The sequence below is a fragment of the Virgisporangium aliadipatigenens genome, from assembly GCF_016863615.1.
GTDB lineage: Bacteria > Actinomycetota > Actinomycetes > Mycobacteriales > Micromonosporaceae > Virgisporangium > Virgisporangium aliadipatigenens.
Window position 1 is genome coordinate 173,015 of sequence record NZ_BOPF01000020.1, and the last position, 49,303, is coordinate 222,317.

Below are 49,303 nucleotides of genomic sequence, written 5' to 3' on the forward strand. Positions count from 1 at the left end.
ACCGTGCCGGCCACGAGCCGGATCGACGCCCGCCGGTCTCCGGTGCGCAGGGTCGGCTTCAGGGCCGGCAGGCCGACCAGCGCGCCCAGTACCGCCAGCGGCAGGCCGAACAGCATCGTCCCCACCATGCTGAGCCCGAACACCCAGGTCAGCGGGTTGAGCAGCGAGGAGGGGCCGACCGGCGGGACGTAGGCCTTCGGGTCGCCGTAGCGCTCCAGCCCGGGATCGGCGAGGCCGGCCCAGTCGCCGGTGCGCGCGGCGGCGCTCAGCAGCACCCCGAACCCGCCGATCAGCACCATGAGGATCACGAAGGCCTGCGCCCACGACAAGATCCGCACGCGGCGAGTGCGCACCAGGGTATCCATCGACGCAACCTACAACAGTTCGTCGAAGATGAGTTCGGTCTCGGTGGAACGGACCTCCGGCATCCCCTGCAGCCGGTCGAGGACCAGCTCCCGCAGCGACGCGGCGTCCCGCGTGCGCACCAGCAGCACCAGGTCGTGCGCGCCCGACACCAGCGCCGCGTGCTCCACCTCCGGGATGGCGAGGATGCGGGTGCGCACCTCCTTCCAGGAGTGCTGGGTGATGTTCACGTAGACGTAGGCGGCGAGGCCGTGGCCGAGCCGGTGCGGGTCCACGGTGGCGGTGTAGCCGGTGATGACGCCGTCGCGTTCGAGGCGCTGGACGCGGGCGTAGACGTTGGCGCGCGAGATGTGCAGGGTCGCGGCGAGGGTGCGCATCGACAGGCGGCCGTCCGCCCGCAGGGCCTCCACGATGCGCCGATCCGTCTCGTCCAGCGGAGCCATTCGTCGCCTCCCATGCTCTGGACGTTCGACCGCGAAAAAGGGCGACCGGCGACCACCTGTCTCCGAATCTAACCGTGACCTGGACCGCTGGCCAGGAAAGACCGAGGATCGCAGGCATCCCGGCGCGGAAGGACCTCCCGTGACCACACTCGATGCGCTGCTGCCCACCGCGGAGCCGCTCGGCCTGATCGACGCCGAGGGCAACGCCCTCGGCGGTGACCTGCCGCCCGACGAGATCCTGCTCGAGCTGTACCGGCGGATGGTCGTCGGCCGGCGCTTCGACGCGCAGGCGACCGCCCTCACCAAGCAGGGCCGCCTCGCCGTCTACCCGTCCTCGCGCGGCCAGGAGGCGTGCCAGATCGGCGCCGTCCTGGCGATGCGCGAGCAGGACTGGCTCTTCCCGACCTACCGCGACTCGGTGGCGATCGTGTCGCGCGCCGTGCCGCCGGCCGAGGTGCTGTCGCTGCTGCGCGGCGAGTGGCACTGCGGCTACGACCCGCACGCGCACCGGGTGGCCCCGCAGTGCACCCCGCTCGCCACGAACACCCTGCACGCCGTCGGCCTCGCGCACGCCGCCCGGCTCAAGGGCGAGGACACGGTCGCGGTGGTGCTGCTCGGCGACGGCGCCACCAGCGAGGGCGACACCCACGAGGCGCTGAACTTCGCGGCCGTCTGGAAGGCGCCCGTCGTGTTCCTGGTGCAGAACAACGGTTACGCGATCAGCGTTCCGCTGTCGAAGCAGACCGCCGCGCCGTCGCTGGCGTACAAGGGCGTCGGGTACGGGATGCGTTCGATGCTGGTCGACGGGAACGACGCCGCGATGGTGTACACGGCTGTCAAACAGGCGATCGCGAGCGACGGGCCGACGCTCATCGAGGCGCTCACGTACCGGATCGAGGCGCACACCAACGCCGACGACGCCACCCGCTACCGGCCGTCGGACGAGGTGCAGCGGTGGCTCGGCCGCGACCCGATCGCCCGCCTGGAAACCTACCTGCGGGCCCGGCGACTCCTGGACGACGCGGCCGCCGAAAGGCTCACCGCCGAGGCGGAGGAACGAGCGGCGGCCGTCCGCGAGGAGATGAACAGGGACGTCGAGGTCGACCCCGCCGAACTCTTCGCCCACGTCTACGCGACGCCGACGCCCGCCCTCGTGGCGCAGCGGAAGGAGTTGGAGTCATGACGGAGCCGGTCTCGATGGCGGGTGCGCTCAACGCCGCCCTCGCCGACGCGCTCTCCGACGACCCCCGCGTGCTGGTCTTCGGCGAGGACGTCGGCGCGCTCGGCGGCGTCTTCCGGATCACCGACGGGCTGGCCGCGAAGTTCGGGGACGAGCGGGTGTTCGACACGCCGCTGGCCGAGTCCGGGATCGTCGGCACCGCCATCGGCATGGCCATGAACGGGCTCGTCCCCGTCGTGGAGATGCAGTTCGACGCGTTCGCATATCCGGCGTTCGAGCAGATCACGAGCCATCTGGCGAAGCTGCGCAACCGCACCCGGGGCCGGGTCGGGCTGCCGGTCGTCGTGCGCGTGCCCTACGGCGGCGGGATCGGCGGGGTCGAGCACCACAGCGACTCCTCCGAGGCGTACTACACGCACACGCCGGGGCTGCGGGTCGTCACGCCGGGCACGCCCGCCGACGCGTACCGGCTGCTGCGCCAGGCGATCGCCTGCCCCGACCCGGTCATCTTCCTCGAACCGAAGCGGCGCTACTGGGCCAAGGAGACCGCCGTGCTGTCGGCCGACGGGCCGGCCATCGACCGGGCCGTGGTGCGGCGCACCGGCAACGACGTGACGCTGATCGCCTACGGGGGCACGGTCGCCACCGCGCTGGAGGCCGCCGAGGCCGCCGTCGAGGAGGACTGGGACGTCGAGGTGGTGGACCTGCGGAGCCTGTCGCCGTTCGACGACGAGACCGTCACCGCATCCGTGCGGCGCACCGGCCGCGTGGTCGTGGTGCACGAGGCGTCGCGCTTCACCGGCTACGGCGCCGAGGTCGTCGCGCGGCTGCAGGAGCAGTGCTTCCACTACCTGCAGGCGCCGATCCTGCGGGTCGCCGGCCTCGACATCCCTTATCCCCCACCGAAACTGGAGCAGCACCACCTGCCCACCGTCGACCGCATCCTCGACGCGGTCGCCCGCCTGCAGTGGGACGACAATGCCTGACTTTCTGCTGCCCGACCTCGGCGAGGGGCTCGAGGACGCGGAGGTCCTCACGTGGCTGGTGCGGGTGGGTGACAAAGTGCGCGTGGACCAGCCGGTGGTCGAGGTCGAGACCGCCAAGGCCGCCGTCGAGGTCCCGGTTCCTTTCGAGGGAACCGTCACCAGGTTGCACGCTCAGCCCGGCACGGTACTGCGCGTGGGATCCCCACTGATCAGCGTGTCGGAACCGGCCGTGGCGGCCTCTCCCGAACCCGGGGTGGGTCTTCGCGAGCCCGGGGTGGAGACCAGCGGCAACGTCCTTGTGGGCTACGGCACGACTGAGGAGGTCCACAGTGGACGGCGCCGCCGGGGTGGCCGTCGCAGGGTGCCCGCCTCCTCGTCCCCGGCCGCCGCTGCGGCTGCGCACGCCGCTGTCCTGCCGGGGCCGCACGCGGCCGCCGCGCGCGGGCCGATCAGGGTGATCTCGCCGCTGGTGCGCAAGCTGGCCCGCGACGCCGGGCTGGATCTGCGCACCGTCGCCGGCACCGGCCCGGACGGGCTGATCCGCCGCGCCGACGTGGAGGGCGCGCTCGCGGGTGTCTCACCGGCGCCCGCGCTCGGCACCTCCGCTTCCCCGGCGCCCGCGCTCGGCGTCTCGGTTTCCCAGGCGCCCGCGCTCGGTGGGTCAGGGTCGCCCGCGCTCGGCGGCTCGTCGGCGCCCGCGCTCGGCGCTGTGCCCTCGCCCGCGCTCGGCGCTCCGGGAGCGGGCACGCCCGGTGGGGAGCGGCGGATCCCGTTGCGTGGCGTGCGGCGCGCGGCGGCCGAGAAGCTGGCCCGCTCGCGGCGGGAGATCCCCGAGGCGACCGTGTGGGTCGACGTCGACGCGACCGACTTCCTGGCCGCCCGCGCCGTGCTGGGCGTGAGCGTCGTGGCGCTGCTGGCCCGGTTCGCGCTGGTGGGGCTGCGCCGGTACCCCGAACTCAACGCCCGCATCGACGGCGACGAGATCGTCATCCCGGAGCACGTGCACCTCGGCTTCGCCGCCCAGACCGAACGCGGCCTCGTGGTGCCGGTCGTCCGCGACGCGCACCGGATGTCCACCCGCGAACTGTCGACCGCGCTGGCCGCCCGCACGGACGCGGCCAGGGCGGGCACCCTCTCCCCCGCCGACCTGAGCGGCGGCACGTTCACCGTCAACAACTACGGCGTCTTCGGCGTCGACGGTTCGGCCGCCATCATCAACCACCCCGAGGTCGCCATCCTCGGCATGGGCCGCCTCATCGACCGCCCGTGGGTCGTCGACGGAACGCTCACCGTGCGCAAGGTCGGGCAGCTCACCCTGGCGTTCGACCACCGGGTGTGTGACGGCGGGGTGGCCGGTGGCTTCCTGAGACACGTCGCCGACCGCGTGGAGTCCCCGGTGTCGGCGCTCGGCGATCTGTGAACCCCCGGGGCGCCCTAACAAGATCCTGAATATTGGCCCGTAGCGTTCCGTCGATGTTCTCCAAGAGAATCCTCGCGGTCGCGGCGGCGGGCTGCGCGGCGCTGGCCGGCTTCGCGGTGACGCCGTTCGCCGAGGCGGCCACCGGGCGTGCGGTGACGGCGCTGACCTACGACCTGGGCGACACGGCGTTCCCGATCCCGGACAGCGACGGCGCGGCCGAACTGCGCGGCGTCGTGCGGTTCCCGAGCCGGCTGCCCGCGGGCAAGCTGCCGCTGGTGCTGCTCCTGCACGGGCAGAACCGTTCCTGCGCGCTGACGGAGGGCGACGCCACCTGGCCGTGCCCGGCGGGCGTGCCGGAGTTCCCCAGTTACCGGGGCTACGACTACCTGGGCGAGGCGCTGGCGCGCGACGGGTTCGTGGTGGTGTCGATCGCGGCCGGCGGCATCAACCACTTCATGGGCGTCTCGCCGCAACGCGCCGCGCTGATCAACAAGCACCTGGCCCTCTGGGAACGCTTCACCAGCACCGGCGGCGGCGACCTCGCCGGCCGGTTCACCGACCTGGCCACCGGCCGCGCCGCGAAGCCGCCGCTGCGCGGGCACGTCGACCTGACGCGGGTCGGCACGCTGGGCCACTCGGTCGCCGGTGAGGGCGTGATGCGGCACGCGTCCGACAAGTACCGCGGCGACTGGCCGCCCGGGGTGCGGGTGCGCGGCGTGGTGCCGATCGCGTCCCGGTACTTCAACTACGACAACATCGACGACGACGGGGTCAGCCCGGATCGGGACGTCTCCGGGGTGCTGGTGACGGGCATGCCGTTCGCGGTCGTCTCGGCCACCTGCTGGGGCTCGGGCGACGAGGCCTACTTCCGCAACGCGCGGGGGCGTACGCAGCAGCCGGCGTTCCTGGTGCGGCTGGTCGCCGGCAACCACAACCACTTCAACACGGTGTGGTCCGACGCGACGGACTTCCCGAACGGCGACGACTCCACCTGCCCGGCCGACCCGCGCCGGCCCTCCGCGCAGGCGCAGCGTGACTTCGCGGTGACGTACCTGCGGGCGTTCTACCGGATGGCCCTGAAGGGCGACCACTCCGGCGAGCCGGTGCTGACCGGTGCACGTTCCGTCCCCGGAGTGAACACGGAGCACGAACACCTACCCTGATCTTGATGAGTGAGCTGACCGGTGCGCAGGCGTTGGTGCGCACGCTGATCGACAGCGACGTGACGGTGTGCTTCGCCAACCCGGGCACCTCCGAGATGCACTTCGTCGCGGCGCTCGACGACCTGCCGGCGATGCGCGGCGTGCTGTGCCTGTTCGAGGGGGTGGCGACCGGGGCCGCCGACGGCTACGCGCGGATGGCCGGGCGTCCGGCCGCCACGCTCCTGCACCTCGGGCCCGGCCTGGCCAACGGCCTCGCCAACCTGCACAACGCCCGCCGCGCGCACACCCCGCTGGTCAACGTCATCGGCGATCACGCGCTGGCGCACAAGCCGCTGGACTCGCTGCTGGAGTCCGACATCGACGCGCTCGCCGGCACGGTCTCGGCGTGGGTGCGCCGGCCGGCGACCGTCGGGGACGTGGGCCGCGACGCCGCCGAGGCGGTCGCGGCGGCGCGGGCCGGCGGGATCGCCACGCTGATCGTGCCGGCCGACGTGTCGTGGTCGGTCGGCGCCCCCGTGGGCCCGCCGGTCCCGGTCGCTGCCCCGCCGGTCCCGTCCCTGGACTTCTTTCCGGGGGAACGCTGTGCGCTGCTGCTCGACGGCGATGCGCTCACCGAGCGGGGGTTGCGCGCCGCGGGCCGGATCGCCGCCGCGACGGGCGCGCGGGTGTTCTCCCGCGGGTGGCCGGCCCGGCAGCGGCGCGGCGCGGGCGTTCCCGCCACGGAGCCGCTGGCGTACCGGGGCGAGCAGGTCACCGCGCAGCTCGACGGGGTGCGCGACCTGGTGCTGGTGGGCGCGCGGACGCCGGTGACGTCGTTCGCGTATCCGGGGAAGCCGGGGGAACCGACCCCGGCCGGCACGCGGGTGCACACGCTCGCCCCGGAAGGCTCGCTCGCGGCGGCCGTCGCGTTGGAGGCGTGGGCGGATCTCGTGGCCCCCGCCACCGAGCCGGTGCTGGCGCCGTTCGCGCCGCCGCCGCTCCCCCACGGCCCGTTGGACGCACGCAACTGGGCGGCCGTGATCGGTGCGCTGCTGCCCGCGGAGGCGATCCTCGTCGACGAGTCGGTGACCGGTGCCGCCGCGCTGCAGGCCGCCACCGCACAGGCCGCCCCGCACGACTTCCTGGCGCTCACCGGCCTCGCGATCGGTCAGGGCCTGCCCTCCGCCGCCGGGGCCGCGATCGCCTGCCCCGACCGCCCGGTGGTCTGTGTGCAGGCCGACGGGAGCGCCATGTACACGATCTCCGCCCTGTGGACGATGGCCCGCGAACGCCTGGACGTCACCACCGTCGTCCTCAACAACCGTTCCTACGCGATCCTGCGCGCCGAACTGGAACGCACCGGCGCGGCGACGGGCGCGGCTGCCGCCCTCATGGACCTCTCCGATCCGGACCTCGACTTCGTCGCGCTCGCCGCCGGGATGGGCGTGCCCGCCACCAGGGCCCGCACCGCCGAGGAACTGGCCCGGCACTTCGCCGACGCGTTGCGCGAACCGGGGCCGCACCTCATCGAGGCCGTCATCGCCTGACAATCGGCTTGCCGGTACCGGGATGATCGGACGGTGGTGAACAGAACGGCCGCCGTCGCGGCCATGCGGGTGGCGCCGCTGTACGCGATCGTGGCCGGGCGGGTCGGGCTCGACGCCGTACCGTCCACATAGGACGGGCCGGGATGGACGGGCCGCGACTGGTCGTCCTGGTCGGCCTGCCGGCGTCGGGCAAGAGCACGTTCTACGCCCGGCACCTCGCGCCGACCCACCTGCACATCAGCAAGGACAACTGGCCGAACGCCCGCCGCCGCGACGCCCGCCAGCGACGGCTGGTCCGCGACGCGCTGGCCGCCGGATCCGCCGTGGCGCTCGACAACACCAACGCCTCGGTCGCCGAACGGGCACCGCTGATCGCGATCGCGCGGGCCGCCGGGGCCGAGGTGTTCGGCTACTGGTTCCCGCCGGACCTGCCGGGGACGTTGCGCCGCAACGCCGTTCGCGAGGGGCGCGCCCGGGTGCCCGACGTCGGCGTGTACGCCACCCTCGGGCGGCTGGTGCGGCCGGCGGTCGACGAGGGATTCGACGGGCTGTACGAGGTGACCCTCGACGGTGCGGGCGGGTTCCGGGTCACTGCCATGTCCACATAGGACGGTGGACCCGGCGCCCTGGGGTGCGCCGGGTCCACGCCCCGAATCAGAGGGTCAGTTTCCAGCCGTCGATGGTGCCCTCGTTGCCCCAGAAGTAGTCGCGCACGCGCAGTTTCCAGACACCGTTCGCGGGTTTACCGGAGAAGTTCACGATGAAGGTCAGGTAGACGTTCGGGATTCCCTGGCCGTTGAACCCCTGCAGCTCGATCTCCTCGCCGTCGGGCGCCACGAGGGAGACGGAGACGTCCCGCGCCCACGTGTGCGAGACGCGCACCTCCACGTACACCTCCCCGGACGCCGCCCGGTCGCAGCCGCGCACCGTGATCGGGGAGTCCGCGGTGCCCTCGTCCGGGATCTTCACCCGGGTCGTGGAGAGTCCGCCGCAGACCGGCACCGGCAGGTTCTGGCCGGCGACGTTCAGGGTCCACGAGTCCAGGTAACCGCCGCCCATCGGGCCGTAGTCGGAGACGCGCAGCTTCCAGGTGCCGTTCGCCTGCTCCGACGACAGGTCGTAGGAGAACGTGTAATCGAGGTCGCGCGCCTCCCAGCCGGTGCGCGCGAGCAGCGCGTAGGCCGTCCCGTCGGGGGCGATCAGGTCGAGATTCAGGTCGGCCAGGTAGTCGTGCGGCAGGTGCACCTCGATCGTGCTGTTGCGGGCGGCGGTGCCCGCGCAGCCGCTGATGGTCACCGGCACCTCGAGGATGTTGCCCAGCGGCAGTGCGGTGTCGGTGGCGTTCCCCCCGATACAACCGGGTGCGCCGACCACCGTGAGGCGGTAGAGGGCCTGGCGGGTCGCGCCGACGCCGGTGCCCAGCACCGCGACCGTGAACGTGCCGGCGGGCGTCGTGTCGGCGGTGGCGATGGTCAGCGTGGAACCGCCGTCGGATCCGATCGTCGCCGGCGCGAACGACGCCGTCGCACCGGGCGGGAGGCCGACGGCGGAGAGCCGCACCTGCTGCGGCGCGCCCCTCGTGACCGTGCCGCCGACCGCGACGGTGAGGCTGCCACCGGCCCGGACGCTCCCGGCTGCGGGCGCGGCCGCCAGCGTGAAGTCGTCTTCCGGCGTCACCGGGTCGACGTAGAGGAGCCGGTTGGACGAACCGGTACCGGGGTCCTTCACGGCCTCGCGCGTGCTGTCGGCGAGCAGTTCGCCGGTGACCTCCGCCGGCGTGTACGTGGGATGGTCGGCGAGGATCAGCGCCGCCGCGCCGGCCACGTGCGGCGACGCCATGGAGGTGCCGGAGGCCGTGCGCACGGCCGTGTCGCTGGTGTGGCCGGCCGACACGATGTCGGTGCCCGGCGCGAAGACGTCGACGCACGAGCCGATGTTGCTGAACGGCGCCCGGGTGTCGTCCGGCCGGGTCGCGGCGACGGTGATCGCGTTCGGGGTGTTGGCGGGCGAACGGGTGCAGGCGTCGGCGCCGTTCTCGTTGCCGGCGGCGACCGCGTAGGTGACGCCGTCGGCGATCGAGTTGGTGACCGCGCGCACCAGCGGGTCCCACGCGCCGCCGCCGAGGCTCATGTTCGCCACGGCCGGCTGGCCCGGGGTGTGGTCGGCGGTCACCCAGTCGACGCCGCCGATGACGGTGCCGATGGTGCCCTGGCCCTGGCAGCCGAGCACCCGCACGGCGACGATCTGGACGTTCTTGGCGACGCCGTAGGTGTTGCCGCCGAGCGTGCCGGCCACGTGCGTGCCGTGCCCCTCGCAGTCGGAGGCGTCGGGGTCGTTGTCCATGATGTCGAACCCGGAGACCGCCCGGCCCCCGAAGTCGCTGTGCGTCAGGCGCACACCGGTGTCGATGACGTACGCGCGCACCGCCGTCCGCACGCTCGGATAGGTGAACGAGCCGTCCAGCGGCAGTGTGCGCTGGTCCACGCGGTCGAGGCCCCACGACGGCACGGGCGCCTGAACGTCCACTGTGGACACCGTGTGGTTCTGCGTGACGGACACGACGGCCGGGTCGGCGGCGAGCCGCTTCGCGGCGGACTCCGACAGTTCCGCCTCGAACCCGTGCAGCGCGTGGCGGTACGTGCGGGTGACGGTGCCGCCGTAGGCAGCCGCGACGGCGGCGGTGGCCTTCTCGTGCAGCACCACGATGTACGAACCGCCGATCGCGGTCGGGCCGCCGGCGGCGAGCACGGTGCCCTCCGGCGGTGCGGCGGGTGCGGGAGCCGGGACGGCCAACGCCAGCAGCGCGCCCAGCAGTAGGGCCTTTCTTGCGGATGCCATGCGGACTTCCTCCCCAGGACTCGATGAACGGGACATCGATGGCCGTATCTACGTTCGAACGTCGCCCGGGGGATTGCGGCCGGGGAGAATTCGGCGCGGTGACGAAAAAGTCTCGGGGTCAGTCGCGCAGTGTGCCGCCCGTGCCGTCGGCGAAGCGCGGGTCGCCGACGTACGGCGACGCCCGTGGGGCGGCGCTCCGTCTCCGCGGCGACGGTCGTGCGGCGGCTCCTTTGTCTCAGCGGCGACAGCAGTGCGGCGGCTCAGCGCCTGTCTCGGCGGCGACGTCAGTGGAGCGGCTCAGCGCCAATCTCGGCGGCGACGTCAGTGAGGGCCGCCAGGAACGCGGTGAGCGCCGGAGCGGGCGGGCCGTCCCGCGTGACGACCATCAGGCGGCGCATCAGCCGCGTGCCGGCGATGTCCCGCACGGCCACCGTGGGGTCGTTCGCCGGCATCGCCAGCGGTGGCAGCAGGGCGACGGCCGCGCCGATGCGGATGAGTTCGAGTTGGACGTCGGCGTCGTTGGAGCGGTGGCGCACGTCCGGCTCGTAGCCGCCGAGCGAACGGCACGTCCCGATCACCGCCGCCTGGTGGCCGGTGCCCTCGTCGGAGGTGGCCCAGGGTTCGTCCCGCAGGGCGGCGATCGCGACCGGCCCGCCGGCGCGCGCCAGGGGATGCCCGGCCGCCAGCACCACCTTGAGCGGTTCCTCGTGCAGGGGCGCGAACGTCAGGCCGGCCGGGCGCGGACGCGGGTGGCCGTCGTACTCGTCGCTGACCACCACGTCGACGGCGCCGAGCCGCAGGCCGGGCAGGGCCTGTTCGAGCTCCAGTTCGTCGATCTCCACGCGGACCCGGGGATGGGCGGCCGTCACGCGGGCCAGCGCGGGCACCAGGATGCGGCGGGCCGCGGACTGGAGGCCTCCCGCGCGCACCGTGCCACGAACGTCGTCGCCGAGCGCCGCCAGGTCGGCGGTGGCCGTCTCGGCGGCCGCGAGCAGCAGGCGGGCGTGCCGGACGAGCAGGCGCCCGGCGTCGGTGAGCCGCACGCCGCGGCCGGCCTTCTCGAACAGGCGCGCGCCGACCTCCTTCTCCAGCAACGCCAGCTGCTGCGAGACCGCCGACGGGCTGTAGCCGAGGGCCGTGGCGACCGCGCCGAGCGTGCCGCGTTCCGCGAACTCCCGCAGGAACCGCAGCCGCCGCAGATCAAGCACGACCATGCAGAAATCCTAACGATTGTGCTCCACGAATCGTCGCTGGACCTGATGAGTCAGGCCGCCGATGCTCGAAGCATGGGTGCGTTCCTGTGTCTGCTCTCCGCCGCGTGCTTCGGCGTCATGGCCGTCTTCGGCAAGCTGGCGTTCGACGCCGGCGTCCCGCTCGACGCGCTGCTGCTGGTGCGGTTCACGCTGGCGGCCGCGATCCTCGTCCCGCTGGCGTCGGCGCGGCGGGATCCGATGCCGCGCGGGCGCCTGCTGGTGACGGCGTTCGGGCTCGGGGCCGTGGGCTACGCCGCGCAGGCGGGGCTCTTCTTCTCGGCGCTGCGCCGGATGGACGCCGCGCTGCTGTCGCTCGTGCTGTACACGTTCCCGATCTTCGTCACCGTCGGGGCGGTGCTGCTCGGCCGGGACCGGTTCACCGCCGGGCGGGTCGTCGCCCTGGTGGCCGCCTCCGGCGGCACGCTCCTCGTCCTGCTCGGCGCCGGCGCGGCGGCCGTCGACCCGTTCGGGGTGGTGCTCGGGTTCGGTGCGGCGCTGACGTACACGGCGTACATCCTGGTCGCCGACGGCACCGTGCGCCGGATCGCGCCGGTGCCGCTGGCCGCCCTCGTGATGAGCGGTGCCGCCGTGACCCTGTGGCTGCGGGCGCTGGGCACCGGCGGGGTGGGCCTCTCGTTCGGGGCGGCGGGGTGGCTGTGGCTGGGGTGCATCGCCGTCGTGTCGACCGTCGCGGCGATGCTGACCTTCTTCGCGGGCCTGCGGCGGGTCGGGCCGTCGAGCGCGGCCATCCTGTCGACGTTCGAACCCGTCGTCACCGTCGCGGCGGCGGCGGTCGTGCTCGGCGAGTCCCTGCGCCCGACGCAGTTCGCGGGCGGGGTGCTGGTGCTGGTGGCGGCGACCGTGGTGGCGTCCCGCCGGCCGGTGCGGGCCGACGGGACGACCGCTCGGGCGGATCAGGCCGGGATCGGCGCGTCGGTGCAGGTCGTGCCGGCCGGCGGCACGGTCAGCTCCAGCAGGTAGGCGTACATGTGCCCCTCGGCGCAGAGGCTCTTGCGTCGCGCGGTGTGGCCCTCGCCCTGCCAGGTGAGCAGGTGGCCGTTGACCAGGGTGTCGGCCAGCGTCACCGAGTCCTGGTACGGCGTGTCGGGGTCACCGGTGTTGCCGACGACGAGAACCGGGGCCGAGCCTCTCCCGTGGTAGGGCCCGGTGTACCGGCTCCGGCGTTCGGCCGGCCACCGCATGCAGGCCGGCGCGTGCGTCTGGTCGTAGGCGGGCGGGCCGTACGCCATGCCCGGGCCGGTCAGCGGCGCGTCGGCCGCGGCCCTGGCGAGCCTGGCCCGCAGGAGCGGCACGCTGTCCGGGTACACGCGGTCCGCGCACTCGACCGCGACGTTGGCCGCGTTGAACCGGGTGTCCGAGTCGGGGATCACGTACATCAGCGACCCGGTGCGCCCCTCGGCGGCACGCAGGTCCGCGCCGAGCGCCATCCACCGGCGGGTGCCGGAGTTGAGCCGGAACGTCAGCTCCGACAGCATCGTGGGCCCGTTGACGATCACCTTGCCGTCGGCGTCCCGGATCGGGTCCGCGTCGAGCGACGACATGATCGCCTTGATCCGCGCGGCCAGACTGTCCTTTGTGGACCCCGGCACCGCCGCCGCGAACTCGCACTGCGCCGGCGTCGCCGCGCACCAGTCGAGGAAGCGGAACATCGCCGACTCGGTCGAACGGTATTGCCCGTAGTCGTAGGCGTACGGGTCGAGCGCGTACCGCTGCGGGTCGTAGCCCGCGTCCAGGACCACGGCACGGGTGCGCTTCGGGAACAGGTTGAGGTACACCGTGCCCACGTAGGTGGCGTACGACTCGGCGAACAGGGTGATCTTCGGATCGCCGACGGCGGCGCGCAGCAGGTCCAGGTCGCGGGCCTGGTACTCGGCACCCACGTACGGCAGCAGCTCCCCGGAGTTGGCCTGGCAGGCCGCGTCGAACTCGGTCGCCAGCCGCAACGCGGTGTCGAACGACGAGGCGTTCGGCGTCGAGGACGTCTGCGCCCACTGCTCCCGGTAGGTCGGAGTGTCCACACAGGACAGTGTCGGGGTGCTGCGCTGCACGCCGCGCGCGTCGTACCCGACGATGTCGAACTTCTCGCGGATCTCCGCCGGCGAACTGGTCGCGTACGAGGAGACCCAGCCGTAGCCGGAGCCACCCGGCCCGCCCGCGTGCAGGAACAGCGTGCCGATCCGCTTGGCCGGGTCGGTCGAGGGTGCGCGCCGCAGTCGCAGCGTGACGGTGCCGAGCGCCGGGCGGCGGTAGTCGAGCGGGACCGGCGCCGCCGCGCACTGGTACGCGGCGTCGTCGGTGCAGGCGGCCCACGCCAGGGTCGGCACCGCCACGCCGGGCAGTCCGCCGGGCGGCGGGTCGGCCGGGCTCGCGGCGGCCGGGGTGACCGCGGCGATCGGGCCTGCCACGGCGACGATGAGGGCCGCCGCGGCACAGAGGACACGTGAACGGTTCATGGGCGAAACATACTCAAATCATCCGCACCTTACGTGCCCGTCTGGTCCGTGTGTCCGGATCTCAGGTACAGCGTGCAGCCGGCGACGGTGTCCTGCTCGTGGCTGACCTCGTCCCACATGAGCAGCACGCCGGTGCGGGGATCGAAGACGAGAACCTCCCGGGCCGTGTCGGTCTCCACACTGACCGCGATCCCGCCGCGACCCGCGCGGTCGGTCGTCTCGCCGCGCCAGGCGATCCCGGGCACGTCGGCGAGGATGCGCAGCATGCCGGCGCGGGCATCGCGGGCGACGGCGTAGTACCCGTACAGGTTGCGCAGCCCCCGCACCGGATCGCGGCCGACGAAGACCCGCAGCGCGGCCGGGTCGGTCGGCATCGTGCGCGTCGGTCCCGCGCGGCCGGCCGGCAGGTCGTCGTAGACCGGCGGCGGTGTGCCCGTCGGGGACGGCATCGGATGTTCGCGCCAGTAGCGTGCGGACTCCTCGTTGGGATACACGTCGGGGTGCACCGTGACGCGCAGCCGCCCCGAACCGTCGTCGGGCCGGTACCACAGCTCCTTCTCGGTCGGCGGGATCCGCTGCGAGGTGCCCCCGGGCCGGTCGTCGAAGACCGCGTTCCAGCCGAGGGTGTGGATGTAGGTGAACGGCCCGGAGGTGCCGTCGTAGGGCGCGTCGGCCAGCTGTCCGGCGAGCTCGCGGAGCCGGTCCCCGGCGGGCGGCGCGTGATCCTCGTACTGGAGCACGACCGGGCGGACCACCGGCCCGAGCTCGATGCGCGGCGGTGGCGGCAACGACGACGCGGGCAGCGGCGCCGACGGAGACGGAGAGCCGGACAGGGACGGGGACGACGGCGGCGCGCTCGACGGAGGCTGCGACTCCCGGCGGAGGAACGGATACGCCACCGCCGCCGCGACTCCCAACGCGACCGGCCCGAGGACCAGCCGACGGCCCACGCGGCGATCGAAGCGGCCGGGAGCGTGCGGCTCCCCCGTGCGGGCGATCAGGTCGGCGGCCGTCACCCGCGGCGGCGGAACGGGTGTGCCACGGGCCGGATCGGCCGGACCGAGCGCCGCCCGGATGCTGTCGATGTCTGGCATGGCGATGGTCCTTTACCTGCTGGGGATTGCTGCGGGGGCGGCCGTCGGACCGGCCAGTGCGCGGGTGAGGCGGCCACGGGCCCGGTGCAGGCGCACGGCGGCGGTCGGCCGGCTGCAGCCGAGCACCCGGGCGGCCTCGGCGAGCGTGAGCTGCTCCCAGCCGATGAGCTGGAGCAGTTCGCGGTCGGGATCGGAGAGGGTCGCGAGCGCGCGCCGAACGTCGGCGAGCCGGTCGGCGGCGGCGTGGTGATCGGCGCCGACCGTGGTCTCCTTGCCGGGCAGCGGCACCGGTGCCGGGCTCGCCCGCAGGCCGCGCCAGTGGTTGGCGAGCAGGCGCCGGGCCACCCCGTACAGCCAGGGCAGGCCCTGGTCGGGTACGTCGGCGCGGCGGCGCCAGGCGACGACGAAGACCTCCTGGGTGAGTTCGGCGACGGCGTCCGGGTCGGTCAGGCGGCGCATGGCGTAGCGGGAGACGTCCGGGTAGTGGTCGGTGTACAGGCGGGTGAACCAGTGTTCGTCGCGCATGTCACCGGTCCCCGTGGGCGCGGATGATCGTCTCCTCGACCGTCGCACCGAGGCTGTCGGTGGCGCGCGCCCGCACCGACATCGGTCCCGTCCCGGCGGGTGGGCGGGCCGTCCACGCCGTGCCGCAGGCGACGACGGGGGCGGGCAGCCAGTGCGCGCCGTCGTCGTAGGAGACCTCGACGGTCAGCTCGCTCAGCGCCGCCGGGCGCGCGTCGTCGAAGCCGGCCTCGCGCAGGGCCGTCACGTCGAACAGCCGCCGGTCGACCCGCCCGCCGGCGACCAGACCCAGGGCGTCGGCCGGCACGACGACCAGGTGCCCCCGCTCCACCCACGTGGCGAACGACATGCCCGCACGCCCCGCCCCGGGGCGGACGCTGACGCGTTCCCCCAGAACGATCCGGTCGCCGGTCACGAGCGTCACCGACGGGTCGGCGGGGACCGGGGCGGCGGCGCGGCCGAGGAGTGCGGGGAGGGCGCCGGCCAGGGCGGCGACCAGCACCACGGCGAGAGTGCGGTGTATGTACACACCTCTACTTGTGTCGGCGAACCGGCGGCGATTACACCTCGGCCGCGACCGCGAGGGTCCCGATCGACGCCTTCGCGGCCGCGCGGTCGGCGCCCAGCCCACCGAGCAGGTTGACGAACATGGGGATCAGCACGTGCTCGGCCCCGCCGTCCCGGAAGTATCCGGCGACGTCGAGCATCACGTAGCCGTGCATGGCCGCCCACAACTGCCGGGCGATGTCCAGCGGCACGCCGTCGCGGAGCCGGCCCTGCGCCACGGCGCGCTCGGCGGCGTGCACGATCGCGTCGAACGTGTCCCGGCCGCGCTCGCGTTCGTCGGCGGTCCGCGGGCGGTAGCGGCCCAGGGAGGCGGAGCCGAACATGACGGCGTACAGGTGCGGGTTGCGCCGCGCGTGGATCAGGTAGGCGCGGGCCAGGCCGGCCAGGTCGGCGAGCGCGTCGCCGGTCGGCGGCACCTCGGCGAGCAGTGTGCGCAGCCGGGCGAACCCCTCGGCGACGATCGCGTCGGCGAGGTCGGGCATCGAGCCGAAGTGCGTGTACACGCCCATGGTGGAGGTGCCGGCCTCGGCGGCGACGCGCCGCAGCGTCAGGGCGGACGGACCCTCCTCGGCGAGCAGGCGGGCGGCGCCCTCCAGCAGGCGTACGCGCACGGTGGGGTCGGCGCGGCGTTCGTTCACGGGGGAAAATACTAGCGCTATAGCAACTGCTATATCGGCTGCTACCCTGATCCGATGGAAGAGTGGGACGCGATCGTCATCGGTTCCGGGCTCAGCGGGCTGACCTGCGCCGCCTACCTCACCGCCGCCGGCCGGCGCACGCTAGTCCTGGAGCAGAACCAGGTCGCCGGCGGCTGCAGCCAGGTGTTCCGCCGCAAGGGCAACAAGTACGAGTTCGACGTCGGCATGCACTACATCGGCGAGTGCCACCCCGAGGGGCGGATGACCGCCGCGCTGCGCGGCCTCGGGCTCGACACCCGCGTCGAGTGGCGGCAGCTCGACCCGGACGGGCACTCCACGCTGGTCTTCCCCGGCCTCACGTTCCGGGTGCCCAGCGACTGGGACCGCTATCTCGAGCGGCTGATCGAGGCGTTTCCCGAGCAGGAGCGGGGCCTGCGGCGCTGCGTCGGGGTGCTGCGGCGGATCGGCGCCGAGCTGCGTTCGGTCCCCATGCCCCGGGCCGGCGTCCGCGACCTCGCGCGCTTCGCCCGCCAGGCGCCCACCGTCACGTTCCTCGGACAGCTCCCGTTGAACTGGCTCTTCACGGCCTGCCGGCTCAGCGACCTCGCCCGGGCCGTGATCGTCGCCGAGTCCGGGGACTACGGCGCCCCGCCGTCCCGCACGTCGATCGCGTTGCACGGCGGCTTCCTCGACCACTACCTGACCGGCGGCGCGTGGTACCCGAAGGGTGGCGGCCAGGTCCTTCCCGCACACCTCATCGACGTCGTGCACACCCACGGCGGACGGGTCCGGACCAAGGCCCGCGTCACCCGGATCCTGGTGGAGAACGGCGCCGCCGCCGGCGTCGAGCTGGAGGGCGGCGAGGTGCTGCGCGCCCCCGTCGTCGTGTCCGGCGCCGACCTCAAGCGCACCTACCTCGACCTCGTCGGCCGCGAACACGTGTCGAAGGAGACCGTCGCGCGGGTCGAGAAGTACCGGATGGCGCTGCCGCTGTTCAGCGTCTACCTGGGACTGGACATCGACCTGGCCGAACGGCTGCCCAACAGCACGTACTGGTGCTACCCGCACACCGACGTCGAGGCGCTCTACGGCACCGTCCACAAGGGACAGATCCCGGACGAGATCCCGATCTTCCTGACGTCGGCCACCACCAAGGACCCGGGCAACCCGCACGCCGCGCCGCCCGGCCACTCCACGCTCGAGGTGATGTGCCTGGCACCGCAGGGCGGGTTCTGGCCGGGCGGCGACGGCTACCGGCAGGACGCGGAGTACCTCGCGCTCAAGGAGCACCTCACCGAACGGCTCATCGACCGCGCCGCGGAGGTCGTGCCAGGGCTGCGCGAGCACATCGTCTGGCGCGAGGCCTCCACGCCCGTCACCCACGAACGCTTCACGCTGTCCAGCCTCGGCTCCAGCTACGGCATCGAGATGGCCGCCGACCAGATCGGCCCGCGCCGGCCCGGACCCCGCACCGAGCTGCCCGGCCTGTGGCTCACCGGGGCCAGCACGGCCTCGGGCAACGGCATCGTCGGCGCCGTCTGGGGCGGGATGAACACGGCCGGCGCGGTGCTGCGCCGGCGGTTCGCGGACGAGGTGCGGGCCGGTGCGGTGATCGCCGACCCGTCGAAGCTCACCCCGGTCGAGCCCGACTGGGACCCGCTGGCCGCGTCGAAGCCCAGTTCTCCGCTGCGCCGCCGCGCACGCGTCTGACCGGAGCGGCCCCTCCGTCCACTGTGGACGGAGGGGCCGCGTGTCGCGACGGGCGTTACCCGGTCAGTAGATCCGGACGGTACGGGTGAAGAACTCCCACTCGCCCGGCTTGAGGAAGTCGCCACGGGCGATCAGCGGCGAGGCACCGGCGTTTTCCGCCGTGGCGATCTTGCCGTTGGCCGCCGAGAAGATCGTGACGTACGGCCCCTCGTGGACGAACCAGAACTTCTCCCAGTCGCCGATCACGGTGCTGCGCGCGATCAGCGGCGAGGCACCGGCGTTTTCAGCCGTGACGTACTTGCCGTTGGCGTGCGAACGCAGGCCGATGTAGCCGTCCGGCGTCTCGACGATGTCGAAGCTCTCCCACTGTCCCGCGCTCGGGCGGTTGGCGATGAGCGGGCTCGCGCCACCGTTGTCGGCCGCGACGAAGGAGTTGTTGACCCAGGCCTTCACGCTGACCACCAGCTCCGGCGCCTGCTTCTCGAACGTCTCCCACTCACCGACCGAGGCCCGGTTGGCGACCAGGGCACCGGCACCCGCGTTTTCCGCCGCGACGAACTGCCCGTCGGAGGCGCGCAGACCGACGCTGAGATCCCCCTGCGTCACGAGGCTGAACCGCTCGGCCTGAGCCTGGTCGGTCGTGGACGCCTCGAGCTGCCGGGCGGCGTTGAGCTTGACGTAGTTGGCACCCGTCTTCAGCACGAACGTGTCGCCACCGGTCGCCTCACGCTGGAACGTCTCCGTGGCACCCGGCGCGATGTTGTTGGCGACGAGCGACCCACCGGTGTTGGCCGCCGAGACGAACCTGGCGTTGACCCGCGCGATCAGGCTCAGCGAAGCGATCTCGTTGGTGGCGTCAGCGAGATTGAGAAGCCGGTTGGGCGAATCGGCGAGGGCGTGGTGCACCGACGACGACGCGTCCGAGCTGAGCCGCGCGGCGACCTCGGCCGGAGTCCACGACGGGTTGGCCGACAGGAGCAGCGCGGCGGCACCGGCGACGTGCGGCGACGCCATCGACGTGCCGTTGAAGGCCACCGAACCGCCGTCCTTGGCGGCCGAGGTGATGTTGACGCCCGGCGCGAAGATGTCGAGGCAGTCACCCAGGTTGGAGAACGACGCCGCGTAGTCGATCTCGTCGGTGGCACCGACGGTGATCGCGTCGGGCACCCGGCTCGGGCTGTAGTCGCACGCGTCGTCGGCCGCGTTGCCGGCCGCCACCGCGTACGTGAGGCCCGAGGCGATCGAGGCGGTCACGGCGGTGTCGAGCGCCGCCGAGATGCCGTTGAGGCCGACGCTCATGTTGACCACGGCGGGCTTGACGGCGTTGGCGGTGACCCAGTCGACGCCCGCGATCAGGTTGGCGACGGTGCCGCGGCCGTCACAGCCGAGCACCCGCACCGAGTGCAGCCGCACACCCTTGGCCACGCCGAACGTCTGGCCGCCGATGGTGCCGGCGACGTGCGTCCCGTGCCCGTCGCAGTCATCGGCGTCGTTGTCGTTCTCGACGAAGTCCCGCCCCGAGGTGACCCGCCCCTGGAACTCGGGGTGGGTGGCCCGGATGCCGGTGTCGATGACGTACGCGTGCACGTCGCCGCCGGCGGAGCCCGGGTAGGTGTACTGGTGGTTGAGCGGAAGCGCGTACTCGTCGATGCGGTCCAGACCCCAGGAGGGGTTGGTCTGGGTGTCCGACTTCGTCGTGACCTGGACCTGCTCGACCCGCTCGACCTCGGGCTCGGCCGCGATCTGCTTGGCCTTCTCCGCACTCATCTCGACGGAGAAGCCCCGCAGGACGTTGCTGTAGGTGTGGCCGACACGCCCGTTGAAGCGCGTGCCGAGCCGGCTGACGGTGGCACCGACCTGCGCCTTGGACACCTTGGCGTCCTTGAACACGACGATGTAGCTGTCCTTGACGTACTCCGTGGCGGGGGCCTTGTAGGGCCCGATCCCGCGGATGCCGTGCTCGCCCGGTGCGGCGGAGGCGGCGCCTCCGGGCCCGAACGTCACGGCGACAGTGACGGCGGTGAGCAGTACTCCGGACGCGATGATGCGCCCGGCAGGACGTGCTGTCACAAGCAATCTCCCCGTAGCGTGGGTAAGGGTGACCGATGACGGCATCGATGGACGCCGCATCGATGAGACACGGTACGGGGTCGAAAAGGTTGCCCCAAGTCCTTTGTGGACGGAGAACACCGCCATTTTCTGTCGCGAATTCGTGAAGGGCGGCGGATTCCGGGTGGAATCCGCCGCCCTCAGGCGCGACAGTCCAGCATTGTCACCAGTTGCCGAGCACCAGCCGGCCGCCGACGCGGCCGAGCGAGAAGGCACCGGAGGTGTACCAGACCTCCGCCGCCGAACTGCCGTTGAACCAGACGTAGTAGGCGAACGTGCCGTCCGCGCGCTGGTAGGCCATCACGATGTCGCCGCGGCCGTCGCCGTTCACGTCGCCGGAGGCCATCCGGTCGCCGACGTTGCCGAGGGAGAAGGCGCCCGAGTCGTAGTCGGCGGTGCGGTTGAACTGCGTGCCGTCGGACTTCCACCGGTAGGTGCGCATGGTGCCGTCGCCCTGGTCGTAGGCCATCGCCGGCTCCGCCTTGCCGTCACCGGTGAAGTCGTCCACCACGAGCCGGCCGGCGACGTTGCCGAGGTTGAAGCTGCCGGACTCGTACCAGACCTGCGCGGCCGAGTTGCCGTTCCGCCACACGTAGTAGGCGAACGTCCCGTCGCCGCGCTGGTACGCCATCACGATGTCGGCCCTGCCGTCGCCGTTGATGTCGCCGGCCGCCATGCGGTTGCCCACGGCGCCCAGCGAGAACGCGCCCGAGTCGTAGTCCGACGTGCGGTTGAAACTGTTGCCGTCCGACAACCATCGGAAGATGCGCATCGTGCCGTCGCCCTGGTCGTAGGCCATCGCCGGTTCGGCCCGGCCGTCGCCGTTGAAGTCGTCCACCACGAGCCGGCCGGCGACGTTGTCCAGGTCGAAGGCGCCCGAGGTGTACCAGATCTGCGCGGCCGAGTTGCCGTTCCTCCACACGTAGTAGGCGAACGTCCCGTCGTTCTTCTGGTACGCCATCACGATGTCGTCCTTGCCGTCACCGTTGACGTCGCCGGAGGCGATGCGGTCGTCGACGTTCCCCAGGGAAAAGGCCCCGGACTCGTAGTCGGAGGCGCGGTTGAACCGGTCGCCGTCGGACGTCCAGCGGTAGGTCTTGAAGGTCCCGTCGCCCTCGTCGTAGGCCATCGCCGCGCCGACCGGGGCCCGGCCGCCGGAGACGTCGGCCGGCTCGACGAAGCCGATCAGGTCCCCGCTGGAACGCGGGATGCTGGAGCGGCGCACCCGCGACGGGTCACCCTGGTTGCCGCCGACGTACGTGACCGAACTGCTGGAGACGTCCGTGACGATGGCCACGTGGTCGATCGGGTGGCTGTCGCCGGAGCTGTGGTCCCAGTCGAAGACGATCGCGTCACCCGGCTGCGGCGTGTATCCGCTGCCGCGCGAGTGATACGTGCCGCGGTCCTCCCCGTACTCCTTGAACGACTGCGCCCAGCCGTTGAGGCCCGCGTAGTCCGTCACGCCGCCGTGCCGCCACGCCCACCGGGCGAACTCCGCGCACCACTCCATGCCGCAACTGTGGTAGTAGCCGGGATCGCACGCCGAACCGCCGAGCTGTCCCTCGGCCGCCGCGACGATCGCCGATCGGGAGGCCGCCGCGTCGGCCGGCTCCACGCCGACGACGAGGGTGCCGAGCGCGGCACAGGCCATTGTGGACAGTGCGAGGACCGCACGACCCGTCCTGCTGATGTTCATGACTTCTTCTCCTTGTACGGGTGGGGGTTTCACCAGTTGCCGAGGACGAGGCGGCCGGCCACACGGCTCGGCGCCCCGGTCTGCGCGCTCTGCCAGGAGAGGTTCGGGTAGAGGCGCTGCATCTTGTCGAGGAAGGCGTTGGTGGCCCAGGCCGGGTTCAGCCGGTCGGCCGCGCTGCCCCAGTTCGCGCGCTGCTGGAAGATGCCGAGGCTGTCGTGGTCGGCCAGGGTGAGCGCGCCGGGATCGGTGCCGGGGCCCTGGCCCAGCAGGCTCGCGGCCAGGGCTGTCGCCAACGGGACGGTCAGTGCGCCGCCCCATGCACGTCGGTTTCGCATGTGCTTCCTCCCCGGGTCGGCGGTTCGTCGTCGACCGCCGTACGAAGAGAGTGCGAAGCGCGCCTATACGCTGGCTCCAACCGCTCTGGACCCCGGGTCCGTGGCCACAACCGGCCGTCGGTTCCCCGCCGGGCCGTCGCCTCCTTACGATGCATCGACGGAACGACCTCACGAGAGCGACACGTCATGGCGACCGACGACGAGCTCGTCCCCCTGGGCGACGGACCCGTGGCATCCGTGCTGGCCGGCGTGGACCCGGCTACCGGGGCGGGGTACGCGCTGAAGGTCTTTCCGGCCGGGCTGGACCGCCGCACGCGCAGCCGCGCGCGTGCCGAACTGGCCCGGCTGGCCGCGCTCGGCGACACCCCGTCGCTGCTGCCGGCCTGGCGACTCGACGCGCTCCCGGACGGCCGGGTGGCGCTGCGCATGGACCTGTGCGCGCAGTCCCTGCCGGAGTTGCTCGACTCGTTCGGCCCACTGTCCACATCGGACACCGTGGTGCTCGGCTGCGCGCTCGCCAAGGCCCTCGTCGCGTTGCACGGCGCGGGCCTGGTGCACGGCGGCGTCACGCCGGGCAACGTGCTCTTCCGCGTCTCCGGCGAACCGGTGCTCAGCGACGCCGGCGTGGTCCTGCGGGAGGCGTTCCCCCGGGACCGGATCCGGGCGGCCGGACACCTGGCGCCGGAGACCCTGCGCGACGGCACGGTGGACGCCCGCTCGGACCTCTACGGCCTGGGCGCGATCCTGTACCTGGCGCTGGCCGGCCGCTCCCCGCACGACGGCCCCGCCGGCGAACGCCCCGACGCGCGGCTGCTGCGCGTCCTGGACTCGCCGGCACCGCCTCCGGCGCGGGCCGGGCTGCCGCCGGAGCTCGACGCCCTGACCACCGAACTCCTGGCGCGGGACCCGGCCGAGCGGCCGGCGGACGCGGCGTCGGTCCTGCGCCGGCTGGGCACACTGCGAGCGACCCTGAACGCCCCCTCCCCCGCCGCACCGCCCGCTCGCACCGCTCCGGCCCCCGACCCGGGACCGCCACCGCCCGCCGGCGCCTCGGCGCCGGCCCCGCACGCCTACCTCGCACGGCACGCCCACCCGGCCCCTCCCGCCGGCGACCCGACTCCGCCCCCGGCCCGGCACGCCCGTCCGGCCCCGGGCAATCCCACCGGCGGCCCGACCCCGCTGCCCGCGACCGGCCCCGCCGCTCTCACCGACCCGGCGCCGCGGCCGCCCGTCGGGCCCACGCCGCCGGTCGGACCCCTGCGGCAGCCGGCCGCCGACTGGGTCTCCCCGCCGGCCGTCGACCGCGCCCAGCCGTCCGCCGCCGGCCCCGTGGCGCAGGACGGCCCGCCCGGGGAAACGACCCCGGACACCGCCGGCCGGACCGCATCCGCCGGCGATCGGGGACGGCAGTCGCCCACCGCGGATGCGGAGGCGTTGCCGGGCGGGGAGCCCACGTTCGACGACCCGCCGGCCGCGTCGCCGTGGCCGTACGGCATCGCGCCGGAGGAGCCCGAGCCGCCGCGCGAGCAGGCGACCGGCCCCACGCCGGACGGCGAGCCGATCCTGGTGTTCGGCCCGCTGCGGGCGCCGCGCCGGTTCGCGCGGGTGTCGCTGGCGGTGGCGCTGACGGTCGCGGCCGTGGTGGCGCTGATCGCCGTGAGCACCGCCCTGCTGATGAACGAACCGGACGAGCTGGCCGTGCCGCCGGCGCCGGCGCGTTCGGCCGGGTCGGCTCCGGGGCCCTTGCCGAGCCGCGTCGTGCAGCTGGAACTCGCCGATCCGGTCGACCGGGGCAACTACGTCGAGTTGTCCTGGCGCAGCAGCGAACCGCTGGACTTCGCGGTGATCGTGGCGGCTGAGGGCGAGAAGGCCAAGGCGGTGTTCGTGCACCGGAGCACCAGCTACCGGATGGAGGTGGACCCGGCCCGCAAGTACTGCTTCCTGATCCAGGGCGCCGACGGCGTGCAGGTCCACAACAGCGCGCCGAAGGCGATCCGCGGCGCCACCTGTTCGCAGCAGGGAACGCGTGGCGCCGCGGAGCCGACCGGCTAGCCCGCGGGGCTCAGAGTGACAGCAGTTCCGACACCTGGGGCGAGTACGTGGCGTGCAGGACGAGGGCGGCGCCGCCGACCGCCGCGGCGTCCGGCCCCAGCGGGGACAGCTCCACCTTGGGCGCGCGGATGTGTCGGGCCAGGACCCGCAGGCTCAGCGCCCGTTCGACCGCGTGGTGGTACTTGTCCTCGACGTGGCGGATGCCGTGTCCGCCGAGAACGACCAGGTCGACGTCGACGATGTTGACCACGTTGACCACGACGGTGGCCAGCAGCTCGGCGGCCTCCTCGACGACGGCGGAGGCGAGCGGGTCGTGCGCGGCGGCGGCGCGGCAGAGGGTCTCGTGGTCGACGTCGCCGGAAGCGCTTCGATACATCGCGTGGAGCGCGCTGCCGGCGGCCTCCCCGTCGGCGAGCCGGCGGCGCAGCCGGGCGGCGAGCGCGGTGGGGCTGATCAGGCTCTCCAGGCAGCCGTAGTTGCCGCAGTAGCAGCGCGGCCCGTCGGGCTGCACCGACGTGTGGCCGAACTCGGCGGCGTTCATCGATCCGCCGCGGTGCACCTGGTGGCCGAGAACGAGCCCGCCGCCGACGCCGGTGCCGAGGAAGAAGTAGGCGAAGTTGGCGACGCCGCGGCCGGCGCCGGCCCAGCGTTCCCCGATGGCGGCCGCGGTCGCGTCGTTGTCGATCGTGACCGGGAGCCCGGTGGCCTCGGCGACCATCCGCTTCAGCGGCACCCTGGTCCAGCTGGGCAGCTGCGGCGGCGCCACGAGCATCCCCTGGGACTGGTCGATCGGCCCGGGTGCGGCGAGCCCGAGGCCGAGCACCTGGCCGCGCGCGACGCCCGTGCCGGCGAGGGCCTCGTCGACGAGTTCGGCGATGGCGCTGGTGACCTTGGCCGGATCGGTGTCCGGCGGGGTCGGCCGCTGCGTCATGACCAGCGGCCGGCCGAGCAGGTCGACCACCACGCAGGCGAGCCGGACCGGATCGAAGTGCACCCCGACCGCGCGTCCGGCGTCGGCGTTGATCCGCAGCAGGGTGCGCGGCTTGCCGCCGTTGGACGTGCGGGCGCCGTCCTCGCGGACGATCCCCTCGTCGATGAGGCGCCGCACGATGCCGGAGACGGTCTGCGGGGTGAGGCCGGTCGACGCGGCTATCTCCACCCGGCTGATGCCGTCGGCGCGTTGGATCTGATCGAGCACGACCGCTCTGTTGTATTGCCCGACCTTAGGAAGGTTCGTCCCCGCCTGCCGCACCCGTTCGCCTCCGTGACCATCGTTATCAGCATGATGCCGGACGGCGTTGACTAAGTAAATCAATTGGATTTACAGTTCCGAAACAGCCTGGTGATCGTGGATGCGAGGAGTGGCCACCCTCCCCCGCGGTCCCCGCCGGATTGCGGAAGGCGTCGAGGTACCGCACCATCGGTCGGACCCTGACGGCCGGAGGCCGCATCCCGCACCCGCCCGGTATCGCTTGGAGGCACCTTTGGAGAGCGCTCCCCCGCTGCTCGAGATGCGATCGATCACGAAGGAATTCCCCGGGGTCAAGGCCCTGTCGGACGTCAACCTCGTGGTCCGCGCCGGCGAGATCCACGCCATCTGCGGGGAGAACGGCGCGGGCAAGTCGACGCTGATGAAGGTCCTGAGCGGCGTGTACCCGTACGGCACCTACAGCGGTTCGATCGTGTACCGGGGGGCCGAGACCAGGTTCTCGGACATCCGGGCCAGCGAGCACGCCGGCATCGTGATCATTCACCAGGAGCTGGCGCTCGTCCCGGGCATGTCGATCACCGAGAACATCTTCCTCGGCAACGAGCCGCGCCGGTTCGGGCGCATCGACTGGAAGGCCGCCAACAGCAAGGCGCTGGAGCTGATGCGGCAGGTCGGGCTGACCGAGGATCCGGACACGCTCATCAAGGACATCGGCGTCGGCAAGCAGCAGCTGGTGGAGATCGCCAAGGCGTTCGCCAAGGACGTCCGGCTGCTGATCCTGGATGAGCCGACCGCGGCGCTCAACGAGGCGGACTCGCAGCACCTGCTGGACCTGCTGCGCGGCTTCAAGGAGCGCGGCATCACCTCGATCATGATCTCGCACAAGCTCAACGAGATCGAGGCGATCGCCGACTCCATCACGATCCTGCGGGACGGGAGGACGATCGAGACCCTCGACGTCGCGGCCGGCGGGGTCGACGAGGACCGCATCGTGCGCGGCATGGTGGGGCGCAGCCTGAGCAACCGGTTCCCGGACCACCGGCCGGAGATCGGCGACGTCTTCTTCGAGGTGCGCGACTGGACGGTGCGCCACCCGATCTCGACGGAACGCCTGGTGTGCAAGAACTCCAGCTTCAACGTGCGCCGCGGCGAGATCGTCGGCTTCGCCGGCCTGATGGGCGCCGGGCGCACCGAGCTGGCCATGAGCCTGTTCGGCCGCTCCTACGGGGTGTGGCTCGGCGGCCGGGTGTTCAAGGACGGCAAGGAGATCCAGATCCGTTCGGTGGCCGAGGCCATCGCCAACGGCCTGGCGTACGTGAGCGAGGACCGCAAGGCGATCGGCCTCAACCTCCTCGACGACATCAAGACCTCGGTCGTGGCGGCCAAGCTCTCCAAGGTCACCCGCAACGGTGTGCTGGACGAGGCGAAGGAGTACCGCGAGGCCGAGCAGTACCGCAAGAGCCTGCGGATCAAGACGCCGACCGTGGACGAGGGCGTCACCAAGCTCTCCGGCGGCAACCAGCAGAAGGTCGTGCTGGCGAAGTGGATGTTCACCGATCCGGACCTGCTGATCCTCGACGAGCCGACGCGTGGGATCGACGTGGGCGCCAAGTACGAGATCTACGGCATCATCCAGCGGCTCGCCGACGAGGGTAAGGGCGTCATCGTCATCTCCTCCGAGCTGCCCGAGCTGATCGGTCTGTGCGACCGCATCTACACGGTTTTCGAAGGCACCATCACCGGCGAGATCAGCCGGCAAGACGCCAACCCGGAAGTCCTGATGAAGCAGATGACCTCTACCAAGAAGACGTTGACGCCATGAGCCGAATCAAAGAGCTGCAGAAGAACCTCTTCGGGGGTTCCACCTCGAACGCGCGCCAGTTCGGGATGATCTTCACGTTGATCGCGGTCATCGTGTACTTCCAGGTCCGCACCGACGGCCTGACGCTGACGCCGACCAACCTGATCGCGCTGACCCAGCAGGGTGCCTACATCTCGATCCTGTCGATCGGCATGTTGATGGTCATCGTGGCCGGCCACATCGACCTGTCGGTCGGTTCGGTCGCGGCGTTCACCGGCATCGTGGTGGCCAAGGCGATCACGGAGAACGACATCCCGTGGCCGATCGGCATCCTCATCGGCCTCGGCGTGGGCGCGCTCATCGGCGCGTTCCAGGGCTTCTGGGTCGCCTACATCGGGGTGCCGGCGTTCATCGTCACGCTCGCCGGCATGCTGCTGTTCCGCGGCGGCAACCAGTACATCGGCAACGCCGAGACGATCACGGTGCCGAAGGGCTTCCAGAAGATCGGTTCCGGCTACCTGCCCGACATCGGGCCGGAGACCAACTACAACAACCCGACGCTGCTGCTGGGCCTGCTCATCTGCGTGGCGGTGGTGATCCGGGAGTTCCGGGCGCGGAAGGTGCGCCAGCAGATGGAGGGCGCCGAGCCGACCCCGCTGTGGGTGTCGCTCGTGCGGCTGGGCGTGCTGCTCGCCGTGATCCTCTTCGCGACGTTCCGCTTCGCGGGCGGTCGGGTCGGCACCAGCTTCCCGATCTCCGGCATCATCCTCGCCGTCCTCGTCGTCGCGTACTCGTTCTACACGCGCAACACGGCCGGCGGCCGCCACATCTACGCGGTCGGCGGCAACGCCCGGGCCGCCGAGCTCTCCGGCGTGAAGCTGCGCCGGGTCAACTTCTTCGTGATGATGAACATGTCGATCCTCGCCTCGCTGGCCGGCATGATCTTCGTGGCGCGCTCCGCGGCCTCCGGCCCGCAGGACGGCCTCAACTGGGAGTTGGACGCCATCGCGGCCGTCTTCATCGGCGGCGCCGCCGTCTCCGGCGGCCTCGGCACCATCAGCGGTGCCATCGTCGGCGGTCTCGTCATGGCGGTGCTCACCAACGGCCTGCAGCTGATCGGTACCGGCGCCGACAAGGTGCAGATCATCAAGGGCCTGTTCCTGCTCGCCGCCGTCGCGTTCGACGTCTACAACAAGAGCCAGGGGCGCTTCTCGATCGTCGGATCGTTGATGCGCCCGTTCCGCCGGGACACACCCGCCGATCCCGTCGCACTCGCCGAGGCGAGCCGCGAGGAGGAGAAGGCCCCGGCTGCCGGCTGAACCGGCACGTCAATCCCCCACGGTTTCGCCCCAACCGAAGAAAGGTCATCGCACGATGCGGAAGTTTTACTCCAGCGCCATGGCGGTCGGCACCGCCGCGCTGCTGGCGCTGAGCATGAGCGCCTGCGGCTCCGAGCGGGACGGCGACGGCGACGACGCCGGCTCCGGCAAGGGCTTCAAGAAGGACGCCCTGATCGGTGTCGCCCTGCCGTCGAAGACGTCGGAGAACTGGGTCCTCGCCGGTGGCCTGTTCGAGAGCGGCCTCAAGGACGCGGGCTTCAAGTTCGACGTGCAGTACGCCAACGCGTCGAGCCCGGTCGCCGACCAGCAGGCGCAGATCACCGCCATGACCACCAAGGGCGCGAAGGTCATCGTCATCGGCGCGACCGACGCCGCGCAGCTGTCGACGCAGGTCGAGGCGGCCAAGAAGTCCGGCGCCGTGGTCATCGCCTACGACCGGCTCATCACCGGCACGAAGGACCTCGACTACTACGTCGCGTTCGACAACTTCAAGGTCGGCCAGCTCCAGGGCCAGGCCCTGATCGACGGCATGAAGGCCAAGAAGGCGACCGGCCCGTGGACCGTCGAGCTGTTCTCCGGCTCGCCGGACGACAACAACTCGGGTGTCTTCTTCAACGGCGCGATGGACGTGCTCAAGCCGCTGATCGACAAGGGTGACATCGTCGTCGGCTCCGGCCAGAAGGACATCCAGCAGACCGCCACCCAGGGCTGGAAGGCCGAGAACGCGCAGACCCGCATGGACTCGCTGCTGACCTCGACCTACAACACCGGCGGCAAGACCCTCGACGGCGTGCTGTCGCCGAACGACACCCTGGCCCGCGCGATCATCCAGTCGGTGAAGAGCGCCGGCAAGCCGATCCCGGTCGTCACCGGCCAGGACTCCGAGGTCGAGTCGGTCAAGTCGATCATGGCCGGCGAGCAGTACTCGACGATCAACAAGGACACCCGCAAGCTGGTGGCCGAGACGATCAACATGGTGAAGGCCCTGCAGGGCGGCAACGAGCCGACCGTCAACGACACCAAGTCGTACGACAACAAGGCGAAGGTCGTGCCGTCGTTCCTGCTGCCGCCGGTCATCGTCACCAAGGCCAACGCCGCCCAGGCGTACGCCGACGACCCGAAGCTGGCCCCGCTCACCAAGTAGTCGGCAGGTAGATGCAAAGGGCCCCCGGACTGCGTCCGGGGGCCCTTTCAGTAGCGGAACGCCGCGCGCAACCGGGAGCGCCAGCCGCGCCGCGCCAGCCCCCGCCGCACCTCCCGGACGGCCGCCCACGCCTCCGGCGCACCGTCGTCGACCAGCGCACCGGACCAGAGCGAACGGTCCACCACCCGGCCGAGCCGGCGCAGCCCCTCGGCCACCCCGGGCGGCCCCGGCGCCACCTCGGCCAGGTCGCGGGGCGTCATGCCGACCGACACCGGCACCCCGTGCGCCCGCAGCCGGTCGCGCGCCTCCTCGACGGCCCCCACCACCGCGCGGATGCCGGGACGGCGCCGCCGCACCCCGGCCCGCACGCCGGTGGCCACCGGCACCCCGAGGGCGAGCCCGACCAGCAGCAGCACCGGCACCCCGGCCCACGGCGACGACGGCCGCCCGTCCGGCGCACCGTCCGGTGTGGACTGTTCCGCGGCCGGCGGCGCGGGCGGGTCGCTCAGTTCCTCCGGGGCGGGCAGCTGTGTCCGGGCCCGGTCGGTGGCGGCGGCCAGCCCGCCGGTCGGCAGCGTCGCGCCGGCCACCTGCGCGCCGCCCGGTTCCATCGGCACCCAGCCGACCCCGCGCACGGCCACCTCCGGCCAGGCGAGCGCGTCGGCGTTGCGGACGGTGTAGCCGCCGTCGGGGTCGCGCGCGGACGGGGTGCGGAACCCCACCGCCAGCCGGGCCGGGATCCCGAGGATGCGCGCCAGCACCACGTACGCCGTCGCGAACTGCTCGCTGGTGCCGCGCTTGCTCGACAGCAGGAACTCGCGCAGCTGCGGCCAGCCGTGCCCGGTCGGCAGGTTCGCGCCCGTGACGACGCGGTAGTTCTCGCGCAGGAAGCGTTCCAGGGCGAGGGCGGACCGCAGCGACGGCCGCAGCCCGCCGACCGCCTGGGCGGCCAGTTCGGCGATGCCGGGCGGGACCGGGCCCACGCCGCCCGTTCCGCCGGGTGCCAGCGGGTCGACCGCGGCGCCGCCCAGCGCGTCGGCGTCGACGTCGGGCTGCCACCAGGTCAGGGTGTAGCGGGCGCCGCCGACCTCGCCGAGCAGCAGCGTGCCGTGCCGTTCCTCGACGAGGGGGTCGACGCCACGGACCCGCGCCGGCCAGGTCTGGCTGGGCAGCCACGGGCCGGCGGCCGGCGTCGTCTCGATCTCCGCCGACCGGCTGCGGACCCGCACCTCGACCGCGTCGCCCGCGGGCAGGTCGGTGCCCATGCGCCGGTAGCGGTCGGTCGAGGTCCAGGCGATGCCGTCGAACGCGTCGAAGACCACCAGCGGCCACCGGTCGACCGCCGCGGCGTTCCTGACGCGGAACGCCTCCGTCGCCGGATGCGCCAACCGGTAGGCCAACTCGTCGAGCGGGCTCGTCACGCGCGCGAACGTCACCGGGGCCGGCGAGCCGTGGAACCCGTACCGGGCCGGCGCCGCCGGAACCAGTCCACTGAGGACGGTCGCCACCAGGGCGAGGGTGACCGGCGCGGCCGCGTACAGCGACCCGGCGGGGGCACCGTGCGAAAGCCCGGCCCCGGCCGCCAGCAGCACACCCGCCGTCGCCGCGTACAGCAGCGCCGCCACGGCCGCCGGCCACGGCGGGGTCGGCACGTAGCACTGGGCCAGAACGGCCACCAGGAAGCTCGGCACCAGTGCGAGCAGCGGGGAGCGCTGCGCCAGTTCGACGCCGAGGGCCGTGGCCGCCACGACGAGCAGCGGCACGAACAGCACCAGTTCCGGCTCGGGCCGGGCCGGCCAGGTCGACTGGAGCACCAGCCGCCAGGAGTCGGTCGCCCCGGCCCACAGGTCGCGCAGCGTGCCGCCGGTCGGCGGGCCGAACCCGAGCGACGTCTGCACGACGCCCACGAGCCCGGCGAGAACGGTCAGCAGCGTCCGCCAGGAGGGCAGGTAGCGGGTGCCGAGGATCGCGGCCGCCAGGGCCAGCGCGAGCGGCACGCCCAGCCGGGGCAGCAACGCGGCCGTCCCGAACACGGGAAAGAAGAGCAGCCCGGCGATGAACGCGGCCGCCGTCACGGCGCTCTGACGCGCGGCGTTCACGCGCTCATGCCGTTCCACCGGATCACGGCGAGGGCGGCGGTGGCGGCGGCGATCACGCGGACGCCGGGAACGACGGGCGCCGGCCCCTCCGTGAACGACATCACGACCAGCGCCGACGAGAGGTCGTCGGACGGCAGCGGCGTGCCGGTGACGACGACGAGCCCGCGGGACCCGGGGACCTGGAGAACGGACCCGCCCTGCCGCACGTCGCACAGCTCGTCGAGCATCCGCCGCGACGCCGGCGCGCCCCCGGGGACGGCCACGTCGAGCCCGGACGGGGTGACCAGCCGGGTGTGCTGGCCCGCCCGCGCGGCCGCGACCAGCAGCGAGGCGGCCGCGTCGACCGCCTCCTCGAAGCGTTGCGGGGCAAGGGTTTGCGGGCGGGTGTCGAGCAGGACGGTGAGGCGCGGCTGCGGCGGGTCGGTCAGCTCGCGCACCATCAGCCGCCCGGTCCGCGCGGTCGCCTTCCAGTGCAGGTGCCGCACCTCGTCGCCGGGCACGTACTCGCGCACGTCCCGCAGGTCGACCGAGCCGCGCAGGATCCGGTCCGCGGCGCCGCCCTCGTGATGGTGGCGCGGATAGCCGCCGGAGAGCACCCGCGCGGCGTGCCGGCGCGGATGGACCCGCAGCACCGCCGTCGAACCGCTGCGCAACCGGTTGTCCGCCAACCCGAACGGGTCGACCCGGTGCAGCGTCAGCGGACCGACGACCACGCGGCCGCGCACGCTGGTCGGCAGTTCGTAGTGGTAGGTCGCCTCGGCGCCGGCCCGCAGCGGCTGGACCCGCACCGTGCGGACCGCCCCGGCGGCGGGGTCGGCGGCGAGAAACCCGCCCCGTCGACGGCCGGAACGGTTGCGCACCTTCAGCGTGACGAGGGCGGTGCGGCCGCGTTCGACCCGGTCGGGGTAGACGGTGCGGGTGACGTCGGCGGTCAGGCCCCGCGCGGTCAGCAGCAGGGCTGCGACGACCGCGGCGAGCCCGATCGCGCCGAGCGCCCGCCCGAACGGATACCCGCCCCACCAGCCGGCTCCGAGCAGCAGCACCGACAGCACCAGGACGACGACACCGCGCCGGGTCAGCCGCATCCGCGGGCCTACGCGTTGACCAGGGGTGTCGGGGTCGACTCCAGCACGCCCGCGACGATCTCCGCGGGGTCGCGCCGGTCGAGTTCGGCCTCCGGGGTGAGCAGCAGCCGGTGTTCGAGCACGGGGCCCGCCACGTCCTTGATGTCGTCCGGTGTCACGTAGCCCCGCCCGTCGATCGCCGCGAACGCCTGCGCCGTGCGCACCAGCGCGATGCTGCCCCGCACGCTCGCGCCGACCCGCACGACGGCGTGTTCGCGGGTGGCGGCGGCCAGCCGGGCGGCGTACCGGGCCACGGCCGGATCCACCCGCGAACGGCGCACCGCCGCGACGGCCTCGCGCAGCGCGGCCGGGTCGACAACGGGCTGCAGATCGTCGGCCGTCGCGCCGGCGCAGTCGGCCAGCACCGCCCGCACCTCGGCGTCGAGGTCCGGATAGCCCACCGACAGCCGCATGAGGAACCGGTCGACCTGCGCCTCGGGCAGCCGGTACGTGCCCTCCATCTCGATCGGGTTCTGCGTCGCGATCACCATGAACGGCCGCGGCACCTCGTAGGAGAAGTTCTCCACGGTGACCCGCCGCTCGGCCATCACCTCCAGCATCGCCGACTGCGTCTTCGGCGTGCCGCGGTTGATCTCGTCGGCGACGACGACGTTGGCGAACACCGCACCGGCGTGGAACGCGAACTGTTCCTCCCGCTGGTGGTACACCATGACGCCGGTGATGTCGCCGGGCAGCAGGTCCGGCGTGAACTGGATCCGGCTCCACTTGCCGCCGATGCTGCGCGCGAGGCAGCGGGCCAGGGTCGTCTTGCCCACCCCCGGCACGTCCTCGATCAGCAGGTGCCCCTCGGCGAAGAGCGCGGCGATCGCCAGCCGGATCGCCTTCGCCTTGCCGTGCACCACCTTCTCGACGTTGGCGGCGATCCGCGCGGCGATCTGCGCCGCCTCCCCCGCACTCATGCCGCTCGACATCCCCGTGGACATGTTCATGCGGCCGGCCACACGTAGCGGTTGCTCTCGACGTCGGTGTCCCGCACCGTGACCCAGATGGTCTCCCCCGGCGACGAGAACGGGAAGCGCTCGAAAATCAGGACCCCCTGGCTGTCGGTGCGCAGCGTGGCGCCCGGGTTGTAGTCGAACTTCTCGCTGGAGTGCGGATCGACGTGGTACGAGGTGTTCGGCGCGAAGCCGCGCAGCTCGATGTGCATGAAGTGGCAGTTCGGCGGCCCGCAGCTGTCCTCGTAGGTGGTCGGCCGGCCGCGCGTGACGGTGGCCGTGCGGGTGGCGGCCGGAAGCGTCGCCCGGGTCTGCGCCGGGGTGCCGCGGCCGGCCGAGTTCCGCGCCACGACGGTGATCTGGTAGGCCACGCCGCGGGTCAGCCCGGTGATCGTGGTCGCGCGCGCGCTGCCGCCGTGGCCGCTGTTGCCGCCCGCGCCCCCGGCGACCGGCGCCCAGCTGACGAGATAGTCGGTCACCGCCGCGCCGTTGGCCGGCGCCGCGCCCCAGGCCACCCGCAGGGTGTCGCCCTCCGGGGTGGCGGTGAGCCCGGGTGGCATGCCGGGCGGGCTCGCGGGTGCCGCGCGCGGTCCCTGGGTGGTCGTCGGAGTTCCGGGGGAACGGGGCGGAGCCGACGGAATCGGCGCCGGCGACCCGGTCGGAGGGCCGGAGCCGCCCGGGCGCGCACCGGCCGACGGCTCCGCCGACGGGGAGACCGGCGGCGCGGAGGCGGACGGCCCGGTGCCGACGACCGGAACGTTCGCCACGGAACCGTCCTCGTCGACGACGAGCACCCGGGTGCCCTCGGGCCCGTCGACGTACACGCGCTTGTCGTCGCCGCGCCGCAGCCGTGGCTCGCCGACGTCCTCCGGCACGTCGGCGACGTGCTGCTGCTGCCCGTCCGCGTTGTAGGTCAACACCTTGCGGTTGTCCGTGTCGATCAGCACGACCGAGGAGCCGCCGGCGACCGGCGCCGAATAGGTGCCGTCCGGCAAATTCACCGTGACGGGCGGGGCCGGCTGCCGCCCGCGCCCGAGGTCGGTCCCGTCGACGAGGTGCATCCGCTTGGCGGCCGGGTCGACGATCGCCACCCGTCCGCGCACGTCGACGGGGGCCACCCGGGCCGCCCGCGGCACGTCCACGCCGATCTTCGTGGGCTGGCCGAGCCCGTCCGGGTCGACCGGACTGAGCGAGTCGGCGTCGGTGTCGAGGAACACCGGCCGCTCGCCGACGACGGTCAGCGCACCGGTGTGCCCGTTCGGCACCAGCGCCGGGCAGGTGATCCGTTCCGCGGCGGGGGCCAGCCGGCACAACGAATTGGCGTCGAGGCGGTGCAGCCAGACGCTGCCGTCCGGGGTGGCGACCGGCTCGCCCAACGGCCCGCCCGCGGGGATCGTGGTGGCCTTGTCGCCAAGCCGCACCACGCTGCCCGCCTCGCGGTACACCAGGTAGGGGCCGCTCGCCGTCTCCAGCGCGACCGGCCGCTCGCCCGTCGGCGGCTTGAGCGTCTGATCCACGGCCAGGTCGGACTTGCCGAACTCGGTGATCCGCGACGGCCCCACGACATAGCCGCTGGTGTCGCTCTGCACCACCTGGCTGCCCGGCTCGACCTCGCCCACGTCGGCCTGCGCGTCCACGGCCCGCCCGGCACCGTTGACGTGGTACACGACGCCGAGCCCCGGAACGGCCACCCAGTGCCCGGAGTTGGTGTAGCCCAGGGCCGGCGGCCGGGACGCCGCACCGGAAACCGCCGCCGTGACGGCCGCGAGGCAGACCGCCAGCGTCATCGCGGTCGGCGCGTTCTTCCGCAGGGCGGTCCATCGGCTCACCCGCCACAGCTTAGAGAGAGATGTACATGATTCGTCCATCCGGCGCCGAACCTGCCTATGGTTCTTCGGACGGCAGGACCAGTTCGAAGATCGCCCCGCCCTCGGCGGCGTTGTAGACCTTGAGCATGCCGCCGTGCGCCTGCGCCACCCACCGCACGATCGCCAGCCCCAGGCCGCTGGAGCCGACGCCGCTGCCGAAGCGGTCGAACGCCTCCGGCGCCAGCGCCGGGTCGATGCCGGGCCCGTGGTCGGCGACCGTGACCCGCCCGCCGGCGACGGTGATGTGCACGACCGCGGGCTCGTCCGGCAGGCGGCCGTGCCGCAGGGCGTTCTCCAGCAGGTTGCCGACCGCGCGCTGCACCAGTCCCGCGTCGACGTGGACCGTGGAGGGCGCGGCGGTGAGCGTCACCTGGGCGCCGCCGGCCGGTGTCTGTTCGACCACCACGCTGACGAGCTGATCCAGTCGAACGGGCTGGATCGCCAGCTGTTCCACCCCGGCGGCCAACCGGGCGCGCGCCAGCAACGCGTCGATGATGCTGCCCATGCGCCCGGCGAGCCGAACGGTGCGGGTGAGAAGTTCGTCCCGCTGGTCGCTGTCGTCCAGCGCCGTCTCGGCCAGCGCGCGCAGCGCCGCCACGGGTGTGCGCAGGTCGTGGGCGGTGTCGGCGAGCAGCGCCTCCTGCTGTTCCAGCGCGACGACGCCGGGCCTGATCACCCGGCCGGAGAGCAGGTGGCAGGCCGCCCCGACGAGCCCGATCTGCAGCGCGCACCCGCCGAGGACCAGCAGCACCAGCCGCTTGTGCCGGGCCTGCGCGTCGTCGGCCGGGATGACGGCCACGACCGCGCCGACGTACCTGTTGGACGGGTTGCGGAACGGCTCCACGCCAACCCGCACCAGTTGGCCGCCGGTGCCGCGCTGATAGGCGTTGATCAGCTTGGCGTCGCGCACGGAGACCTCGGCCAGCCCGCTGAGGACCTCGGGATCCATGGGCACACAGGTGCGTTCGCTGTAGAAGGCGGGGAACTGCTCGGCGCCGCCGGGCAGGATCGCGAACTGCGGACACTGGGCGTTGATCGGGTCGGCCGCCGCGTGGGCGGTGACGAGGGCGTCGCCGTAGGCGAGCAGCCGGGTCACCATGCCGGTGACGCGGTTGAGCTTCGCGTCGAGGCGTTCATAGGTGCGGTCGGTGTCGGTCGAGATGGCCACCGCGGCGAACACCGTCAGGCCGGCCGCGTTGAGGACCGTGAGCAGGGCGGTCAGCCACCAGCGCAGCCGGCGCAGGCGCGCGGGCGTCGACTCCCGCAGCGCCGCCGTTCCCGGGCTCATCGCGGCGCTTCCATGCGGTAGCCGCGCTGGCGGACGGTGCTGACCAGCTCGGGGCCGCCGAGTTTGGCGCGCAGCCGCTTGACCGTCACGTCGACCGCGTTCGACATCGGCTCACTGTCGCTCTCCCAGCAGTGCTCGATGAGCTCCTCCCGGCTGACGACCTGATCCGGGCGGGCGATCAGATATTCGAGCACGGCGAACTCCTTGCCCGTCAACGACAGCAGCACACCCGCCCGGCGCACCTCGCGGCGGGCGCAGTCCACCTCGAGGTCGGCGCAGCGCAGCACCGACGAACGGGCCGTGCCCCGCCGCCCGAGCGCCAGCACCCGCGCCGCCATCTCCCCCGTCGCGAACGGCTTCACCAGGTAGTCGTCGCCGCCGTGCGCGAACCCGACGAGCCGTTCGGCGAGGCTGTCCCGCGCCGACAGGAACAGCACCGGCACCGTCCACCCCTCCTGCCGGCGCCGCTGCACGTACGTGACGGCGTCGCCGTCGGGCAGGATCCGGTCGAACACCACGCAGTCGAAGTGCCCGTCGCGCAGCACCGCGTCGGCCGTGGCGATGTCGGCCGCCTGGGCCACCTCCACCCGGAGGCCGGCGAGCTTCGCGCTGATCGCGAGGCGCAGGTCGTCGTCGTCCTCGACCACCATCACCCGCATGTCATCAAAACCTCATGTGTGCCGATGGACGGTGGTTGTCGACGGGGGTGACACATGCTCTTCCAACTGCTCGGACCACTCGAGATACACGACGGCGAGGCCGTGTCCCGGCCCGGTGCCGGCAAGGCGGCCACAGTCCTGGCGACGCTTCTGCTGCATCGTAACGTCTGGGTGGCGGTCGACCGGATCGTCGATGTCGTATGGCCGGAACATGCCGCGCCGCCCTCGGCCGAGGCCAACCTCAAGACCTACGTGTGGCAGCTGCGCCGGATCCTGCCGGCGGGACCGGCCGGCCCGCGGATCGAACGGCGTCCCGGCGCGTACCGCCTCCGCGTGGCGCCCGGCGAGGTGGACACCGACCGGGTGGACGCGCTTGCCGCCGAGGCCGCCCGAGCCGATCCGGCTCTCGCGGTCGAACGCCTCCGAGCGGCGCTCGCCCTGTGGCGCGGCCGCGCGTTCGAGGGCCTGCACGGCCCCGGCCTCGACGCGGCGGCCACCACGTGGGAGGAACGCCGCATCGAGCTGACCGCCCGCCTGGCCGACCGGCTCAGCCGGGCCGGGCAGGGCGCGGAGGCGGTGGCGACCCTGCGGGCCCTGACCGTCGACGCCCCGCTGCGCGAACAGACCTGGAGCCGGCTGGTGCTGGCGCTGCACGCGACCGGCCACCGCGCCGACGCGTTGGCCGCCTACCGCCGGGCCCGGCACCTGCTGCGCACCGAACTCGGCGTCGAACCCGGGCCGGCGCTGGCCGAGGCGCACCGCGCGGTGCTCGCCGCGTCGGAGGCCGCCCGCGACGACCTCCCCCGGGACGTACCGCTCACCGGCCGCACCGCCGAACTGGCCCGGCTGCGCCGGATCGCCGCCGGCGACGCGCCGGTCGTGGTGATCGACGGGCTGATCGGCGTGGGGAAGACGGCCTTCGCGGTGCACGCCGCGCACCGGCTGGCGGACGGTTATCCGGACGGCCGCCTCTTCGTGCCGGTCGGCACCGCCCCGCCGGAGGCGATCCTGACCCGCCTGCTGCGGGCGCTCGACCCGTCGATCGGCTCCACTGTGGACGGCCCGACGTCCACAGTGGACGTCCCGGGCAGGTCCCTTGTGGACGGTCGCATCGCCACGACGGATGCCGTGGCCGCCGACGGTCGCAGCGCCGCGATGGATGCCGACGCCGGGGCCGCCGCGGTGGACGTGCTGGCCGCGCGGTGGCGGGCGGCCCTGCGGGGCCGGCGGGTGCTGCTGGTGCTCGACGACGTCGCCGACGGCGACCGCCTCGCGCCGCTGCTGCCGGCCGCGCCGGGGTGCCTGACCCTGGTGACGACCGGCCGCCGCGACTGGCACCCGGACGGGGCGGCCCGGATGACCCTGCACCCGCTCGGCGACGGCGACGCGGCGCTCGTGCTCCGTTCGGCCCTCGCGGCGCACTCGGCCACCCGGCCCGGCCGCGATGCGGATGCGGCCGTCGCCGCGATCGTCCGCCGGTGCGCCGGCCTCCCGGCGGCGCTCGGCGACGTGGCGGCCCGGTCGGCCGTTCGTCCACAGTGGACGGTTCGGCGGCTGGCGGAGGAGGTGGCGCGCGATCCGGGGCCGATGTTCGGCGAACGGGTCCGCCGGTCGGTCGCCACCGCCACCCGCCGGCTCGACGGCCCGGCGCTCGCCGCGTGGCACGCGCTGGCGCGGCTGCCGGCGGCGTTCGGGGCGGTGGCGGCGGCCAGGATCCTGCGCACCACGCCGGCGGCGGCCCGGGCGGCGCTCGAGACGCTGGTCGACCGCGGCCTGCTCGAGCCGCTCCCGCACGACGCCTACCGCGCCCACCCGGCCCTGCTTCCGGCACGCCGACGCCCGGCCCCCGCCGATCTTGCAGTTGTGGTGGGGACACCGCCGGACAAGGCCCAGCAATCCGGGCGCCACAGCTGCAAGATCGGCGCGGCCGGTCGAGCGGGCTCCGTGGCCGCGACGCTTCCGACAGGAGGGACACTCCGATGACCGTTCAGGCACTGCGGACCCGCACGGCCGTTTCGTTGAACCCGCCCGCGGGCATCGACGTGGCCCTGCGCGGCGCCCGGCACGAGGTGCTCGTGGTGAACACGCTGCGCTGCGAACTCGACACCGCGAACGCCGTCCTGCGCGCCGTCGACCAGGCGAACCTGGCCCGCGGGGTGCGCTACCGGGTCCTGCTGCCCGACCGGGTGCGCGCCTATCCGACGTTGACCGCGCGGCTGACCGGCCCACGCTTCGCCGCGGCGAACATCCGCACGGTGCCCGACGTGACGCTCGACGCCACCGTCATCGACGGGGCGCTCGCCGTGCTGCCGCACCGGCACTCCGGCCCGGCCGGGGTGGCACTGCTGCGCCTGCCCGGTGCCGTCGGCGCCATCGTCGACCTCTTCGAACGCATCTGGTCGACGTCGGTGGCGCTGCTGCCGGACGACGTTCCCCCGGACGGTGACCTGTCCACCCGCGAACAGGAACTGCTCGCGCTGCTGACCGCGGGCTGGACGGACGAGTCGGCGGCGGCGCGGCTGGGACTGTCGGTCCGGACCGTCCGCCGGACGATGTCCGACATCATGCACCGCCTCGGGGCGCGCAGCCGCTTCCAGGCCGGCGTGAAGGCCGCCGACCGGGGCTGGATCTCCTGAGGCGCCACGGGGCCCGCCCGTGGCGCCTCCCGGGGCCGCTACTCCAGGGTCGACGGGCGGTGCTCGGTCACGCCGGCGGCGGTGTGCACGATCACCACGAAGTGGTCGATCTCGCCCCCCTCGGGGCCCGGCCACCAGGCCCCCCACCAGCCGCCCCGCACGCTCGCCTGGATGACGCGGCCGCTGTCCAGGCGCAGCTCGACGGCCGTCACGTCGGCGGCGACGAGACCGACGATGTTCGACCACAGGTCGTCGCCGCGGCCCGGGCCCCAGGAGCTCATCGTCTCCAGGGTGACCTGCCCGGCCGGCACGGGCGGGATCGTCCCCTCCTCGCGCAGGCTCATCGACGCCATCGCCGCGCCGTCGGCGCTCAGGCACTCGACGATCATGCCGTTCTTGCGCAGGATGAGCAGGGTGGCGATGCCCCGCTGCTCCGCGAGCAGAACGTCCTCCGGGCGCACCGTCGACGTACTGCCGCCGACGTCCTGACGCCCGCAGGCACGCGCCTGCGGCAGCACCTGGTCGCCGGTGCGCGCGCTCGGGGCCGAGGTCCAGCCGGCCGTGGCGCGGTCGGCGGTGTTCGGCAGCAACGCCGGAACGATCACCGCCGCCGCGACGCCGGTCGCCACCGCCGCCGCGCCAACGGCCAGCCAGCGCCCGGTGACACGCCGGGGCACCCGGGCCGGGCCGGCGATGATCCGGTCGAGGTTCGCCGCCGCGCGGGCGAGTTCGTGGGCGGTGGGCTGCCGATCGCGGGCCGGATCGAGCGCCGACAGCCGCTCCAGGTCCTTCATGCCTGTGTCCATGACTCTTCCCTCACAAGGCCGGGGCGGGTGTGCACAACGGGTTCCAGGGCGGCGCGCAGGCGGGCCCGGGCGCGGCTCAGCCGCATGGCGAACGCGGTGCGCCGGCAGCCGAGCACCGTCGCCGCCTGCTCGGCGCTCAGGCCGTCGAAGGCGATCAGCGCCAGGACCTCGCGGTCGGCCGCGCTGAGGGTGCGCCAGGCGCGTTCCAGGTCGACGCGGGCGGCCGCGTCGGGAGCGGTGTCCGGCTCGGTCGACCGGTCGGTGGCGGCGAGCCGCACGTCGAGCGCGCGCCGGCGCAGCCGGCCCCGCATCCGGTTCGCCATCGTGTTGCGGGCGACCGCGAACAGCCACGGCCGGGCGTCGTCGGGCACGTCGGGCCAGCGCCGCCACGCGGTGAGGTACACCTGTGACAGGATGTCCTCCGCCTCGTCCGGCGGTACCCGGCGTTCGACGAAACGCAGCAGGTCCGCGTAGGTGTCGCGGTGCAGGGAGCGGAAGCGCTCCGCGCCGTCTCGGTTCATGTCCCTTACCTGTCCGGCAGTCCCGTCGTTGTCACACCTCAGCACGAACGGCGGAGCGGGTGAATCGGCGTGACAGTATGCACATATGCGGATACTGCTCACCGAGGACGAGGAGAATATCCGGCTCTCCGTGCAGACCTGCCTGCGCACCGCCGGGTTCGCCGTCGACGCCGCGGTCGACCTCTCCGACGCCGACAAGGCACTGTGGGTCAACGCCTACGACTGCGCCGTCTTCGACCGGATGCTGCCCGACGGCGACTCGCTGCGCTACGTCGCGCGGCGGCGTTCGCGCGGATGGCCGGTGCCGGTGCTCTTCCTGACCGCGCGGGACCAGATCGACGATCGGATCGACGGGCTGGAGGTCGGCGACGACTATCTGGTGAAGCCGTTCGCCAATGTCGAGCTGGTGGCCCGGGTCCGTAGCCTGTGCCGCCGCGGTGCCGCCGCGCCCTCACCCGTCCTGCGCTTCTCCGATGTCGAACTGGACCCCGGCCGGCACCTCGCCCTACGCGGCGGGGTCCCGTTGGAGCTGACCGGGAAGGAGTTCGCGGTGCTGCAGGTGCTCGTCGCCGCCGGCGGGGAGACGGTGCCGCGCAAGGAACTGCTGGCCCTGTGGGACGAACTGGTCGCGCCGACGTCCAACGTGCTCGACGTGCTGATGCTGTCGCTGCGCAAGAAGCTCGGCCCGCCGCAACTGGTGCACACGAGGCGCGGCGTCGGCTACCTGCTCCGCTGAGGCACCCCGATCCGCGGGAACGGCGTCAGCGCGAACAGCACCTCGACCGGCACGTCGAAGTACCGCGCGATGCGCAGCGCCAGGTGCAGGCTCGGGCTGTACCGCCCGCGTTCGAGATAGCTGACCGTCTGGTAGTGCACGTCGAGCGCGTCGGCGAGTTCCCGGCGGGAGATACCCCGTTCGGCGCGCAGCATCGCGATGCGGTTGTGAACCGTCTCCGTCATCCCCTCACCGGTTCTTGAAGTAGCGGAACAGATGCGCCTCCCGCACGGTGCACAGCGCCAGCGCGGTCCCGGCGGCGGCGGCCGGCAGCGCGGCGAGCGGCCCGCGTACATCGATCGCGTACACGGCCAGCGGATCCCCGGTGTTGCCGGGCAGCACCGCGCAGGCGAGCGCGAACGCCGACAGCACGAACGCGCCCGACGCCCACAGCAGCGTCTCGATCAGCAGGGTCAGCAGCAGCGCGCGGCGGGTCTCGCCGAGGTGCAGGGCGGCTGCCAGTTCGAGGCGGCGCATGCGGACGGCGGCGAAGCCGACGAGGAGGCCGGCCAGCACACACCCGGGCAGCGCCCACCGGGTGGGGCGTTCGTCGAACGCGGTGACGCCGTCGAACCGCTTGCCCAGGCTGTTGTTGAGCTGGCCGACGGCCACCGGGTCGGTGCTGTCGGTGTCGACCCGGATCGCCGAGTACAGCAGGTGTTCGCGTTGCGGGGAGGTGGGCCAGACGTCCGCCCAGCACTCGTCGAAGCGGCCCGTCGGCGGCTGCGGGATCAGGGCCGCGTGGCTCAGCCGGCTGTCGCGGCCGTCGTCGGGATAGTCGTAGACGCCGGCGATGCGCATCGTCCCGGTGGTGGTGGGCACCTCCTGGCCGGGTGTGACGCCCAGGGCGGCGGCGAGCGTGCGGGGGATCCAGGCGCCCGCGTCGGCGGAGCCGGCGCCGCCGAGCACTGTGACGAGCCCGGGCGTGACGGCGTACGCCGGCAGCGGGTTGGCGATCATCGTGCGCAGGACGACGGCGTCGGTCTCCCGGATCGCGCCCGCCGCGCGGACCCCGGGCAGCGTGCCGAGGCGTTCGCAGGCGGCGCCGTCGGTGCCGTCCGGGGCCTTGAGCACACGCACCGAGGCGCCGGAGGCCACGTACGCCGCGGCCGCCTGCCGCAGGTCGATGATCGAACGGGCGTCGACCACCGCCAGCCCGGCGCAGACCAGCGCGAGGAAGACGCCGAGCAGCCCGGCCCGGGTGGTGCCGCTCAGCACGTTGCGCCCCGCCTCGGAGAGGATGACCCGCGCCCTCACTCTGCCCCTCCAACGGAAACGGCGAAGAACCTGCCGCATGACCGCCTGCGCTTCGCTCCGGCAATCATGCGGCCACGGTCGCCAGGTCGATGACGTCGGTGCAGGCGGCCCGGGTGTGCGGGTCGTGCGTGGCGATCACGACGATCGTGCCGTCCTGCGCCACGGCGCCGAGGGTGGCGTTGACGGTGGCCGCCGTCGCCATGTCCAACTGGGCGGTGGGCTCGTCCACGAGCAGCAGGTCCGGCGCGGAACACACCGCGCGGGCCAGCATGAGCCGCTGCGCCTCCCCGCCGGAGAGTTCGCGGAACGGCTGCCGCGCCACCCGGGCCAGGTCGAAGCGCTCCAGCGCCTCGCCCGCCCGGGCCAGCGCCGCACGCCGCGACAGCCCGCGCGCCAGCAGCGGCAGGCACACGTGGTCGATAGCCGTGCGCCCGCGCACCCCGAACGGGTTCTGGAACACCCAGCCGGTCCGGGCGATCCCGATCCGCTCGACGCGGCCGGTGCTCGGGACGACCCACGTCGCGAGGATCGACAGCAGCGTGGACTTGCCCGAGCCGGACGGCCCGCACAGCCCCACCACCTGCCCGGGCTGCAGTTCGAAGTCGAGGCCGGTGAAGAGGTCGGCGGTGCCGGAGAAGCGGTGCCCCAGCCCGATCCCGCGCACGGTCTTCAGCATGACGCCGCCGTGATGGAGGCCCCCAGGTTCACCGAGTCGAAGGGCTCCCCGACGGGCACCACGAGCGCGGCCCCCAGCCGTGAACTGACGATCCGCACCGGGTACGTCGCGGCACCCGACTGCACACAGCCCTTGTCGCCGTCGACCGCGAACAGCGCACCCGGCGGCACCTTCACCGTCTTCAGCCGTTCCTTGAGGCTCACCACGGCGGTGACGTCCAGCGGCTTCTCCGTGGTGAGCGCGGCGCGGTACTCCGCGGAGGCGGAGACCTTGGCGAGCAGTTCCGGGTCGGTGGCGGTGCCGTCGGCGCCCAGCGGTCCGGTGACGCCCGCCATGCGGATGGTGCGCTCCCCCGCGACGGCCCCCGGCGGCATCGCCTCGACGACGATCGCGGTCAGCGTGGCGGCCACCTTCGCGAACACCTGCGCCGGTCCGGCGAGGTAGGCGCCCAGCACCAGTTCGCAGGTGTCGGGCAGCACCGACGGCGCGGGCAGCCACAGCACCTGCGATGCGACCAGCGCCCCGTCGGGATCCTTGACGCCGGCGGCTTTCTGCAACGCCTTGACCGCCTGCACCGTGCTCGCGCCGTAGGTGCCCGAGCGCTCCGGCCGGTAGCCGAGGCGGCGGAGCTCCTGCTGCAGCGCGCGCACGTCCGTTCCCACATCGGCGAGGCGGAGGTCGCGGTAGAGCGGGACGGAGGTGGCCAGGGCGAGCACCGGCTTGCCGTCGACCCGGGCGACGACCTTGCCGGACTCGATCGCCTTGCCCACCGCGCACCCGGTCTCGGTGACCCGGCCGGTCACGGCCACCGTGAGCGGCGGCGCGGCCGCGCGCCGGAACGCGACCTTCACCGTCCGCTCGTCGGCGAACTCCTCGTGACCGACCGGGGCCGCGGTGGCGTCGGCCGAGGCGCGCAGCTCCGCCGGCGCCGGCGCGGGGCGCAGCAGCACGACCGTCGCCGCGGCGAGCCCCACCAGGGTCATCCCCGTCACGGCCGCCACCGTGGTCCGTACGAACCGTCCCACCTACTTGCCGTTCTCCACCGGATCCGGGTTCTGGCCCGGTTCGTTGCCGTTGCCCTGGGGCGCGTTGATCGCCATGCCGGAGCCGGCGAAGCACTTCTGCGCCTCCTCGTGCATCGGGTCGAAGTCGCCGGTGGTGAAGTTGCTCTTCATGAACGCGTCGAACTTCTCCGGCGTGTAGTCCGCCTGCACCAGACCGGCCTTCTTGAGGCACTGCACCACCAGCGCCTTCGGGTCGGCGAGCAGGTCCGGGTTGCTGATCTGGGTGTTGTAGAGCGCCTCGACGCGCATGAGTCCGGAGCTGTCGGCGCAGTCCTCGGTGGCCTTCATGTACGTGTCGAACGCCGTCTTGTCCTCGTCCAGGCCGACCGGCGGGTCGACCCGGTAGAGGCCGGCCGGGGTCCGGGTGTACGTCTCGCGGTAGCCGGCGTCCTCCGCACACCGCCGGTACCTGCTGTGCGTCTCCTCGTAGTCGGCCGGATCGATCTTTCCCGTCTTGATCGCGCGGTCCCACACGTCGCGTTCGAAGTCCGACTTGGCCTGGCCGCGCGCCCTCTTGAACTGGTCGGCCAGCGGCGGAAGGCGTTCGCCCGTCTGGCTCTTGGGGGTCGGCTCGGCGCCGCAGCCGGTGACGGCGGTGGCGAGGACGGTCATCGAGACGAGGGCCAGGATCAGGCCCGCGGTGCGGCGCAACTGCATCGGGTTGCTCCCGTCGGGTTGTCGGGCCGTGGCGCCCCGGTTGCGCGGGACGCCACGACGCGAGGTGAGGGGTCGGTCGGCCTACCGGAACTGGTTCTCCGCGTACGCCGAGGAGGCGGTGCCCTGGTCGGCGAACGCGTGCGACGAGACGGTCGCCCAGGCGGTCCAACCGCTGACGAGCGAGCCGTGCCGTGCGTACGAACGGCTCTGCCAGCTGCAGTCGGCCGTCTGGGCGTAGGCCTCGGCGTAGGCCGAACCGACGCTCAGGTAGCTGTACTTGCAGTACGCCTGGGCCGGGCTGGCGGCCATGACCCCGGCGACACTGAGGCCGAGCATCAGCCCGACCGCGGTGACGGCAGAGCCGACCCGCCGGCGCAGGGCGGGCCTGCGCGTGGTGATTGCTGTCGACATGCGACGCTCCTCCCGTGTGGTGGTGCGCTCCGGGCCGGTCGACCCGGATCCGCATCTCCCGTGCGAGGCCGGACGATCCGTCCCACCGGGCCGGCCGTTCCGCCTCGGGAAGAGCATCGACCGCTGCCGTAAGCCGTCGTGGCAGCCGACGGTAAGTAGCGCTGCGTAGTCGTTCACGTCAGCCGCCGGCCGTGCTGTGGGCGTCCGGCGGCGCGTCGCGGGCCGGCCCGTCGTCGGGTACGGCGACCGTCTCGCCGGGGCGCGCCGGGCGGCCGAACGTGTACGTCACCGAGGCGTCGCCGTCGATCGGCACGCGGATCACGAGCATGCAGGCGGCCGGCACCGAGCGGCAGTCGACCGGGTTCCCGTCGATCGGTTCGAGGTCGCTGGAGACGCGCCCGCTGTGACCCTGCGTGTTGATGAGGTCCCCGACCATCGCGGGCGGGACGGGCACCAGGACGATCTCGACGTTCTTGCCGACGGCTTTGAACGCGTCCGCGTAGCGCTGCCGGTCGGCGAGCGGATCCTTGATGCGCGCGACGAGATCCCCGTTCTCCCGGGTGATCTCGATCGTGGAGTCCGCGTAGGAGGTGGCCGGTCCGGTCCCGTCCTCGACGAGGCTGGGGCCGAGGACGGCGGTGCCGGTGACCGCGACGACGACGGCCGCCGCGAGCGCCAGCCGCCGCGTGACGCCGCGTTTCCCTTGCGCCGCAAGGCCTTTCGGCTCGCCGCGCCACGCGTCCGCCGCGCGGCGCCACGCGGGCGTCCGTGGCCCGGCCGCGGTGAGCTCCCCGGCGATGATCGCGGTGCGGAGCGCGGCGGCGGCCGGGCCGGCGTGCGTCCCGGCGAGGTCGTCGTCCCGGACCCGGGCGAGCCGGTCCACGTCGTTGTCGGTCATCGCGCTCCTCCCGGGATCGCGGGCGAATCGGCGGCAAGGTGGTGTCGCAGGCGTCGCCGCGCGCGGTGGATGCGGATCCGGGCCGCGTTGCGGGAGCACCCCAGCACCGTGGCGACGCCGCCGGCGTCGAGGCCCTCCCACGCGACGAGCGCGAGCACCTCCCGGTCCTCCTCCGACATCCGGTCGAACGCCGTCCGCACGGCCTGTGCCTCGACGCTCTCGTCGGCGGCCGGCGCGTAGCGACCGCGCACCTGGTCGGCGACCGCACGGGCGAGCGTGTGCCGGCGCACCTGCCCGCGCCGGTGGTTCGCCAACACGTTGCGGGCCACCACGTACAGCCACAGCCGGGCCGCCTCGCCGGACGGCACGGCGTCGATCCGGCGCCACGCGATGGCGAACGTCTCGGCGACCACGTCGGCCGCGTCCTCCGCGGAGTCGCAGCGGCGCACGGCGTAGCCGAGTATCCGGTCGAACGTGGCGGCGTAGAGCGCCTCGAAGCGGGCCGTCCGTCCGTCAGCCACGGCGGCGACCCGCTTCCGTTCCTCGATGGTGGGCGACACATCCCGTACATGTCGCGAGGGCGGCGGGCATTTCAGCCGTTCCCCGGATCCGGGTGACGTCAAGCCGACGGTCGCCGGCGCGAACCGTTGACCATCGTCAGCAGTTCGCGACCGTGCGCGCCGCGCAGCAGCGCCCGGTGCACCTCGGCCAGCAGCGGCGCGTCGAGCCCGCTGTGCTCCACCAGGTGCAGCCGGGCCTGCCGGTAGGTGTCGACGGATGCCTCGACCCGCCGTCCGGCCAGCGCCTGAGCGGCCATGAGCCGCAGCCACGCCGGCTCCCGGAACGGGTGCAGCACCGTCATCGCCCGCAGGATCGGCAGCGCCTCCTCGGGCCGGTCCAGCGCGAGGTGGCTGTCGACGATCAGTTCCTCGGCCTGGAACCGCAGTTCTTCCAGCCCGATCGCCTCGACGCGCAGTTCGGCCACGTCGCGCACGTCGGCGAGCGCGTCGCCGCAGCGCCAGATGGCCCGCGCGCGTTCGAGAACGCCCACCGCCTCGGCCTGCCGTCCGGCGGCGTGCAGGGCCCGCCCCTCGCGCACCAGTGCCCGGAACCGTTCCGCGTCGACGGCCACGCCGCCCGCGAGCCGATAACCGACCTGTCCGCGCTGCACGAATTCGCGCCCGCCGCGGCGGCCCAGCAGCCGCAGTCCGCGAATCTGGTTTCGCACCATCTGCATGGCGCTGTCCGGCGCGCTGTCTCCCCATACGTGCCGGACGATCTGTTCGCCCGACAGCGACACCCCGCGGTTGACCGTGAGAACGGCCAGAACCTTCCGCTGCTGGGGCGGTAGTGCCCCGTGCCAGCCACCCGGAACGTCCAGGATGACCGGCCCGAGTATCCCGATACCGATCGATTGCCCCGTGTCATGCATGTGCCCAGCCCCCCGAACTGTGGCCGCATTCATGTGATGATCACGGCTGACGCCGCGCCCGAAACCTTATCGATTACCCTGCGACACCCGTGTCAAGGAATGTACAGCTCAAGGCTGTGCGAATTTGCAGGTTAAATGCACGCGTCAATTCCTGAGAAGGACTATTCGAAAATAGAGCAGTACTGCTATTTCCCACTGGTCGGGAGGGGACCGGAGGAGACCGCCTCCCGACCGTGGGCGGGAATTCGTCAGGCCGGGTCGGGCACCAGGCCGCCGGCGGTGCGGAACACCAGCCCGTCACCGTCGGTGTCG

45 protein-coding genes (1 of these 45 only partly in view) are annotated in these 49,303 nt (G+C 73.1%); 15 read left to right on the top strand and 30 right to left on the bottom strand.

Going from position 1 to position 49,303, the window contains the following annotated elements; all coding sequences use genetic code 11:
- A protein-coding gene (locus Val02_RS26310; RefSeq protein ID WP_203901888.1) for a hypothetical protein crosses the window boundary here: on the bottom strand, positions 1-365 show its 5' portion. 73 nt of this gene lie to the left of the window's left edge; only the first 365 of its 438 coding nucleotides appear in the window; the start codon lies at positions 363-365; the stop codon falls past the left edge of the window.
- A gap of 9 nt (positions 366-374) precedes the next feature.
- Positions 375-806 (bottom strand): Lrp/AsnC family transcriptional regulator, encoded by a 432-nt coding sequence (locus tag Val02_RS26315; protein ID WP_203901889.1) that lies wholly within the window; start codon positions 804-806, stop codon positions 375-377.
- Positions 807-885: 79 nt separating this feature from the next.
- Between Val02_RS26315 and Val02_RS26320 the strand changes: the two genes are divergently transcribed.
- The 6 genes from Val02_RS26320 to Val02_RS26345 all read left to right on the top strand — a co-directional run bounded on the left by Val02_RS26320 (position 886) and on the right by Val02_RS26345 (position 7,689).
- Positions 886-1,989 carry a thiamine pyrophosphate-dependent dehydrogenase E1 component subunit alpha gene (locus Val02_RS26320; RefSeq protein ID WP_373317948.1) on the top strand — a complete coding sequence of 368 codons (1,104 nt, stop codon included), beginning with the start codon at positions 886-888 and terminating at the stop codon, positions 1,987-1,989.
- Positions 1,986-2,972 (top strand): alpha-ketoacid dehydrogenase subunit beta, encoded by a 987-nt coding sequence (locus Val02_RS26325; protein WP_203901891.1) that lies wholly within the window; start codon positions 1,986-1,988, stop codon positions 2,970-2,972. The genes Val02_RS26320 and Val02_RS26325 overlap by 4 nt, the downstream gene beginning before the upstream one ends.
- Positions 2,965-4,392: a dihydrolipoamide acetyltransferase family protein gene (locus Val02_RS26330; RefSeq protein ID WP_203901892.1), complete on the top strand. Its 1,428-nt coding sequence runs from the start codon at positions 2,965-2,967 to the stop codon at positions 4,390-4,392. The genes Val02_RS26325 and Val02_RS26330 overlap by 8 nt, the downstream gene beginning before the upstream one ends.
- 53 nt (positions 4,393-4,445) lie before the next feature.
- Complete coding sequence (locus tag Val02_RS26335) at positions 4,446-5,555, top strand: alpha/beta hydrolase (RefSeq protein ID WP_203901893.1); 1,110 nt, start codon at positions 4,446-4,448, stop codon at positions 5,553-5,555.
- Between the two features lie 5 nt (positions 5,556-5,560).
- Positions 5,561-7,081 (top strand): acetolactate synthase large subunit, encoded by a 1,521-nt coding sequence (locus tag Val02_RS26340; protein WP_203901894.1) that lies wholly within the window; start codon positions 5,561-5,563, stop codon positions 7,079-7,081.
- Positions 7,082-7,224: 143 nt separating this feature from the next.
- The gene (locus tag Val02_RS26345) at positions 7,225-7,689 is read left to right on the top strand and encodes an ATP-binding protein (protein ID WP_203901895.1); all 465 of its coding nucleotides are present in this window, start codon (positions 7,225-7,227) and stop codon (positions 7,687-7,689) included.
- A gap of 46 nt (positions 7,690-7,735) precedes the next feature.
- On the opposite strand, the gene Val02_RS26350 is transcribed toward Val02_RS26345, so the two are convergent.
- Entirely contained in the window at positions 7,736-9,919 is a 2,184-nt protein-coding gene (locus Val02_RS26350) for a S8 family serine peptidase (RefSeq protein WP_203901896.1), read from the bottom strand.
- Positions 9,920-10,203: 284 nt separating this feature from the next.
- The gene (locus Val02_RS26355) at positions 10,204-11,133 is read right to left on the bottom strand and encodes a LysR family transcriptional regulator (RefSeq protein WP_203901897.1); all 930 of its coding nucleotides are present in this window, start codon (positions 11,131-11,133) and stop codon (positions 10,204-10,206) included.
- A gap of 72 nt (positions 11,134-11,205) precedes the next feature.
- Here Val02_RS26355 and Val02_RS26360 point away from each other — a divergent pair, with 72 nt between their 5' ends.
- Positions 11,206-12,153 carry a DMT family transporter gene (locus Val02_RS26360; protein ID WP_203901898.1) on the top strand — a complete coding sequence of 316 codons (948 nt, stop codon included), beginning with the start codon at positions 11,206-11,208 and terminating at the stop codon, positions 12,151-12,153.
- Here Val02_RS26360 and Val02_RS26365 read toward each other — a convergent pair.
- From Val02_RS26365 to Val02_RS26385, 5 genes are read right to left on the bottom strand one after another with little or no spacing between them, the layout of a single operon-like run.
- Positions 12,087-13,646 (bottom strand): alpha/beta fold hydrolase, encoded by a 1,560-nt coding sequence (locus tag Val02_RS26365; RefSeq protein ID WP_203901899.1) that lies wholly within the window; start codon positions 13,644-13,646, stop codon positions 12,087-12,089. The genes Val02_RS26360 and Val02_RS26365 overlap by 67 nt on opposite strands.
- Before the next feature lie 29 nt (positions 13,647-13,675).
- Positions 13,676-14,740, bottom strand: a complete 1,065-nt coding sequence (locus tag Val02_RS26370; protein ID WP_203901900.1) for a hypothetical protein — start codon at positions 14,738-14,740, stop codon at positions 13,676-13,678.
- A 12-nt stretch (positions 14,741-14,752) separates the two neighbouring features.
- Positions 14,753-15,265, bottom strand: a complete 513-nt coding sequence (locus Val02_RS26375) for an RNA polymerase sigma factor (protein ID WP_203901901.1) — start codon at positions 15,263-15,265, stop codon at positions 14,753-14,755.
- A gap of 1 nt (position 15,266) precedes the next feature.
- Entirely contained in the window at positions 15,267-15,791 is a 525-nt protein-coding gene (locus Val02_RS26380) for a hypothetical protein (RefSeq protein ID WP_203901902.1), read from the bottom strand.
- A 31-nt stretch (positions 15,792-15,822) separates the two neighbouring features.
- On the bottom strand, positions 15,823-16,467 hold the full coding sequence (locus Val02_RS26385) for a TetR/AcrR family transcriptional regulator (RefSeq protein WP_203901903.1): 645 nt from the start codon (positions 16,465-16,467) through the stop codon (positions 15,823-15,825).
- 54 nt (positions 16,468-16,521) lie between these two features.
- Between Val02_RS26385 and Val02_RS26390 the strand changes: the two genes are divergently transcribed.
- Positions 16,522-18,177 (top strand): phytoene desaturase family protein, encoded by a 1,656-nt coding sequence (locus Val02_RS26390; protein ID WP_203901904.1) that lies wholly within the window; start codon positions 16,522-16,524, stop codon positions 18,175-18,177.
- A 63-nt stretch (positions 18,178-18,240) separates the two neighbouring features.
- Here the strand turns inward: Val02_RS26390 and Val02_RS26395 are convergent, their stop codons facing one another.
- The 3 genes from Val02_RS26395 to Val02_RS26405 form a co-directional block, all read right to left on the bottom strand.
- The gene (locus tag Val02_RS26395) at positions 18,241-20,247 is read right to left on the bottom strand and encodes a S8 family serine peptidase (protein ID WP_239153335.1); all 2,007 of its coding nucleotides are present in this window, start codon (positions 20,245-20,247) and stop codon (positions 18,241-18,243) included.
- Between the two features lie 202 nt (positions 20,248-20,449).
- Positions 20,450-21,982, bottom strand: coding sequence for an FG-GAP-like repeat-containing protein (locus Val02_RS26400; protein WP_203901905.1), 1,533 nt, complete (start codon positions 21,980-21,982; stop codon positions 20,450-20,452).
- 29 nt (positions 21,983-22,011) lie between these two features.
- Positions 22,012-22,317: a hypothetical protein gene (locus Val02_RS26405; RefSeq protein ID WP_203901906.1), complete on the bottom strand. Its 306-nt coding sequence runs from the start codon at positions 22,315-22,317 to the stop codon at positions 22,012-22,014.
- A gap of 186 nt (positions 22,318-22,503) precedes the next feature.
- On the opposite strand from Val02_RS26405, the gene Val02_RS26410 reads away from it, so the two are divergent.
- Complete coding sequence (locus Val02_RS26410; RefSeq protein ID WP_203901907.1) at positions 22,504-24,369, top strand: serine/threonine protein kinase; 1,866 nt, start codon at positions 22,504-22,506, stop codon at positions 24,367-24,369.
- A 10-nt stretch (positions 24,370-24,379) separates the two neighbouring features.
- On the opposite strand, the gene Val02_RS26415 is transcribed toward Val02_RS26410, so the two are convergent.
- Entirely contained in the window at positions 24,380-25,567 is a 1,188-nt protein-coding gene (locus Val02_RS26415; RefSeq protein ID WP_239153336.1) for an ROK family transcriptional regulator, read from the bottom strand.
- Between the two features lie 313 nt (positions 25,568-25,880).
- Between Val02_RS26415 and mmsA the strand changes: the two genes are divergently transcribed.
- From mmsA to Val02_RS26430, 3 genes are read left to right on the top strand one after another with little or no spacing between them, the layout of a single operon-like run.
- A complete protein-coding gene (gene mmsA, locus Val02_RS26420) occupies positions 25,881-27,401 on the top strand; it encodes a multiple monosaccharide ABC transporter ATP-binding protein (RefSeq protein WP_203901909.1) in 1,521 nt (506 codons plus the stop codon).
- Entirely contained in the window at positions 27,398-28,699 is a 1,302-nt protein-coding gene (gene mmsB / locus Val02_RS26425) for a multiple monosaccharide ABC transporter permease (RefSeq protein ID WP_203901910.1), read from the top strand. The genes mmsA and mmsB overlap by 4 nt, the downstream gene beginning before the upstream one ends.
- 55 nt (positions 28,700-28,754) lie before the next feature.
- Positions 28,755-29,864, top strand: a complete 1,110-nt coding sequence (locus Val02_RS26430) for a substrate-binding domain-containing protein (protein ID WP_203901911.1) — start codon at positions 28,755-28,757, stop codon at positions 29,862-29,864.
- Positions 29,865-29,911: 47 nt separating this feature from the next.
- Here the strand turns inward: Val02_RS26430 and Val02_RS26435 are convergent, their stop codons facing one another.
- From Val02_RS26435 to Val02_RS26460, 6 genes are read right to left on the bottom strand one after another with little or no spacing between them, the layout of a single operon-like run.
- Entirely contained in the window at positions 29,912-31,963 is a 2,052-nt protein-coding gene (locus tag Val02_RS26435; protein ID WP_203901912.1) for a transglutaminase domain-containing protein, read from the bottom strand.
- Complete coding sequence (locus Val02_RS26440; protein WP_203901913.1) at positions 31,960-33,048, bottom strand: DUF58 domain-containing protein; 1,089 nt, start codon at positions 33,046-33,048, stop codon at positions 31,960-31,962. The genes Val02_RS26435 and Val02_RS26440 overlap by 4 nt, the downstream gene beginning before the upstream one ends.
- Positions 33,049-33,056: 8 nt before the next feature.
- Entirely contained in the window at positions 33,057-34,037 is a 981-nt protein-coding gene (locus tag Val02_RS26445) for an AAA family ATPase (protein WP_239153337.1), read from the bottom strand.
- Positions 34,034-35,872, bottom strand: a complete 1,839-nt coding sequence (locus Val02_RS26450; protein ID WP_203901914.1) for a fibronectin type III domain-containing protein — start codon at positions 35,870-35,872, stop codon at positions 34,034-34,036. Before Val02_RS26450 ends, Val02_RS26445 begins: the two co-directional genes overlap by 4 nt.
- A 55-nt stretch (positions 35,873-35,927) precedes the next feature.
- Positions 35,928-37,199, bottom strand: a complete 1,272-nt coding sequence (locus Val02_RS26455; protein ID WP_203901915.1) for a sensor histidine kinase — start codon at positions 37,197-37,199, stop codon at positions 35,928-35,930.
- The gene (locus tag Val02_RS26460) at positions 37,196-37,858 is read right to left on the bottom strand and encodes a response regulator transcription factor (RefSeq protein ID WP_203901916.1); all 663 of its coding nucleotides are present in this window, start codon (positions 37,856-37,858) and stop codon (positions 37,196-37,198) included. Before Val02_RS26460 ends, Val02_RS26455 begins: the two co-directional genes overlap by 4 nt.
- Positions 37,859-37,912: 54 nt before the next feature.
- On the opposite strand from Val02_RS26460, the gene Val02_RS26465 reads away from it, so the two are divergent.
- Both Val02_RS26465 and Val02_RS26470 read left to right on the top strand, forming a co-directional pair.
- On the top strand, positions 37,913-39,841 hold the full coding sequence (locus tag Val02_RS26465; RefSeq protein ID WP_203901917.1) for an AfsR/SARP family transcriptional regulator: 1,929 nt from the start codon (positions 37,913-37,915) through the stop codon (positions 39,839-39,841).
- The gene (locus Val02_RS26470; protein ID WP_203901918.1) at positions 39,838-40,494 is read left to right on the top strand and encodes a helix-turn-helix transcriptional regulator; all 657 of its coding nucleotides are present in this window, start codon (positions 39,838-39,840) and stop codon (positions 40,492-40,494) included. Before Val02_RS26465 ends, Val02_RS26470 begins: the two co-directional genes overlap by 4 nt.
- Positions 40,495-40,532: 38 nt before the next feature.
- On the opposite strand, the gene Val02_RS26475 is transcribed toward Val02_RS26470, so the two are convergent.
- Together Val02_RS26475 and Val02_RS26480 are read right to left on the bottom strand one after the other, a co-directional pair.
- Complete coding sequence (locus tag Val02_RS26475; protein ID WP_203901919.1) at positions 40,533-41,300, bottom strand: hypothetical protein; 768 nt, start codon at positions 41,298-41,300, stop codon at positions 40,533-40,535.
- Positions 41,285-41,821, bottom strand: coding sequence for an RNA polymerase sigma factor (locus tag Val02_RS26480; protein WP_203901920.1), 537 nt, complete (start codon positions 41,819-41,821; stop codon positions 41,285-41,287). Before Val02_RS26480 ends, Val02_RS26475 begins: the two co-directional genes overlap by 16 nt.
- 85 nt (positions 41,822-41,906) lie before the next feature.
- On the opposite strand from Val02_RS26480, the gene Val02_RS26485 reads away from it, so the two are divergent.
- Complete coding sequence (locus Val02_RS26485) at positions 41,907-42,557, top strand: response regulator transcription factor (RefSeq protein WP_203901921.1); 651 nt, start codon at positions 41,907-41,909, stop codon at positions 42,555-42,557.
- Here the strand turns inward: Val02_RS26485 and Val02_RS26490 are convergent.
- The 9 genes from Val02_RS26490 to Val02_RS26530 form a co-directional block, all read right to left on the bottom strand.
- Positions 42,542-42,781, bottom strand: coding sequence for a helix-turn-helix transcriptional regulator (locus Val02_RS26490; protein ID WP_203901922.1), 240 nt, complete (start codon positions 42,779-42,781; stop codon positions 42,542-42,544). The genes Val02_RS26485 and Val02_RS26490 overlap by 16 nt on opposite strands.
- A 4-nt stretch (positions 42,782-42,785) precedes the next feature.
- Entirely contained in the window at positions 42,786-43,853 is a 1,068-nt protein-coding gene (locus Val02_RS26495) for a hypothetical protein (RefSeq protein WP_203901923.1), read from the bottom strand.
- A 64-nt stretch (positions 43,854-43,917) separates the two neighbouring features.
- The gene (locus tag Val02_RS26500; protein ID WP_203901924.1) at positions 43,918-44,529 is read right to left on the bottom strand and encodes an ATP-binding cassette domain-containing protein; all 612 of its coding nucleotides are present in this window, start codon (positions 44,527-44,529) and stop codon (positions 43,918-43,920) included.
- Entirely contained in the window at positions 44,523-45,512 is a 990-nt protein-coding gene (locus Val02_RS26505) for a peptidoglycan-binding domain-containing protein (protein WP_239153339.1), read from the bottom strand. Before Val02_RS26505 ends, Val02_RS26500 begins: the two co-directional genes overlap by 7 nt.
- Positions 45,513-45,554: 42 nt before the next feature.
- A complete protein-coding gene (locus tag Val02_RS26510; RefSeq protein ID WP_203901926.1) occupies positions 45,555-46,250 on the bottom strand; it encodes a hypothetical protein in 696 nt (231 codons plus the stop codon).
- Between the two features lie 81 nt (positions 46,251-46,331).
- Entirely contained in the window at positions 46,332-46,661 is a 330-nt protein-coding gene (locus Val02_RS26515; RefSeq protein WP_203901927.1) for a hypothetical protein, read from the bottom strand.
- Positions 46,662-46,839: 178 nt separating this feature from the next.
- Entirely contained in the window at positions 46,840-47,559 is a 720-nt protein-coding gene (locus Val02_RS26520) for a hypothetical protein (RefSeq protein ID WP_203901928.1), read from the bottom strand.
- Positions 47,556-48,080 carry an RNA polymerase sigma factor gene (locus tag Val02_RS26525; RefSeq protein WP_203901929.1) on the bottom strand — a complete coding sequence of 175 codons (525 nt, stop codon included), beginning with the start codon at positions 48,078-48,080 and terminating at the stop codon, positions 47,556-47,558. The genes Val02_RS26520 and Val02_RS26525 overlap by 4 nt, the downstream gene beginning before the upstream one ends.
- Positions 48,081-48,178: 98 nt before the next feature.
- On the bottom strand, positions 48,179-48,991 hold the full coding sequence (locus Val02_RS26530) for an AfsR/SARP family transcriptional regulator (RefSeq protein WP_203901930.1): 813 nt from the start codon (positions 48,989-48,991) through the stop codon (positions 48,179-48,181).
- Positions 48,992-49,303: the final 312 nt, after the last annotated feature.

Bases quoted from the DNA above. Each gene is read 5' to 3' on its own strand.
- Val02_RS26315 (WP_203901889.1), bottom strand. From the start codon at position 806: ATGGCTCCGCTGGACGAGACGGATCGGCGCATCGTGGAGGCCCTGCGG.
- Val02_RS26325 (WP_203901891.1), top strand. From the start codon at position 1,986: ATGACGGAGCCGGTCTCGATGGCGGGTGCGCTCAACGCCGCCCTCGCC.
- Val02_RS26330 (WP_203901892.1), top strand. From the start codon at position 2,965: ATGCCTGACTTTCTGCTGCCCGACCTCGGCGAGGGGCTCGAGGACGCG.
- Val02_RS26335 (WP_203901893.1), top strand. From the start codon at position 4,446: ATGTTCTCCAAGAGAATCCTCGCGGTCGCGGCGGCGGGCTGCGCGGCG.
- Val02_RS26340 (WP_203901894.1), top strand. From the start codon at position 5,561: ATGAGTGAGCTGACCGGTGCGCAGGCGTTGGTGCGCACGCTGATCGAC.
- Val02_RS26345 (WP_203901895.1), top strand. From the start codon at position 7,225: ATGGACGGGCCGCGACTGGTCGTCCTGGTCGGCCTGCCGGCGTCGGGC.
- Val02_RS26350 (WP_203901896.1), bottom strand. From the start codon at position 9,919: ATGGCATCCGCAAGAAAGGCCCTACTGCTGGGCGCGCTGCTGGCGTTG.
- Val02_RS26355 (WP_203901897.1), bottom strand. From the start codon at position 11,133: ATGGTCGTGCTTGATCTGCGGCGGCTGCGGTTCCTGCGGGAGTTCGCG.
- Val02_RS26360 (WP_203901898.1), top strand. From the start codon at position 11,206: ATGGGTGCGTTCCTGTGTCTGCTCTCCGCCGCGTGCTTCGGCGTCATG.
- Val02_RS26365 (WP_203901899.1), bottom strand. From the start codon at position 13,646: ATGAACCGTTCACGTGTCCTCTGTGCCGCGGCGGCCCTCATCGTCGCC.
- Val02_RS26370 (WP_203901900.1), bottom strand. From the start codon at position 14,740: ATGCCAGACATCGACAGCATCCGGGCGGCGCTCGGTCCGGCCGATCCG.
- Val02_RS26375 (WP_203901901.1), bottom strand. From the start codon at position 15,265: ATGCGCGACGAACACTGGTTCACCCGCCTGTACACCGACCACTACCCG.
- Val02_RS26390 (WP_203901904.1), top strand. From the start codon at position 16,522: ATGGAAGAGTGGGACGCGATCGTCATCGGTTCCGGGCTCAGCGGGCTG.
- Val02_RS26400 (WP_203901905.1), bottom strand. From the start codon at position 21,982: ATGAACATCAGCAGGACGGGTCGTGCGGTCCTCGCACTGTCCACAATG.
- Val02_RS26405 (WP_203901906.1), bottom strand. From the start codon at position 22,317: ATGCGAAACCGACGTGCATGGGGCGGCGCACTGACCGTCCCGTTGGCG.
- Val02_RS26410 (WP_203901907.1), top strand. From the start codon at position 22,504: ATGGCGACCGACGACGAGCTCGTCCCCCTGGGCGACGGACCCGTGGCA.
- mmsA (WP_203901909.1), top strand. From the start codon at position 25,881: ATGCGATCGATCACGAAGGAATTCCCCGGGGTCAAGGCCCTGTCGGAC.
- mmsB (WP_203901910.1), top strand. From the start codon at position 27,398: ATGAGCCGAATCAAAGAGCTGCAGAAGAACCTCTTCGGGGGTTCCACC.
- Val02_RS26430 (WP_203901911.1), top strand. From the start codon at position 28,755: ATGCGGAAGTTTTACTCCAGCGCCATGGCGGTCGGCACCGCCGCGCTG.
- Val02_RS26440 (WP_203901913.1), bottom strand. From the start codon at position 33,048: ATGCGGCTGACCCGGCGCGGTGTCGTCGTCCTGGTGCTGTCGGTGCTG.
- Val02_RS26445 (WP_239153337.1), bottom strand. From the start codon at position 34,037: ATGAACATGTCCACGGGGATGTCGAGCGGCATGAGTGCGGGGGAGGCG.
- Val02_RS26455 (WP_203901915.1), bottom strand. From the start codon at position 37,199: ATGAGCCCGGGAACGGCGGCGCTGCGGGAGTCGACGCCCGCGCGCCTG.
- Val02_RS26460 (WP_203901916.1), bottom strand. From the start codon at position 37,858: ATGCGGGTGATGGTGGTCGAGGACGACGACGACCTGCGCCTCGCGATC.
- Val02_RS26465 (WP_203901917.1), top strand. From the start codon at position 37,913: ATGCTCTTCCAACTGCTCGGACCACTCGAGATACACGACGGCGAGGCC.
- Val02_RS26470 (WP_203901918.1), top strand. From the start codon at position 39,838: ATGACCGTTCAGGCACTGCGGACCCGCACGGCCGTTTCGTTGAACCCG.
- Val02_RS26475 (WP_203901919.1), bottom strand. From the start codon at position 41,300: ATGGACACAGGCATGAAGGACCTGGAGCGGCTGTCGGCGCTCGATCCG.
- Val02_RS26480 (WP_203901920.1), bottom strand. From the start codon at position 41,821: ATGAACCGAGACGGCGCGGAGCGCTTCCGCTCCCTGCACCGCGACACC.
- Val02_RS26485 (WP_203901921.1), top strand. From the start codon at position 41,907: ATGCGGATACTGCTCACCGAGGACGAGGAGAATATCCGGCTCTCCGTG.
- Val02_RS26490 (WP_203901922.1), bottom strand. From the start codon at position 42,781: ATGACGGAGACGGTTCACAACCGCATCGCGATGCTGCGCGCCGAACGG.
- Val02_RS26500 (WP_203901924.1), bottom strand. From the start codon at position 44,529: ATGCTGAAGACCGTGCGCGGGATCGGGCTGGGGCACCGCTTCTCCGGC.
- Val02_RS26505 (WP_239153339.1), bottom strand. From the start codon at position 45,512: ATGACCCTGGTGGGGCTCGCCGCGGCGACGGTCGTGCTGCTGCGCCCC.
- Val02_RS26510 (WP_203901926.1), bottom strand. From the start codon at position 46,250: ATGCAGTTGCGCCGCACCGCGGGCCTGATCCTGGCCCTCGTCTCGATG.
- Val02_RS26515 (WP_203901927.1), bottom strand. From the start codon at position 46,661: ATGTCGACAGCAATCACCACGCGCAGGCCCGCCCTGCGCCGGCGGGTC.
- Val02_RS26520 (WP_203901928.1), bottom strand. From the start codon at position 47,559: ATGACCGACAACGACGTGGACCGGCTCGCCCGGGTCCGGGACGACGAC.
- Val02_RS26530 (WP_203901930.1), bottom strand. From the start codon at position 48,991: ATGCATGACACGGGGCAATCGATCGGTATCGGGATACTCGGGCCGGTC.